At 70.4% G+C, this 55,182-nt stretch carries 55 protein-coding genes (1 of these 55 running past the window's edge); 29 read left to right on the forward strand and 26 right to left on the reverse strand.

The window, feature by feature from the left end; translation table 11 throughout:
- A partial coding sequence (locus tag VB738_RS00560; protein ID WP_323303876.1) for a hypothetical protein occupies positions 1-390 on the forward strand: 390 nt, incomplete at its 5' end.
- Positions 391-480: 90 nt separating this feature from the next.
- On the opposite strand, the gene grrM is transcribed toward VB738_RS00560, so the two are convergent.
- The 8 genes from grrM to mnmE form a co-directional block, all read right to left on the reverse strand.
- The gene (grrM, locus tag VB738_RS00565) at positions 481-1,656 is read right to left on the reverse strand and encodes a cyclophane-forming radical SAM/SPASM peptide maturase GrrM/OscB (RefSeq protein WP_323303877.1); all 1,176 of its coding nucleotides are present in this window, start codon (positions 1,654-1,656) and stop codon (positions 481-483) included.
- Positions 1,653-2,054, reverse strand: a complete 402-nt coding sequence (gene grrA, locus VB738_RS00570) for a GrrA/OscA1 family cyclophane-containing rSAM-modified RiPP (protein WP_323303878.1) — start codon at positions 2,052-2,054, stop codon at positions 1,653-1,655. Before grrA (VB738_RS00570) ends, grrM begins: the two co-directional genes overlap by 4 nt.
- A 56-nt stretch (positions 2,055-2,110) precedes the next feature.
- Positions 2,111-3,064, reverse strand: coding sequence for an extracellular substrate binding-like orphan protein GrrP (gene grrP / locus VB738_RS00575; RefSeq protein ID WP_323303879.1), 954 nt, complete (start codon positions 3,062-3,064; stop codon positions 2,111-2,113).
- Between the two features lie 105 nt (positions 3,065-3,169).
- On the reverse strand, positions 3,170-3,568 hold the full coding sequence (grrA, locus tag VB738_RS00580; protein WP_323303880.1) for a GrrA/OscA1 family cyclophane-containing rSAM-modified RiPP: 399 nt from the start codon (positions 3,566-3,568) through the stop codon (positions 3,170-3,172).
- A gap of 13 nt (positions 3,569-3,581) precedes the next feature.
- Positions 3,582-4,508 carry an extracellular substrate binding-like orphan protein GrrP gene (grrP, locus tag VB738_RS00585; protein WP_323303881.1) on the reverse strand — a complete coding sequence of 309 codons (927 nt, stop codon included), beginning with the start codon at positions 4,506-4,508 and terminating at the stop codon, positions 3,582-3,584.
- Positions 4,509-4,732: 224 nt separating this feature from the next.
- A complete protein-coding gene (nadC, locus tag VB738_RS00590; RefSeq protein WP_323303882.1) occupies positions 4,733-5,608 on the reverse strand; it encodes a carboxylating nicotinate-nucleotide diphosphorylase in 876 nt (291 codons plus the stop codon).
- An 11-nt stretch (positions 5,609-5,619) separates the two neighbouring features.
- Positions 5,620-6,363 (reverse strand): DUF4079 domain-containing protein, encoded by a 744-nt coding sequence (locus VB738_RS00595; RefSeq protein ID WP_323303883.1) that lies wholly within the window; start codon positions 6,361-6,363, stop codon positions 5,620-5,622.
- 106 nt (positions 6,364-6,469) lie between these two features.
- Positions 6,470-7,879 (reverse strand): tRNA uridine-5-carboxymethylaminomethyl(34) synthesis GTPase MnmE, encoded by a 1,410-nt coding sequence (gene mnmE, locus VB738_RS00600; protein WP_323303884.1) that lies wholly within the window; start codon positions 7,877-7,879, stop codon positions 6,470-6,472.
- A gap of 7 nt (positions 7,880-7,886) precedes the next feature.
- On the opposite strand from mnmE, the gene VB738_RS00605 reads away from it, so the two are divergent.
- Together VB738_RS00605 and VB738_RS00610 are read left to right on the forward strand one after the other, a co-directional pair.
- Complete coding sequence (locus tag VB738_RS00605; RefSeq protein ID WP_323303885.1) at positions 7,887-8,372, forward strand: DUF2062 domain-containing protein; 486 nt, start codon at positions 7,887-7,889, stop codon at positions 8,370-8,372.
- A 5-nt stretch (positions 8,373-8,377) separates the two neighbouring features.
- Positions 8,378-8,878 carry a GNAT family N-acetyltransferase gene (locus VB738_RS00610; protein ID WP_323303886.1) on the forward strand — a complete coding sequence of 167 codons (501 nt, stop codon included), beginning with the start codon at positions 8,378-8,380 and terminating at the stop codon, positions 8,876-8,878.
- A 5-nt stretch (positions 8,879-8,883) separates the two neighbouring features.
- Here the strand turns inward: VB738_RS00610 and VB738_RS00615 are convergent, their stop codons facing one another.
- A complete protein-coding gene (locus tag VB738_RS00615; protein WP_094585766.1) occupies positions 8,884-9,072 on the reverse strand; it encodes a hypothetical protein in 189 nt (62 codons plus the stop codon).
- 113 nt (positions 9,073-9,185) lie between these two features.
- Positions 9,186-10,673: a protein adenylyltransferase SelO gene (locus VB738_RS00620; protein ID WP_323303887.1), complete on the reverse strand. Its 1,488-nt coding sequence runs from the start codon at positions 10,671-10,673 to the stop codon at positions 9,186-9,188.
- 162 nt (positions 10,674-10,835) lie between these two features.
- On the opposite strand from VB738_RS00620, the gene VB738_RS00625 reads away from it, so the two are divergent.
- From VB738_RS00625 to VB738_RS00650, 6 genes are all read left to right on the forward strand, one after another.
- On the forward strand, positions 10,836-11,384 hold the full coding sequence (locus tag VB738_RS00625) for a PepSY domain-containing protein (RefSeq protein ID WP_323303888.1): 549 nt from the start codon (positions 10,836-10,838) through the stop codon (positions 11,382-11,384).
- Positions 11,385-11,428: 44 nt separating this feature from the next.
- Positions 11,429-11,818 carry a hypothetical protein gene (locus VB738_RS00630; RefSeq protein ID WP_323303889.1) on the forward strand — a complete coding sequence of 130 codons (390 nt, stop codon included), beginning with the start codon at positions 11,429-11,431 and terminating at the stop codon, positions 11,816-11,818.
- 192 nt (positions 11,819-12,010) lie between these two features.
- Positions 12,011-13,081, forward strand: a complete 1,071-nt coding sequence (locus tag VB738_RS00635) for a glycosyltransferase family 4 protein (protein WP_323303890.1) — start codon at positions 12,011-12,013, stop codon at positions 13,079-13,081.
- On the forward strand, positions 13,074-15,191 hold the full coding sequence (locus VB738_RS00640; RefSeq protein ID WP_323303891.1) for a glycogen debranching N-terminal domain-containing protein: 2,118 nt from the start codon (positions 13,074-13,076) through the stop codon (positions 15,189-15,191). Before VB738_RS00635 ends, VB738_RS00640 begins: the two co-directional genes overlap by 8 nt.
- Before the next feature lie 49 nt (positions 15,192-15,240).
- Positions 15,241-15,771 carry a DUF1993 domain-containing protein gene (locus VB738_RS00645; RefSeq protein ID WP_323303892.1) on the forward strand — a complete coding sequence of 177 codons (531 nt, stop codon included), beginning with the start codon at positions 15,241-15,243 and terminating at the stop codon, positions 15,769-15,771.
- An 88-nt stretch (positions 15,772-15,859) separates the two neighbouring features.
- A complete protein-coding gene (locus VB738_RS00650) occupies positions 15,860-16,654 on the forward strand; it encodes a class I SAM-dependent methyltransferase (RefSeq protein WP_323303893.1) in 795 nt (264 codons plus the stop codon).
- 4 nt (positions 16,655-16,658) lie between these two features.
- Here VB738_RS00650 and VB738_RS00655 read toward each other — a convergent pair whose 3' ends face one another.
- A complete protein-coding gene (locus tag VB738_RS00655) occupies positions 16,659-19,025 on the reverse strand; it encodes a bifunctional (p)ppGpp synthetase/guanosine-3',5'-bis(diphosphate) 3'-pyrophosphohydrolase (protein ID WP_323303894.1) in 2,367 nt (788 codons plus the stop codon).
- Between the two features lie 97 nt (positions 19,026-19,122).
- On the opposite strand from VB738_RS00655, the gene VB738_RS00660 reads away from it, so the two are divergent.
- Positions 19,123-20,733 (forward strand): ABC transporter ATP-binding protein, encoded by a 1,611-nt coding sequence (locus VB738_RS00660; protein ID WP_323303895.1) that lies wholly within the window; start codon positions 19,123-19,125, stop codon positions 20,731-20,733.
- A gap of 23 nt (positions 20,734-20,756) precedes the next feature.
- Entirely contained in the window at positions 20,757-21,281 is a 525-nt protein-coding gene (locus VB738_RS00665) for a YqhA family protein (RefSeq protein ID WP_323303896.1), read from the forward strand.
- A gap of 24 nt (positions 21,282-21,305) precedes the next feature.
- Here VB738_RS00665 and VB738_RS00670 read toward each other — a convergent pair whose 3' ends face one another.
- Positions 21,306-21,800, reverse strand: coding sequence for a DoxX family protein (locus tag VB738_RS00670; RefSeq protein WP_323304387.1), 495 nt, complete (start codon positions 21,798-21,800; stop codon positions 21,306-21,308).
- 169 nt (positions 21,801-21,969) lie between these two features.
- Here VB738_RS00670 and glgX point away from each other — a divergent pair, with 169 nt between their 5' ends.
- Positions 21,970-24,078 carry a glycogen debranching protein GlgX gene (glgX, locus tag VB738_RS00675; protein WP_323303897.1) on the forward strand — a complete coding sequence of 703 codons (2,109 nt, stop codon included), beginning with the start codon at positions 21,970-21,972 and terminating at the stop codon, positions 24,076-24,078.
- Here the strand turns inward: glgX and VB738_RS00680 are convergent.
- Positions 24,017-24,991 carry a VOC family protein gene (locus tag VB738_RS00680; protein WP_323303898.1) on the reverse strand — a complete coding sequence of 325 codons (975 nt, stop codon included), beginning with the start codon at positions 24,989-24,991 and terminating at the stop codon, positions 24,017-24,019. The two genes, glgX and VB738_RS00680, sit on opposite strands and share 62 nt — an antisense overlap.
- Complete coding sequence (locus tag VB738_RS00685; protein ID WP_323303899.1) at positions 24,988-25,845, reverse strand: DMT family transporter; 858 nt, start codon at positions 25,843-25,845, stop codon at positions 24,988-24,990. Before VB738_RS00685 ends, VB738_RS00680 begins: the two co-directional genes overlap by 4 nt.
- A gap of 253 nt (positions 25,846-26,098) precedes the next feature.
- Between VB738_RS00685 and VB738_RS00690 the strand changes: the two genes are divergently transcribed.
- Positions 26,099-26,905, forward strand: a complete 807-nt coding sequence (locus tag VB738_RS00690; protein ID WP_323303900.1) for a glucose 1-dehydrogenase — start codon at positions 26,099-26,101, stop codon at positions 26,903-26,905.
- A gap of 11 nt (positions 26,906-26,916) precedes the next feature.
- On the opposite strand, the gene VB738_RS00695 is transcribed toward VB738_RS00690, so the two are convergent.
- Positions 26,917-28,320, reverse strand: coding sequence for an NAD(P)/FAD-dependent oxidoreductase (locus VB738_RS00695; RefSeq protein WP_323303901.1), 1,404 nt, complete (start codon positions 28,318-28,320; stop codon positions 26,917-26,919).
- Positions 28,321-28,417: 97 nt separating this feature from the next.
- On the opposite strand from VB738_RS00695, the gene VB738_RS00700 reads away from it, so the two are divergent.
- From VB738_RS00700 to VB738_RS00750, 11 genes are all read left to right on the forward strand, one after another.
- Complete coding sequence (locus VB738_RS00700; protein WP_323303902.1) at positions 28,418-28,672, forward strand: Nif11-like leader peptide family natural product precursor; 255 nt, start codon at positions 28,418-28,420, stop codon at positions 28,670-28,672.
- 118 nt (positions 28,673-28,790) lie between these two features.
- Positions 28,791-29,288, forward strand: coding sequence for a DUF2231 domain-containing protein (locus VB738_RS00705; RefSeq protein ID WP_323303903.1), 498 nt, complete (start codon positions 28,791-28,793; stop codon positions 29,286-29,288).
- The gene (locus tag VB738_RS00710; RefSeq protein ID WP_323303904.1) at positions 29,288-29,911 is read left to right on the forward strand and encodes a DUF2231 domain-containing protein; all 624 of its coding nucleotides are present in this window, start codon (positions 29,288-29,290) and stop codon (positions 29,909-29,911) included. The genes VB738_RS00705 and VB738_RS00710 overlap by 1 nt, the downstream gene beginning before the upstream one ends.
- A gap of 13 nt (positions 29,912-29,924) precedes the next feature.
- Complete coding sequence (locus VB738_RS00715; protein ID WP_323303905.1) at positions 29,925-30,863, forward strand: cytochrome c oxidase subunit II; 939 nt, start codon at positions 29,925-29,927, stop codon at positions 30,861-30,863.
- 4 nt (positions 30,864-30,867) lie between these two features.
- A complete protein-coding gene (locus VB738_RS00720; protein ID WP_323303906.1) occupies positions 30,868-32,538 on the forward strand; it encodes a cytochrome c oxidase subunit I in 1,671 nt (556 codons plus the stop codon).
- Positions 32,535-33,143 carry a heme-copper oxidase subunit III gene (locus tag VB738_RS00725; protein WP_323303907.1) on the forward strand — a complete coding sequence of 203 codons (609 nt, stop codon included), beginning with the start codon at positions 32,535-32,537 and terminating at the stop codon, positions 33,141-33,143. The genes VB738_RS00720 and VB738_RS00725 overlap by 4 nt, the downstream gene beginning before the upstream one ends.
- 3 nt (positions 33,144-33,146) lie before the next feature.
- Positions 33,147-34,661: a GMC family oxidoreductase gene (locus tag VB738_RS00730; RefSeq protein ID WP_323303908.1), complete on the forward strand. Its 1,515-nt coding sequence runs from the start codon at positions 33,147-33,149 to the stop codon at positions 34,659-34,661.
- Positions 34,662-34,720: 59 nt separating this feature from the next.
- Entirely contained in the window at positions 34,721-37,390 is a 2,670-nt protein-coding gene (locus VB738_RS00735) for an MGH1-like glycoside hydrolase domain-containing protein (RefSeq protein ID WP_323304388.1), read from the forward strand.
- A gap of 10 nt (positions 37,391-37,400) precedes the next feature.
- Positions 37,401-39,041, forward strand: a complete 1,641-nt coding sequence (locus VB738_RS00740) for a GMC family oxidoreductase (RefSeq protein WP_323303909.1) — start codon at positions 37,401-37,403, stop codon at positions 39,039-39,041.
- Between the two features lie 8 nt (positions 39,042-39,049).
- Positions 39,050-40,342, forward strand: coding sequence for an NHLP bacteriocin system secretion protein (locus VB738_RS00745; protein WP_323303910.1), 1,293 nt, complete (start codon positions 39,050-39,052; stop codon positions 40,340-40,342).
- On the forward strand, positions 40,339-40,554 hold the full coding sequence (locus VB738_RS00750; RefSeq protein WP_323303911.1) for a hypothetical protein: 216 nt from the start codon (positions 40,339-40,341) through the stop codon (positions 40,552-40,554). Before VB738_RS00745 ends, VB738_RS00750 begins: the two co-directional genes overlap by 4 nt.
- On the opposite strand, the gene VB738_RS00755 is transcribed toward VB738_RS00750, so the two are convergent.
- From VB738_RS00755 to VB738_RS00780, 6 genes are read right to left on the reverse strand one after another with little or no spacing between them, the layout of a single operon-like run.
- Complete coding sequence (locus tag VB738_RS00755; protein ID WP_323303912.1) at positions 40,515-42,215, reverse strand: TolC family protein; 1,701 nt, start codon at positions 42,213-42,215, stop codon at positions 40,515-40,517. The genes VB738_RS00750 and VB738_RS00755 overlap by 40 nt on opposite strands.
- Entirely contained in the window at positions 42,212-42,454 is a 243-nt protein-coding gene (locus VB738_RS00760; RefSeq protein WP_323303913.1) for a hypothetical protein, read from the reverse strand. Before VB738_RS00760 ends, VB738_RS00755 begins: the two co-directional genes overlap by 4 nt.
- 5 nt (positions 42,455-42,459) lie before the next feature.
- Positions 42,460-42,732, reverse strand: a complete 273-nt coding sequence (locus VB738_RS00765; RefSeq protein WP_323303914.1) for a hypothetical protein — start codon at positions 42,730-42,732, stop codon at positions 42,460-42,462.
- A 42-nt stretch (positions 42,733-42,774) separates the two neighbouring features.
- Positions 42,775-43,725 (reverse strand): RluA family pseudouridine synthase, encoded by a 951-nt coding sequence (locus VB738_RS00770; RefSeq protein WP_323303915.1) that lies wholly within the window; start codon positions 43,723-43,725, stop codon positions 42,775-42,777.
- Complete coding sequence (gene ylqF / locus VB738_RS00775; RefSeq protein WP_323303916.1) at positions 43,725-44,681, reverse strand: ribosome biogenesis GTPase YlqF; 957 nt, start codon at positions 44,679-44,681, stop codon at positions 43,725-43,727. The genes VB738_RS00770 and ylqF overlap by 1 nt, the downstream gene beginning before the upstream one ends.
- Positions 44,681-45,064, reverse strand: a complete 384-nt coding sequence (locus VB738_RS00780; protein ID WP_323303917.1) for a universal stress protein — start codon at positions 45,062-45,064, stop codon at positions 44,681-44,683. Before VB738_RS00780 ends, ylqF begins: the two co-directional genes overlap by 1 nt.
- A gap of 140 nt (positions 45,065-45,204) precedes the next feature.
- Between VB738_RS00780 and VB738_RS00785 the strand changes: the two genes are divergently transcribed.
- Positions 45,205-46,410, forward strand: coding sequence for a phosphoglycerate kinase (locus VB738_RS00785; RefSeq protein ID WP_323303918.1), 1,206 nt, complete (start codon positions 45,205-45,207; stop codon positions 46,408-46,410).
- Positions 46,411-46,443: 33 nt separating this feature from the next.
- Here VB738_RS00785 and VB738_RS00790 read toward each other — a convergent pair whose 3' ends face one another.
- The 4 genes from VB738_RS00790 to VB738_RS00805 all read right to left on the reverse strand — a co-directional run bounded on the left by VB738_RS00790 (position 46,444) and on the right by VB738_RS00805 (position 49,854).
- Positions 46,444-46,851, reverse strand: a complete 408-nt coding sequence (locus tag VB738_RS00790; protein WP_323303919.1) for a hypothetical protein — start codon at positions 46,849-46,851, stop codon at positions 46,444-46,446.
- Positions 46,852-46,949: 98 nt separating this feature from the next.
- Positions 46,950-48,353: an ATP-binding protein gene (locus VB738_RS00795; RefSeq protein ID WP_323303920.1), complete on the reverse strand. Its 1,404-nt coding sequence runs from the start codon at positions 48,351-48,353 to the stop codon at positions 46,950-46,952.
- Positions 48,331-49,056: a response regulator gene (locus VB738_RS00800; protein WP_323303921.1), complete on the reverse strand. Its 726-nt coding sequence runs from the start codon at positions 49,054-49,056 to the stop codon at positions 48,331-48,333. The genes VB738_RS00795 and VB738_RS00800 overlap by 23 nt, the downstream gene beginning before the upstream one ends.
- Positions 49,057-49,059: 3 nt before the next feature.
- On the reverse strand, positions 49,060-49,854 hold the full coding sequence (locus tag VB738_RS00805; RefSeq protein WP_323303922.1) for a hypothetical protein: 795 nt from the start codon (positions 49,852-49,854) through the stop codon (positions 49,060-49,062).
- A 77-nt stretch (positions 49,855-49,931) separates the two neighbouring features.
- On the opposite strand from VB738_RS00805, the gene VB738_RS00810 reads away from it, so the two are divergent.
- On the forward strand, positions 49,932-51,014 hold the full coding sequence (locus VB738_RS00810; RefSeq protein WP_323303923.1) for a UDP-N-acetylglucosamine--N-acetylmuramyl-(pentapeptide) pyrophosphoryl-undecaprenol N-acetylglucosamine transferase: 1,083 nt from the start codon (positions 49,932-49,934) through the stop codon (positions 51,012-51,014).
- Here VB738_RS00810 and VB738_RS00815 read toward each other — a convergent pair.
- Positions 50,998-52,146, reverse strand: a complete 1,149-nt coding sequence (locus tag VB738_RS00815; protein WP_323303924.1) for a threonine-phosphate decarboxylase — start codon at positions 52,144-52,146, stop codon at positions 50,998-51,000. The genes VB738_RS00810 and VB738_RS00815 overlap by 17 nt on opposite strands.
- An 88-nt stretch (positions 52,147-52,234) precedes the next feature.
- Between VB738_RS00815 and VB738_RS00820 the strand changes: the two genes are divergently transcribed.
- The 3 genes in view from VB738_RS00820 to VB738_RS00830 are tightly spaced (each overlapping or abutting the next) and all read left to right on the forward strand, a layout consistent with a single transcriptional unit that may run on beyond the window.
- Entirely contained in the window at positions 52,235-53,146 is a 912-nt protein-coding gene (locus VB738_RS00820; RefSeq protein WP_323303925.1) for a MoxR family ATPase, read from the forward strand.
- Positions 53,133-54,044, forward strand: coding sequence for a hypothetical protein (locus tag VB738_RS00825; RefSeq protein ID WP_323303926.1), 912 nt, complete (start codon positions 53,133-53,135; stop codon positions 54,042-54,044). Before VB738_RS00820 ends, VB738_RS00825 begins: the two co-directional genes overlap by 14 nt.
- Positions 54,014-55,182 carry the 5' portion of a DUF3488 and transglutaminase-like domain-containing protein gene (locus VB738_RS00830; protein WP_323303927.1) on the forward strand. 703 nt of this gene lie beyond the right edge of the window, so the window shows 1,169 of its 1,872 coding nt (coding positions 1-1,169); its start codon is at positions 54,014-54,016; its stop codon lies beyond the right edge, outside the window. Before VB738_RS00825 ends, VB738_RS00830 begins: the two co-directional genes overlap by 31 nt.

Genomic DNA, 55,182 nt, shown 5'->3' on the forward strand with positions numbered 1-55,182 from the left:
GATCCCAACCTGTCGGATCCAACCAGCACCGCCGGGCTCCTGCTCCAGCAGCAGTTCATGGTGGATGCCACCGGCAAGCCACTCACCGCCACGGTCCAGAACGCCGCCCAGGAGCTGGCGGACCCGGTGTCGGTCGACCCGATCATCGGCGGCGGCACGAGCCTGGCCCCGGCCAGCTTCGACGACGTTCTCGGCGCCCCGGTGGCGTTCGACGCCCTGCCGGCGGATCCGATCCTCACCAGCGATCCGATCCTGGCCCTGACGGAGCTCGCCTCCCTCGGCGGCAGCCAATCCCTCGCCACCGATCCCCTGGCCTCGCCGTTCCCGGCCGCCGGCTTCGGCGCCACACCGACCACCCCCTGGCTGGTCGACACCCAGCCCCTGCTGTGACCGCTCGCCCACGCGCCGGCGTTTCACGGCTGATCGACCCAAGAGCCGCTGCCTGACCGCAGCGGCTCTTTCGCAGGAACCTGCAAACGATCAGGGCGCCAGTCCCAGCGCCGCCTCCAGGCCGGCGAGCACCACATCGGCGGTGATCTTGATCCGGTAGCGGCAGGCCTGGGTTTCGCTGCAGGCGAAGGTGCCGTGCTCCCAGTACTTGTTGCTGCCGGCGCCGCCGCCACAGAGGCCGAAATAGGCGCACTCGTCCCGGCAGCGGTCGGTGCCGGCGCGCATGTCCGCCAGGATGCGCCGGAACTTGGCACTGGCCGCGATCGAGACGAGGCTGTCGGTCTGGACGTGGCCGAGGACGAAGTCGCCGTAGGTGTCGGTGTGCACCGCCAGCAGCTCGGGGTCGAAGGTGGAGATCGCCCCCCTCGCATCCACGTTGACGATGGCGAAGGGGTTGTTCATGTCGGTGCAGGCCAGCCGGGCATCGGCCTGGGCCAGGCTGCAGATGCCCTCGAACTCCCGCACCCGCATCAGCTCGGGCCGCTCCTGCCACAGCGCCCAGAACCGCTCCAGGAAGCGTCGATAGGCGGCCTCGGCCCGGGGGCGGCTGAGGGTGGAGACGCGGTTCTCCCCTTCGGTCTCCTCCATGTTGAAGGCCACGTCGGTGATGCCGTGCTCCACGAAGAAGGCGTGGAGCTCATCGGCATGGGCGAGGGACTCCTCGGTGATCACGGCGATCACCTGGAAGGGGATGCCGCGGCGGCGCAGGTGCTCAATGCCGCGCAGCGTGGCGGCATGAGTGCCCAGGCCGGTGCGGGTGCGGCGGTGGACGTCGTGCAGGAAGGCGGGGCCGTCCATGCTCACGCCCACGGCGATGCCGTTGCGCTCGAAGCAGTCGCACCAGGCCTCGTTGATCAGCGTGGCGTTGGTCTGCACCGACTGGTGGATCGTCAGGGGCTCCCCCGTCCAGCCCTCCAGCGCCCTCCGCACGCTAGCCGTGGCGGCGTCATAGAAGGCGATCGGCACGGTGAGCGGCTCGCCGGCATGCCACAGCAGGGTGAAGTCGCCGCCCACGTAGGGGCTCTCCAGCACCCGCGCCAGGGCCGCCTCCAGCAGCCCCAGCGACAACCGCTGCCGGTCGTCACGGTTGGGCAGGTAGCAGTAGTCGCAGTCGAGGTTGCAGTAGGGGGTGGGCTGGACCACCAGCAGCTGCAAGGGCCCGAACCCTTCCGGGTTGCCCGGTGGCGGCGTACCGGTGGCGGTCACCAGAAGTTGCGGAAGCCGCCGTTGCGGAACCCTCCGTTGCCCCAGCCGCCGTTGCGGAAGCCGCCGTTGCCCCAACCGCCATTGCGGAAACCGCCGTTGCCCCAGCCGCCGTTGCGGAAGCCGCCATTGCCCCAGCCGAGGCGGGGGGAGTTCACGAACACATAGGCGAGGCGGCCATCCGGTGCCTTGGCCCGGCCCTCCGCCCCCGCCGGCCGGCCGGAGGCCTCACCCATCGCTTCCGAGATGCGCCGCAGCCGGGCGTCGATGGAGCCGGGCGACGCCTCCAGGGGGGACGAGGGCGATCGGTCGACCACGGCCCTGGCCGCCGCGCCGGCCGGAGCCAGGGCGGCCAGCAACAGCAGGAAACCGAACAGACCGGAACGGGGGTGGTTCGTCATCGGGTTGCTGCCAGGAAGGAACGGGGAGGCGGAAGGGTGGGGCGGAACGGGACGGTTCAGGGACGGGGCGCGGGCGCCGCCAGCTGGAGGCCTTCACGGGTGATCAGCACCGACTCGAAGAAGGCCCGCACCCGCTCGCTGGGGACCGCCAGCACACCGGTGGGGCCGATCCAGGGAGCGACACTGGCCACGGCATCGGGGCGACCCTCCAGGTAGCCCTGGAAGAGGCCGGCGATGGCCAGGTTGACCACGTTCAGCAGCCGGGAATTGTTCTCCGGCACGATGCAGCCGACGCCGTAGCTCACGTAGGGCTGCTCCGGCACCAGGGCCAGACCGGGGAGCCCGCGCTCGTGCCGCAGGCCGGCCAGCAGGTTGGCATCCCCGAGCACGCCCGCCACCTTCTTCTGCTCGAGGGCCGTGACGGCCTGGGGCAAGGTGGGGAAGCTCACCGGCCTGGCACTGGGCTCCAGGGAGCCGAGGAAACTGGACCCGAGGGACCCCTCGACCACAGCGATCGGCTGACCGGCGAGGGAGGCGGGGGAGCCGTCGAGGCTGCCGCTGCGGGTGAGCAGCCGCAGGCCGGAGAGACCGATGGGCAGGGAGAAGTCCACCAGCTTCTCCCGGTCCCAGCGGAAGGGCACCCCGCAGGCCAGGCCGGCCCGACCGCTGGCGACGGCCTCCACCGAGATGGTGGTGTTGTCGACGGGGGCGAAGCGGATCCGCACCGACGCGCCGAGCTCCGCCTTCAGCTGGCGGTCGATGCGGCGGGCCAGGTCGATGGCGTAGCCCTCCGGCTCCCCCTTCGGCCCCATCCGGATCAGGGGTGGGCTGTCAGCGGGACCCACCATCAGCACCTCGCCGGAGGTCGCCGCCTGCTCCAGCACGGCGTCGGCGGCGCTGGCCGGCACCGGGGCCCACAGGGAGCAGAAGCAAGCCAGGGATCCGAGGGCCAGGGCCCTGCCGCGGCGGGATCGGATCGAACCGGAGGCCACCGCAGCGGGAGAATCCATTCGCCGATTCGTGCACGAGCTGCACCTTAAGGGCGCTGGCCGGGCTTGCCCACGGAAGTTTCCGGGGTTGAAACGCTGGCTCCAGTGCGGGCCCGGGATCGGGGCCTACCAGTTCCGGAACGCCCCGCCGCGCATGCCGCCGCCGTTCACGAAGCCGCCCCCGCCCCTGGCATTGACGAAACCGCCGCCCCCGTTGCGGAAGCCACTGCCGCCGTAATAGGGGTGCCCGTTGACGAAGCCGCCGCCGCCGGCCACATTTCCCCATCCGCCCCGGCCGGCGTTGGCGAAGCCATAGGCCAGCCTCTGATCGCCGGCGGCCATGCCGGCGTCGCCGCTCACCTCAAGCTGGCCGCGCATCGCTGCGGTGATGCGCTGCAACCGTTGCTCGATCGTGGCTCCGGGGGCCGGGGAGGGCGGCAGGGCCGCCTGAGCGGCGGCGGGAGCGGTCAAGGCCGCCAGCGCCAGGGAGAAACCGAGCAGGGCCGTGCGGGAGGAGATGGGCATGGGAGGCATCCGCTTAGCGGGCAGGGGAGGCGGGGGCGACCGCCGATGGGGTCGTTGCCGGCAGGGGCCGGACCCGTTCGTAGTTGAGCAGAACGGACTGGAAATAGGCCTTGATCACCTCGGGGGGCAACTCCAGGACTCCCTTCGGACCCAGCCAGCGGTTGACGCTGGCCACGGACGCCGGCTCATCGTCGAGGTAGCCCTGCACCAGCCGGGCGATGGCCAGATTGACCAGATTGCGGAAGGTGGAGTTGTCTTCCGGAAGAATGCAGCCCACCGCGAAGCGGGAGAAGGCCTCCGCCGGCACCAGGCCATAACCCTTGCCGCCGAGGCTCTGGAGGGCACCGGCGAGCAGCAGGGAATCACCCCCCACACCATCCACCTGGCCGGCCAGCAGCGCCCGCACCGCCGGCTCGATTCCGGCGAAGGGGACCCGCACCGCCGTCGGCTGCACGGCGGCGATGGTGGCGCTGCCCAGGGAGTCCTTCACCACGCCGATCCGCTTGCCCGCCATCGAGGCCGCCGAGCCATCGAGCCGCCCGTCGCGGGTGAGAACCCGGATGCCCGAGAGGGCGAAGGGCATGGAGAAGTCGACGTACATCTCCCGCTCCCAGGTGAACTGAACCCCACAGGCCAGGTCCACATCACCGCGGCTCACGTCGCGGAACACCGCCAATGGATCGGCATTGGCGGTGTAGACGATCTTCACCGGCCGGTTGAGATAGGTGGAGACCTCCGCCTCGATCAACCGGGCCACATCCAGGCTGTAGCCCACCAGCGTCTTGCTGGCATCGCGGTAGGCGAAGGGCACCAGGTCGGTGGGGCCGGCCATGGTGATCTCGCCGGTGCGCGCCGCCTGCTCGAGCACCGATTCGGCCCTGGCAGCCAGGGGGCTGGCCAGCGCCGCCACCAGGGCCAGCAGCAGGGAAGGTGCCGCCACGCCCCAGCGCCGCGCCCAGGCGGCGACGGCGCTGGGGACGGCCTGTCGTCGGGGTGTTGACTGCGGAAGCTCTGGAAGCGGGAAGGGTCGCTGCGGCACGCGGGTCGGCGCTGGGGGGCATCGAGGCTCACTCTGACAACCGATCAGGGGCGGAGCCACGGCGGCCGGGGGAGTGAGGTGGAACTTCACCATGGAGGCGGCCTGGCTCAGGCCCCGGCCAGGGCTCAGGCCAGCGTCGCTGCGAAACGCATGCTCAGATCCAGCCAGGGGCTGCGGGTGACCGGGGCGCTGGTGGAGATCAGATCGATGCCGGTGGCGGCATAGGCGGCCAGCTGCTCGGGCCGCACCCCGGAGGCCTCCAGCACCACCGCCGGCGCCAGGGCCCGCAGCCGGGGCACCAGGTCCGCCAGGGCCGCGGGGGTGAAGTCGTCGAGCAGCACCGCATCGGCCCCCGCCCGCACCGCCGCCTCCGCTTCGGCGGCGGTTTCGGCCTCCACGATCAGCCGCGCCGGCCAGGGGGCCGAGGCCCGCACCGCCGCGACGGCGGCCGCCACGCCGCCGGCCCAGGCCAGGTGGTTCTCCTTGAGCATGGCGGCGTCATCGAGGCCGAGGCGGTGGTTGCAGCCGCCGCCGCAGCGCACGGCGTACTTCTCCAGCACCCGCAGGCCGGGGGTGGTCTTGCGGGTGTCGGCCAGGCGCACACCGCTGCCAGCCAGCACCTGCACCAAGGTGGCGGTGGCGGTGGCGATGCCCGACAGGCGCATGGCCAGGTTGAGGGCCGTGCGCTCCGCCGCCACCAGGGCCGCCGCCGGCCCCTCCAGCTCCAGCAGCCGCTGGCCGGCCAGCACCGGCTCCCCGTCACCCACCAGCAGCCGCACCGAGGCCCGGGGATCGAGGATCGCCAGCAGCGGCGCCACCAGCACCCCACCGCAGAACACCCCATCGGTCCGGGTGACCCAGTGGGCCCGACCGCTGCGGCCCACCAGGGCCGGGGCCGTCAGATCGCCGCGGCCGATGTCCTCATCCAGCCACTGGCGCAGCTGGGCCTCCAGCGCCGGGGTGAAGGAGAGCACCGGGGCCGAGGCCCCACCCAATGGCATCACGGGCCGCCTCAGCTGCCCGCCGGGGCGGCGGGGGGGGCGGGCACGGGCTCCGGAGGTGGGGCGAAGGGCGGGCAGACCCGCTTCACCGAATCGCAGGCAAAGATGGTGGGTTTCTGCCAGGACAGGGGGATCTCCAGCAGGTCGCGGGTGCCGGTGATCCCCTGCGCCAGGAACAGCACCGCTGCCAGCACCGAGGCGCTGAGGTGAATCCGTCGCCAGCGCAGCTCCTTGAGAATCTCCGGGCGGGCGGCCAGCGAGAAGATCATCAGCCCCACCACGCCCACCCCGGCCCAGTAGTGGGACTGCCAGAAGGCGGGGCTCAGCGGGTTGTCGCTGAGGCGCCACACCTCCGGCTGGGCCCCGAGGCCGAGCACCCCGGCCCAGGTGAGCAGGGCGAAGACGAGCCGGTAGCCCTTGGCCTTCACCCGCCAGAGGGCGAGCAGGGAGACCACCGTGCCCACCAGCACCAGAAGCAGCTGCAGGGCACGGCCGGGGCCGCCCGTGAAGCCCTCCGCCGGCTGCTTGGTGACGATCACCACCGTGAGGGCCACGAGCACCACCAGCACCACCCCCGCCGAGAGCCACTGGCCCAGATCGGCGTGGTCGCGGCCGGTGGTGGGGGGCAGCTTGGCCTTCTCGACCCGGCGCTGCCGGGCCTGGACCCCGAGCCGCACCACCATGCCGATCAGGGGATAGATCAGCACCACCGCCAGAGCAGGGTGGAGGATCCAGAGCCAGTCGACCGTTTGCATTCGACGCTGGGAATCGTTCCCCAAAGCATTGGCGCTGGAGGTTAAGCGGTCAACAGGGGTGAGCGTTTCGTAATGCCGGCTGAAGGTGGCCGGTCGTCGCCGGGGCCTACTTGCCGATGCAGAAGCGGGAGAAGATCCGCTCCAGCACCGCCTCGCTCACCTCCTCGCCGGTGATCGCCCCAAGGCCGGCGATGGCGGCGCGCAGGTCGATGGTCCAGAAATCCCAGGGCAGACCCAATGCGGCGGTCTCCAGCGCCCGCTCCAGGCTGGTGGCCGCCGCCGCCGCCAGCTCCCGCTGCCGGCCGTTGAGGGCCACCTGCAGCCCCTGGACTTCGCCGGCGCCGCAGAGGCCCAGCAGGGCCGCCACCAGGTCGTCGCGGCCCGCGCCGGTGAGGGCGCTGATCCGCGCCAGGGGCGCCTCCGGCGGGGCCGACGGGACGCCGGCCGGAGCGGCCCCCGGCGGCAGGGCATCGAGCTTGTTGCCCACCAGCAGCAGGGGCACCCCCTCGGGCACCAGGGCCCGCAGCTCCCGGTCGGCGGCGGTCCAGCCGGCCAGCAGGTCGAAGAGCAGCAGCACCGCGTCGGCTCCGGCCAGGGCCTGGCGGCTGCGTTCGATGCCCAGAAGCTCCACCCGGTCGTCCGTCGGCCGGATCCCGGCGGTGTCGAGCAGGGTGAGGGGCACACCGTCGAGCACCAGGTCGCTTTCCAGCAGGTCGCGGGTGGTGCCCGGGAGGTCGGTGACGATGGCCCGCTCGCGGCGGCTGAGCAGGTTGAGCAGGCTCGACTTGCCCACGTTGGGCCGGCCGACGATGGCCACCCGCAGCCCCTCGCGCAGCAACTCTCCCTGGCGGGATTCGGCCACCAGCCGCTCCAGTTCGCCCCGCACCGCCTCCAATTCGGCCCGCACCAGCGCCCCGTCGAGGGGGGGCAGATCCTCCTCGAAGTCGACCCGGGCCTCCAGCTCGGCCAGCTGGTCGAGCAGGCGCTCCCGCAGGCCGCCGATGCGGCGCTGCAGGCCGCCGTCGATGCCGGCCATGGCCAGCTCGGCCGCCCGGCGGCTGCGGGCAGCGACCATCTCGGCGATCGCCTCGGCACGGGTGAGGTCGAGGCGGCCGTTGAGGAAGGCCCGCTGGCTGAACTCCCCGGCCCCGGCCAGGCGGGCGCCGGCGGCCAGCACCAGCTCCAGCACTTGCCGCACGGCGACCAGGCCGCCGTGGCAGTGGAGCTCCACCACGTCCTCCCGGGTGAAGCTGCGGGGGGCCCGCATCAGCAGCAGCAGGGCCTCATCCACCCGCCGGCCGTCGGCCGGATCCACCACGTGGCCGTAGAGCACCCGGTGGCTCTCCCAGGCCTGGCTGCCGGGGGCGACGAACAGGCGCCGGCCGATCGCCTCGGCCTGCGGACCGGAGAGGCGCACGATCGCCACGCTGCCGGCCCCGGCCGCCACGGCGGTGGCGATCGCGGCGATGGTGTCGCCATTAGGGTTCGCGCCAATCGGGACATCTCCCCGCGTCACTGGTCCGATGGCACCGTTTCGCCTTCAGTCTCTGTCCCCGCCGCGGGCCCTGCGGGCGGCGAAGCGAAAGCTGCGGCAGGCCATCGAATGGGTCTGGCGCCAGGAGGGCAGCCACGGCCAGCGGGCCCGGGGCCTGGCGGCGGGGGTGTTCATGGGCTGCTTCCCGATCTTCGGCTTCCAGACCCTGCTCGGGGTGGCGCTGGCCAGCCTGGTGCGGGGCAACCACCTGCTGGCCGCCGCCGGCACCTGGATCAGCAATCCGATCACCTATGTGCCGCTGTACTGGTTCAACTACCAGCTGGGCTGCCTGCTGCTGGGTCCCGGCAAGGGCTGGCCGGGAGGGATGACGCTGGGCCAGGACAGCCTGCGTCAGCTGGGTTGGGACGTCACCTCGCGCCTGCTGCTCGGCTCGGCGGTCGTGGGGGTGGTGGCGGCCACGCTGAGCGGCTTCCTCTGCCTGCGGTGGCTGGAGCGCCGCCAGCGAACCTCCTGAAAACCATGTCCCCCGTGATCGACGTTCTCGAGGCCGACTTCGCCAACCCGGCCCACGCCGCCGCGCTGCTGGCCCTGATGGAGGTTTATGCCCGAGACCCCATGGGCGGAGGGCAGGGCCTGTCCGCCTTCACGCGGGCGCATCTCGTCGACGCCCTGGCCCGACGCCCTTCGGCCCACGGGATCCTGGCCTTCGCGGCGGCCGAACCCGCCGGGCTGGCCATCTGCCTGGAGGGCTTCTCCACCTTCGCCTGCCGACCCCTGCTCAACGTGCACGATCTGGTGGTCGCTGCGCGGTTCCGCCGGCAGGGGGTGGGGCGGCGACTGCTCCAGCGGGCGGAGTTGATCGCCCGGCGGCTTGGCTGCTGCAAGCTCACCCTGGAGGTGCTGGAGGGTAACGGTGCGGCCCAGGCCGCCTACAGGACTGCCGGGTTTCGTCCCTACCAGCTGGACCCTTCCATGGGTGGGGCCCAGTTCTGGGAAAAACAGCTGCCCGAGGAAGGCTGAGGGGGTCAGGATTCCGCCAGTCCAGGAAACACCATCAGGTCGATGTGGCCACCGGAAGGTTGACGCCACTCACGGAATTCCGCCGCCAAGGCCCTGTGCTCATGGTCGAGTGATTGTGACTCCAGATCCAGCAGGCGCTGATGCACCAGATCGAGCGTGTTGTCGATAAGCTGGGCAGCCTGTTCGGACGTCATGGCATCGCTGCGATGGAGAAAAGCCTGAGCTTCGGGGTGTTGTAGAAGACGCTGCCAGGGTCGGCTGTAGCCCCTGACACGGGCCGTCTGCCGCGTCGGCGGACCCGCACCGATCAGCCCGCACCGTTGCGTCCCGGGGACACGGTCTGAGCCAGCCACTGCTGCAGCGGCGTCCAGTCGTCCCGTTCATCGATGGCGGCCCAGAGCCGCTCGATCACCGGCCGGTTCGGCGCTTCCGGCAGGTTCCAGCGCCGCAGGCGGGCGCAGATGGCGGCCTCGGTGGCGGTGCCCGGACCGGCGGCCGCGGCATGGCTCCAGCGCCACCAGACGTCCCGCCAGGCGAGCCATTCGGTGCGGGGCGGCGGCGGAGCCTCGCCGATGAAGGGCACCAGCTCATCGGCCGTGGCCGGCAGCCCGCACGCCCGGACGTGCTCGGCCAAGGCGGCGAAGAAACGGCCATAGGCCACCGGCCAGCCCGCCAGCAGCCGCAAGGTGGGGGCCACCGGATCAGGGAGGTCCGCCAGGGCGCCGACTTCGATGTCGCCGTCGTCGAAGCCGAGACGACGGAGCAGGCGGCGGCGGTAGTGGGCGGCATAGACGCCCCCGAACGCCTCCAGGGCTGCCTCGAGCGGCCCCCGGGGCAGCAGCATCGCCAGGGGCTCCTGCAGCAGCCGCAGGTTGTGCTGGCAGACGATCGGCTGGCGACCGTAGGCGTAGAGGCCGTCGTGGTCGAAATAGGCGGCGGTGAAGCCCGGATCCCAGGTTTCGAGGAAGGCGAAGGGGCCGTAGTCGAAGCTCTCGCCGGCCAGCGACATGTTGTCGGTGTTGAGCACCCCGTGGGTGAAGCCCGCCGCCATCCATTCGGCCGCCAGCCGCGCCACCCGCTGCACCAGCTCGCCATAGAAGGCCACCAGCCGTTGCTCCCCATCGCTGTGGATCACCGCCAGGTGTGGGTAGTGGAGGGCCACCACATGGCGCAGCAGCCGCTCCAGCTGGGCCGGCTGGCGCCGGAACAGCAACCGCTCGCAGGTGCCGAAGCGCAGGTGGGTGCGGGCCAGCCGCACCATCACCGCACTGCGGGTGGGGGAGGGCTCATCGCCGCGCCAGAGGGCTTCGCCGGTTTCGATCAGCGAAAGCGTGCGGCTGGTGCTGACACCGAGGCGGTTCAGGGCCTCGCCGGCGATCACCTCCCGCACCCCGCCCTTGAGGGTGAGGCGCCCGTCACCGCCCCGGCTCCAGGGGGTGGTGCCGGACCCCTTGGTGCCCAGGTCCTGCCACTGGCCGTGGCGGTCGCGCAGCTGGCCGTAGAGGAAGCCGCGGCCGTCCCCCAGCAGGGGGTTGTAGCTGCCGAACTGATGGCCGTGGTAGCGGAGGGCCAGCAGGGGGGCGCGGCCCTCGAATCGTCCGTAGGCCGCCTCCAGGTCGTCGTCGCTGACGCTGGCCGGGTCAAGACCCAGCTGGTGCAGCAGGGGATTGTTGCGGAACCGCAGGCGCGTGAGCGGAAAGGTCGCCGCCTCCACCACATCCCAGTACTCCGGCCCGAGATCCTCAAGCGCCCCCTCGAACGGCAGCCCCATCAGGGGGTTGGGGCGGGCGGGCATGGGCAGGGACCGTGGCCGGGCCGACCCTAGGGAACGGGTCCAACCAGCACCACACCCCGTCTTTCCATGGTGCACGGCACGTGCGCTGTCCGCCCCTGGACAGGCGCCTGGGTCGGCTCTGGGGCAGGGGGCCTTAACTTGGCACCGTTGCCGGCTGCTGTGATGTCGCGACGGATCGTTCTGACGGCCACCGCGTTTCTGCTGAGCGCGGGTGTGGGTCTGGGGATGGCTGCCGTGGCCGGAGCCCGTTCAACTTCCGCCGTGGTGGCCCAGGCCAGCGGAGCCGGCAACAGCGCCGGAATCACCGCCGCCAGGGCGGCCGCCATCGCCCTGCAACGGGTCCCCGGAGGGACCGTCGTCGACGTCGATCCGGGCAGCGAAGACGGCCAGGCGGTGTGGGAGGTGCTCGTCCGCAGAGCCGACAACACCGGCATCGAGTTCTACCTCAAGGCCACCACAGGGGAGATTCTCAGGCAGGAACGGGAGTCGCTCCCCCCTGAAGCCCTGCGCCCCGGACCGGCAGTCACCGCCCAACGGGCGATCACGACCGCCGCCGCCGCCGTCCCCGGGGGCCGTGTGATCGCGATCGACCTGGACACGGAGAACGGCCGCACCGTCTGGGACGTCGATGTCGCCGGCCCAGACGGCCCGATCGAGGTCACCATCGACGCGGCGACCGGCAGGATCCTCCAGCAGAGGCGCGCCGACTAACCCGGGTCTGGGGACGGTCAGGACGCGCCGAAAGGGCAGCCGGCATGTACCTGGCCATCAGCGTTGCCCGCATGCTCGTTCTTCCGGCGGCCGGCATCCTCGTGGAGGTGCTGATCCGCCAGGCCGCCTTCACGCCGGAGCTGGTCGGCAAGCGGCTTGTGTTCGGGGCCGTCGGGGTTCGCCTGGGTATGGCAGGCCGGCGTCAGATTCTGCAGCTCCGCTATACGGCCGAGGTGATTCTTTCTCTGAAGTCAGAGGATTCTCCGGTGCTGGTCAGAGAACTCGGCTTTGCCAATCTATTGATCGGCATGATCAGTCTGATCGGCCTGATCGGCCTGGTCCTGCCATCGTGGAATCCCGCTGCGGTCCTGACCGGAGGTGTGCTGTACGCCCTGGCAGGCATCCATCACACGTTCCGTGGAGACCGCAACTAGAAGGGAACGATCGCCATGGCATCCGATCTCTGGGAAGCCGTCGTGCTTGTTTCCAGCTTCTCGCTGCTGCTCATCCCCTCCGCCTGAACAACTAACTATCGGACTGCAGCAGATCTGCAGTGTCACCATCCATTCGGGGATTTGTGCATAGGGTTAAAGGGAGAGACAGATCTGAAGCAGGAAGGTGAAGAGATGAGAATCGCGCAGATTTCTACCCTTCATGAGAGGGTTCCGCCCGTCGGCTATGGAGGAACGGAAAGGGTCGTTCACTATCTCACAGAAGAACTGGTCAGGCGCGGCCATGACGTTGTTCTGTTTGCCAGCGGTGACTCTCTGACCAGCGCCAAGCTCTGCGCCTGTGTCCCCCAGGCTCTGCGCCTGAGCGGCCAGGTGTCAGACGCCAGCGTGCATAACATGATCCAGCTCGACCGCGTCGTCGAACAGCTCGATAACTTCGATATCCTCCATTTCCATAACGGCCACTCCCATTTCCCCCTCTCCAATCTGTTGGGGATTCCCCATCTGAACACCCTGCACGGCCCCCTGCACGCACCCGAGCAGAAGCTGCTCTATGCCCACTTCCATCGGGTGCCCCTGGTCTCGATCTCCGAAACCCAGCGCCAGCCCGTGCCCGGAGCCAACTGGCTCGGCAACGTTTACCACGGACTGCCCAACGATCTTTATCACTACCAGGCCACACCCAGGCCCTACCTTGCCTTCATCGGCCGCATCTCACCGGAAAAGCGACTGGATCGCGCCATCGCGATCGCCACGGCCGTGGGTCTGCCGCTGAAAGTGGCCGCCAAGATCGATCCGGTGGACACCTCCTACTTCCACGATCACATCGAGCCGTTGCTGAAAAACAATCCGCTGGTGGAATTCGTTGGCGAAGTGGATGACGCCGGCAAGCAGGATCTGCTGGGCCATGCCCTTGCCCTGCTGTTTCCGATTGACTGGCCCGAACCGTTCGGCCTGGTGATGATCGAGGCCAACGCCTGCGGTACGCCGGTGATCGCCTGGCGTAACGGCTCGACTCCGGAGGTGATCCGCCACGGGATCAACGGCTTCCTCGTGGACTCACTGAAGGAGGCCATCGCCGCCATCGGGGAGCTGGAACGGCTGGACAGGGCACGGGTCCGCAGCCACTTCGAAGTCAGCTTTTCGGTCAGTCGCCAGGCCGAGGACTACGAACAGCTCTATCGCCACCAGATCCAGGCCAGCCGCTGCCACAGCCCTGCCCACCGAACCCCCGTGCATGCCTGATCCGCTGCACCCCTTCGTCCTCAAGAACGAAGAAACCTTCGCGATCCTGGATTCCCGCGGGGAGATCTGCCCGGACGTCCAGCAGGATGTCGGCATCTTCCATCGCGGTACCCGTCACGTCAGCCGGCTGCAGCTCTTGCTGTGGGGACGGCCGCCGCTGGTGCTGAGCTCCACCGAGCGTGGGGCGGTGGGCGTGCTTGTGAGCCATCTGAGCAACAACGACGACAACGCCGGTGGCTCCCCGGCGATGACGATCCATCTGGAGCGCAGCACCGTCCTGACCGCCACCGCCTGCCTGCAGCAGTTCTGCTTCACCAGCTATGGGGACAGGCCCGTGGTGATGCCGTTGACCCTGCGGCTCGATGCGGACTTCCGCGACATCTTTGAGGTGAGGGGTTACACCCGATCGGAGCGGGGCCGTACGGCCCGTCGCGGCATTGACGGCACCCTGGAACTCATCTACCGGGGACTGGACGGAGAGGATCGGGTGACGGTGCTGCGCCTGAGCGATCCCGTGGAGGACGTGGGTGAGGAGCACATCGGGCTGGAGGTGACCCTGGAGCCCAGGCAGACGCGACGGATCTTCCTGGTGCTGGATTTCCACCCCGTCGCCCAGCCACCTGGGGCGGAAGAGCACTTCACCACCGCCATGGCGGCCACCATCCAGCGCTTCCGGGACGCCCGGCGCAGCGCCGCTTCGGTGGTCAGCGACAACCCGGCCTTCAACAGCTGGCTGATGCGCTCCTTTTCCGATGTGCACCTGTTGGCCAGCCAGGTGGAGGATGGGCTTTACCCCTACGCCGGGGTGCCCTGGTTCAGCTGCCCCTTCGGCCGGGACGGCCTGATCACGGCGCGGCAGATGCTGATGGTGGAGCCGAGGCTGGCCCGGGGCGTGCTGGGCTACCTGGCCGGCAGCCAGGCGGTTGGCGACAATCCTTCCCACGATGAGGAGCCCGGCAAGATCCTGCACGAATCGCGGCTTGGCGAGATGGCCGCACTCGGCGAAGTACCGTTCTCGAGGTATTACGGGGCCGTTGACTCCACGCCCCTGTTTCTGTTGCTGGCGGGAGATTATCTGCACCGCAGTGATGATCGGGACTTCATCTTCGGCCTGCTGCCGGAGCTGGAGGCGGCGATGGCCTGGATCCACAGGGCCGAGGCCAGGAGCTTCGATGGCTTTCTTCGCTACCTGCGGGTGGCCCACAACGGGCTCCGCAATCAGGGCTGGAAGGATTCCGACGATTCCATCCATCACGCCGATGGCCGTCTGGCAGAGGGCTCGATCGCCCTCTGCGAAGTGCAGGCCTACGCCTACGGCGCTCGCCGTTCGCTCGCCATGATCTATCACCGCCTGGGCCGGGCCACGGATGCCGAGACGCTGCTCGAGGAGGCCGCCGCCCTGCGTCACCGTTTCCACCAGGCCTTCTGGACCCCCTCGATCGATTCCTATGCGCTGGCCATCGATGGCGAGGGCCAGGCCTGCCAGGTGCGGACATCCAATGCCGGCCACTGTCTCTTGACCGGCATCGCCACCACGGAGGCGGCGGCGGCGGTGGCCCGCCAGCTGATGGCCCCCACCAGTTTCAACGGCTGGGGCATCCGCACCCTGGACGAACGGGAGTGCCGGTACAACCCGATGAGCTACCACAACGGCTCCGTCTGGCCCCATGACAACGCCCTGATCGGCATGGGTCTGGCCCGTTACGGCCACCGCTCCGAGGCCCTGCAGATCCTCACCGGCCTGTTCGAGACCGCCAGTGCGGTGCCGATGTTCCAGCTGCCGGAACTGTTCTGCGGCTTCCCGCGCCGGGAGGAGGAGGGGCCCACCTTCTACCCGGTGGCCTGCAGCCCCCAGGCCTGGGCCAGCGCCAGCGTGTTCGGCCTGCTGGAGGCGGTCACCGGCATGGCGATCGAGCGGGAGCACGGCAGCAACCGGGTGCAGGTGCGCCTGCACAATCCCTGCCTGCCGAGGGGACTCAACATGCTGGACATCAACGGCCTCCGCCATGGCGACGAGGAGATCAACCTTCAGTTCCACCGCAGCGAGCACGATGTGGGCGTGCTGGTGCGAAGCCGGACACCTGGGGTGGACGTGCTGATCATGAAATGAACCGCACCCCTGGCAATGGCGGCCTGCTGGCCTGGTAGACAGGGGGCCGATGCCCGAGGGGCCCGTGGGGAACGCCGAGATCACCGAGCTCCGGCGCATCTTCGCCACCCGGCTGGACACCCTTGATGGGATTCTGACCAGGGCCGAAGCCCACCTTCCTGACATCAACGCAGCTCTGGGGGAACGGCTGACCCCCGACATGCTCCCCCTCGGAGCCCAGATCGCCTTTGCCTGCAATCAGCCCCGGGGGTTCGCCCACTGGTGCGCGGCCCGGGACGACGGCAACCTTGACCCCGATGTTCCCACCCTCGCAGTCGCCCGTTCCCACATCGCCGATACCCGGGCGCTGCTTCAAAGCGTGGACTGCGACGATTCCAGGCTGGACGCCATCAAGCTCACCCACCTGGGTCCAGGCCTATTCACCGAGACCACCGCGCGGCTGTTCGTCAGTGACTTCTGGATCCCCAATTTCTACTTCCACATCACCACGACCTATGCGATATTTCGCACCCTGGGGGTGCCCCTGGGGAAGGCGGATTTCATGTCTTTCCTGATGCCCCATGTCCAGAGGAAGCCCTGATCAGCGCCGCAGCCATCCTCATGGGCCATGGGCCCCAGCCAGGCGCCCACCTAGGGTCGAGATTGAGGCTTCAGCGGGGATCGGGGCCATGTCGGACAGTCAGATCCGCTTCGTCGATGGAGCTGGATATGAGCGGTTCATGGGGCAGTGGAGCCAACGGGCGGGCGACGTCTTTCTCGACTGGCTGGCGCCACCAGGCGGCCAGCGTTGGCTGGATGTCGGTTGCGGCAATGGGGCCTTTACGGAACGGCTTGCCGCCCGAGGAGCGCCGGCTGCACTGACGGGGATCGACCCTTCCGAGGAACAGCTGGCCTATGCCCGCCTGAGGCCGGCGCTCCAGGCCGCTGCGTTCTTCCAGGCCGATGCCATGGCCCTGCCCTTTGCTGACAACGCCTTCGACGCTGCCGTCATGCCGCTGGTGATCTTTTTCGTTCCGGACCCCGCCACTGGCGTTGCCGAAATGGCAAGGGTGGTGCGCCCCGGCGGCCTCGTGGCCGCCTATGGCTGGGACATGCTGGGCGGATTCCCTTACCGGGAATGGCGGGAGGAACTCCAGGCCATCGGCGCTGCCATGCCCATGCCCCCCAGCGTGGAAGCCTCCCAGATGGAGAACCTGCTCGCCCTCTGGAACGGCGCCGGTCTCATCGGACTGGAAACACGCAAGATCACCGTGGAACGCACCTTCGTCGACTTCGACGACTACTGGGCGACCCTTCTGCTTGGCCCGAGTGTCGCTGGCCTCCTGGCCACCCTGGAGCCTGCGGCCCTCGCCAGGATTGAGGAGCGCCTGCGCCGACGTCTGCCCACCGATGGAGACGGCCGCCTCACCCGATCGGCCCGGGCCCACGCCATCCGGGGACGGGTTCCTGTGGCCACCGACTGACGCTTCAGCCGATGCCGGTGCGGCAGAGGTCGAGCACGTCGGCCATCGAGCGGATCTGGTCCATGGTGGTGCGCAGCTGGGTGGCGCTGAGCAGTTCGACCCGCAGGTCGATGCGGGCCGGCTTGCCGGCGCTGGTGCGCACCCGGGCATCGCTGACGTTGATGCGGTGGTCGGAGAGCCGCATCAGGATGTCCTTGAGCACCCCCACCCGATCCAGCACCTCGATGCGCAGCCGCACCGGGTAGCGCCGCTGCTGGGCCTCCCCGAGCGGGTTCCAGCGCACCGGCAGCCGCCGCTCCACCGGCACCTGGGGCACGTTGGCGCAGTCCTGGCGGTGGATGGTGATGCCGTGGTTGCCCAGGGCCACGGTGCCCACGATCGCCTCGCCGGGCAGGGGACTGCAGCAGCCCCCCAGGCGGTATTCCAGCCCCTCCAGTCCCAGGATCGGGCTGTTCGAGGGGTGCCCGTGGGGGGCCTGGCGCGGCTGGGCCGCGGCCACCCCGGCCGCCACCTCCTCGTTGGTGGGGGCGGGGGCGGCGGCGGCGGTGCTGAGGCGCACCTCCTCCCGCAGGCGGTTGAGCACCTGCTGCAGGGTGACACCGCCGAAGCCCAGGGCCGCCAGCAGGTCCTCGGTGCCCACCAGGTTGCAACGCCTGGCCACCCTGGCGATCGCCTCGCCGTTGAGCAGGGCGTCGAAGCCGTCGCGGCCCAGTTCCCGCTCCAGCATCTCGGTCCCCCGCTGGATGTTGTCGTCACGGTGGCTGCGCTTATACCAGCCCCGGATGCGATTGCGGGCCGTGGGGGTGGCCACGAAGTTGAGCCAGTCGAGGCTCGGGTGGGCATTCTTGGCGGTGATCACCTGGACGAAGTCGCCGTTCTGCAACGGTGTGGCCAGGGGACAGAGGCGGTCGTTGATGCGCACGCCCTGGCAGTGGTTGCCCACCTCCGAGTGGATGCGGAAGGCGAAGTCCACGGCGGTGGATCCCTTGCGCAGACCCACCACATCCCCCTTGGGGGTGAACACGAACACCTCCTCGTCGAAGAGGTCCTCCTTGATCGAGGCGAGGAAGTCGCTGCTGTCCTCGCCGCCGTCGTCCTTCTGCCAATCGACCAGCTGCCGCAGCCAGTTGAAGCGCTCGGTGTCGCCGGCGGCCGGCGAGCCCCCCTCCTTGTACTTCCAGTGGGCGGCGATGCCGTACTCCGCCACCTGGTGCATCTCGGTGGTGCGGATCTGCACCTCGATCGGCCGGTGACGGCCGATCACCGCGGTGTGCAGCGACTGGTAGCCGTTGGGCTTGGGCAGGCCGATGTAGTCCTTGAAGCGCCCGGGGATTGGCCGGAAGATGTCGTGCACCACCGCCAGGGCCCGGTAGCAGCTCTCCACACTCGGGCAGAGGATCCGCAGGGCCGCCACGTCGTAGATCTCGTGAAAGGCCTTCTGCTGGCGCTGCATCTTGCTCCAGATGCCGTAGAGGTGCTTGGGCCGGCCGCTCACCTCGCAGTCCTGCAGACCCGCCGCCACCAGCCGGTCGCGCAGCAGCTGCACCGTGGCCCCGAGCCGTTCCTCCCGTTCACTGCGCTTGGTGGCGACCTGCTGCTGCACGTCGCGGTAGGAGTCGGGCTCCAGCACCTTGAAGGCCAGGTCCTCCAGCTCCCACTTGAAGCGGCCGATGCCCAGGCGGTTGGCCAGGGGGGCGTAGATGTCGCGGGTTTCCCGGGCGATGCGCTGCTGCTTCTCGGGCTTGAGGGCGCCGAGGGTGCGCATGTTGTGCAGCCGGTCGGCCAGCTTGACCAGCACCACCCGGATGTCGCTGGCCATGGCCAGGAACATGCGGCGCAGGTTCTCCGCCTGGGCCTCGGTGCGGTTGGTGAAATGGATGCCACCCAGCTTGGTGACCCCCTCCACCAGGGCGCGCACCTCCTCGCCGAAACGCTCTTCGATCTCCTCGGGGGTGACCTGGGTGTCCTCCACCACGTCGTGGAGGAAGCCGGCGGCGATCACCGCCGCGCTGGCGCCGATGTCGCGCAGCAGGCCGGCGACGGCGATCGGATGGACGATGTAGGGCTCGCCGCTGGCCCGGAACTGGCCGTCGTGGAGCTGGTAGGCGAAATCGAAGGCCGTGGCCACCAGAGCCTCCGTGTCGACCTGGCGCGTCTCGGCGCCGGCGGGCTGGAGTTGCTGGAGGCTCTGGCGCAACCAGGCCGGCAGGGGGACGGCGTAGTCGCGCTCGGGGGCAGCGGTGCCCACTGGTGGGGCCACAGGAGAAGGCGGCGGCTCATCTGCCGGGTCTCTCACCCCCTCTGCAGCAGAAGTTGCGGCCGAGGCGTAAGCCAGCGGAGAGGAACCTGGATCCGGCGCCACCCTCAGCATCACACCCTTCAGGGTCCACCCATGGTATGGGGCAATCGTCACGAACCAGGGGATTTGCGCATTCCGCCATCCAGACTGGTCGCCGCCGGTGTCGCCCATGGCCCTGCCCAGCCCGTCCCTGCCAGTGGCCCCGGTGCTGCGGATCGGTGGTCTTCAGGTGCGCTATCCCGGCAGCGAACGGCCCACCCTCGATGGCCTCGATCTGACCCTCAGCCCCGGCGAGCGGCTGGCCCTGGTGGGTCCCTCAGGCTGCGGCAAGAGCACCGTGGCCCGGGCCGTGCTGCAGCTGCTGCCCCCGGGAAGCAGCTGCGAGGGCGAGCTGTTGCTGGCGGGGCAGGACCCGCGGCGGCTGAGGCGCGCCGCCCTGCGCCGGCTGCGGGGGGAGGCGGTGGGCCTGGTGTTCCAGGACCCGATGACCCGCCTCAACCCCCTGCTCACCATCGGCGAGCACCTGCGCGACACCCTGGCCGCCCACCGCGGCGGGGGCCGGCAGCGGGCCCGGGAGCTGCTGGCCCGGGTGGGGATCGCCCCGGAGCGCTACGGCAGCTTCCCCCATGAGTTCAGCGGCGGCATGCGCCAGCGCCTGGCCATCGCCCTGGCCCTGGCCCTGCAGCCGCCCCTGGTGATCGCCGACGAACCCACCACCAGCCTGGACGTGGCCGTGGCCGGGCAGGTGATGGCCCAGCTGAGCGAGCTCTGCACCGAAACCGGCAGTGCCCTGTTGCTGATCAGCCACGACCTGGCCATGGCCGGCCGCTGGTGCGACCGCATCGCCGTGCTCGATCAGGGACGGCTGGTGGAGGAGGCCCCCAGCCTGCGGCTGCTCAAGGCGCCGGCCTCGCCCCTGGCCCGGCGGCTGGTGCTTGCCGCCCGGGAGCGGGAGGGCGGGCGCAGTGAGGCCCCCGCCGCCGCGCCGGTGCTGCTGGAGGTGGAGGAGCTGCGCAGCTGGCACCCGCTGCCCTCCCTGCCCTGGCAGCCGCGCTGGATCAAGGCGGTCGACGGGGTGAGCCTGACCCTGCACGAGGGCGAGACCATCGGCGTGGTGGGGGCCTCGGGCTGCGGCAAGAGCAGCCTCTGCCGCGCCCTGATGGGGCTGGCGCCGGTGCGGGGCGGGGCGGTGCGGCTCCAGGGGGTCGACCTGCGGCGCCTGGGGGGGGGATCGCTGCGGCGGGCCCGGCGCCGGCTGCAGATGGTCTTCCAGGATCCCCTGGCCTGCCTCAACCCCCAGATGAGCGTGGGGGAGGCGGTGGCCGATCCCCTGCTGATCCATGGGCTGGCGCGCCGCCCGGAGGCCCGCCGGCGCGCCAGGGAACAGCTGGCCCTGGTGGGGCTGGATCCGCCCGAATCCTTCGAAGACCGCCTGCCCCGCCAGCTCTCGGGCGGCCAGCAGCAGCGGGTGGCCATTGCCCGGGCCCTGATCCTGGAGCCCCAGGTGCTGCTCTGCGACGAGAGCGTCAGCATGCTCGACGCCGAAGTTCAGGCCGATGTGCTGGCCCTGCTGCGGCGCCTGCAGGGCCAGCTCGGCCTGGGCCTGCTGTTCATCACCCACGATCTCGCGGTGGCCGGGGGCTTCTGCCATCGGGTCCTGGTGCTCGACGGCGGCCGCGTCGTGGAACAGGGGGCCGGTGCCGAGCTGCTGGCGCACCCCCAGGCGGCGATCACCCGCACCCTGGTGGAGGCCTGCCCGCGCCTGCCCCCCCTGCCCTGAAGCCCCCTCCACGCCGCACCGCCATGCTCCACCGCCTGCTCCTGCGCGCCCGCTACCTCACCCTGGTGCCGATCCTGGCGCTGCTGGCCAGCTGCCTGGCCCTGTTCCTGCGGGGCAGCCGGCTGATCCTGGAGCAGCTGCGGCTGGCCCTGGTGAGCATCACCGACCTGGTGGATCTCAACCGCTTCGAGATGGACATCCTTGAGGGGATCGACCTGCTGCTGGTGGGGACGGGCTGCCTGGCCCTGGCGATCGGCATGTTCTCGCTGTTCATCAGCGAGCTGAAATTGCCGAAGACCCTCAGCTTCCGGAACTTCCACGAAGTGAAGGGCATGTTCGCCAACTTCATCATCCTGGCGATGGCGATCTCCTTCCTCGAACTGCTCAACAGCTTCGATCCCGACGACCCCTCCCACTCCGTCGCCGGCACCGACATCTTCTTCCCCGGCGCCGGCATGGCCGTGGTGACCCTGGCCCTGCTGGCCTTCAAATACTGGGGCGGCGAGCGGGAGGACCATCGCCCTGCGGCAGCGCCGGAGCACGAGTGATCCCGCCGGGACTCGCGGGATCCCTCAGAGCACGGCGCGCAGCAGGTCGGCGATCAGCAGGTTGTCGAGCGAGAGCAGGCCGCCGCCGGAGGTGATCAGCACCAGGCACATCACCACATACATGGACGCCTTCTCCCAGCTGGGCGGCTCGCCGACGCCCATCGGGCCGGCGTAGTCACCCTCGGGAATCTGATAGGGATCCGGCGCGATGAACGGGGAGCCGGAGACCAGCTCCAGCACCATGGCGTAGGCCATCGACACCAGGATCGCCAGGGCCGCCAGAGGGGTGAGCAGGCCGGGGATCAGGGCGATGCCCGCCCCCCACATCGAGGCCGCCGAGAGGAAGCAGAGCCACTCCGGCGTCTTCATCGCCGTGGACCAGGTGCGCAGGTTGCGCAGCTTCGGCCAGCCATGGCGGATGAAGGCCACCCCCACGAACAGCCGCAGCACCAGCAGAGCGGCACCGGCCGCCAGGGACGGGCCGGTGGGCACGAGCAGGGTGACGATCTCGAGGTCCATCGGCGGGCGGAACGGCGGGACGGCGTGCCGGCTCACCGTAAGCAGGGTGGGCGGACGGCGCCGCGGCGGTGTGGGGCCGGGCGAAACCGGGGGGCCTGGCCATCATGCGGTGGGCGGGCCCCCTGTCCCCTCCACCCCTGCCGACGCCATGACCTCATGCACGGCGGCCTTGCCGTCCCCGGGAAGCAGTGCCCCGCTCGGCGCCTCGTTCAGCGATGGGGGTGTCAACTTCAGCCTCTATGCCCGGCGGGCGACGGCGGTGGAGCTGTGCCTGTTCGCGCGCGTCGATGAGGCCGTGCCCAGCCAGCGCCTCCGCCTCGACCCCGACCGTCACCGCACCGGTGACTACTGGCACTGCCGGCTGGAGGGGATCGGGCCGGGGCAGCCCTACGGCTGGAGTGTCGCAGGCCCCTGGCAACCCCAGCTGGGGCTGCGCTTCGATCCGGCCAACCTGCTGCTCGATCCCCATGGGCTGGCCCTGGCGATGCCGCCGGGCTATGGCCGCGCCCCCGGCCGCAGCAGCGCCGGCGACTGGGGCACCGCCATGAAGAGCGTGGTGGCCGACCCGCTCGCCTACGACTGGGAAGGGGATCGGCCCCTGCACCGGCCCTCCCGCGAGACGGTGATCTACGAGCTGCACGTGCGCGGCTTCACCGCCCACCCCAGCGCCGGCCTGCCGCCGGAGCAGGCGGGCACCTACCGGGGCCTGATCAGCAGGATCCCCTACCTCCAGGACCTGGGCATCACGGCGGTGGAACTGCTGCCGGTGTTCGCCTTCGATCCCCTGGCGGCCCCCGCCGGCCTGCGCAACTACTGGGGCTACCAGCCGGTCTCCTTCTTCGCCCCCCACCCGGGCTACGCCTGCAGCGCCGACCCCCTGGCGGTGATCGACGAGTTCCGCGACCTGGTCAAGGCCCTGCACCGCGCCGGCATCGAGGTGATCCTCGACGTGGTGTTCAACCACACCGCCGAAGGGGACGCCGAAGGACCCGCCTTCTGCTTCCGGGGGCTGGCCGACGGCGACTACTACCTGCAGAACGCGGACGGCACCTACATCGACGACACCGGCTGCGGCAACACCTTCAACGCCAACCATCCAGTGGTGCGGCGCCTGATCCGCGAAAGCCTGCGCCACTGGGTGCAGCATCTGCATGTCGATGGCTTCCGCTTCGATCTGGCCTCGGTGCTGGACCGGGACCAGACGGGCCGTCCCACCCCCCTCTCGCCGGTGCTCTGGGACATCGACACCGATCCAGTGCTGGCCGGGACCAAGCTGATCGCCGAAGCCTGGGATGCCGCCGGCCTCTATCAGGTGGGCAGCTTCGTCGGCGACAACTGGCAGGAGTGGAACGGCCGCTTCCGCGACGACGTGCGCCGTTTCATCAAGGGGGATGGGGGCCTGGCGGCCAGCGTCGGCCAGCGGCTGATGGGCAGTCCCGACATCTACGGCCACAAGCAGCGGGAGGCCGAGGCCAGCGTCAACTTCATCACCTGCCACGACGGCTTCACCCTGGCCGACCTGGTCAGCTACAACGCCAAGCACAACGAGGCCAACGGCGAGGGCAACCGCGACGGCAGCGACGACAACGCCAGCTGGAACGGCGGCGTCGAGGGGCCCACCAGCGACGCCGAGGTCCTGGCCCTGCGTGCCCGCCAGAGCCGCAACCTGCTGACCATGCTGCTGCTGGCGGTCGGCACGCCGATGCTGGCCATGGGGGATGAACTTGGTCGCAGCCAGCAGGGCAACAACAACGCCTACGCCCAGGACAACGCCATCAGCTGGCTCGACTGGTCGCTGCTGGAGCGCAACGCCGACCTGCATCGCTTCGTGCGTGAGCTGCTCGCCTACCGCCAGCGCCGCGACGTGGTGATCCATGCCTGCAACCTCAGCCTCGGCGAGCTGGTGCGGCGCCATCACGTCCGCTGGCATGGGGTCGAACCCAACCAGCCCGATTGGAGCGAGAGCTCCCGCTCCTTCGCCGCCACGATCACCAGCGTCGACCATCGGTTCCGCTGGCACGCCATGGTCAACGCCTGGTGGGAACCGCTGCAGTTCCGGCTGCCCGCCGCCGAGGGCGACCAACCGAGCTGGCGACGCTGGATCGACACCTCCCGGCCCACCCCGGAGGACATCGTGCCCTGGGACAGCGCGCCGCCCCTGGAGACGGACTCCTACACCCTGGGCCCCCGCTCGATGGTGGTGCTGGTGGTGGGCCTCAGTCCTGCAGCAGTTGCAGGCGATGGCCATCCGGATCCGCCAGCTGCAGGGCCCGGCTAGCCCCGAGCCACGCCGCCTGATCCCCCAGCGCAACGATCCCCGGCGAGATCACACGCCCGCCCAGGGCCCCGGCCCGGCCGGCGACCCCCTCCAGGTCGGCCACCCGCAGGCGCAGCTGCCAGTGGGCCAGGTCCTGGAGGCCCTGGTCGGCGGGCATCGGCCGGCCACCGGCGGGTTCGCCGTAGTCGAGGCACTCGACGCCGGCACCGCTGGGGCAGCGATGGCCGGTGATGCGCACCCGGGTTCCCCCCAGACCATCAAGACCGTCCTGTTCCGGGCCGCTGTTGACGCCGTCGCCGCCGGCGGCCAGGCCCAGCAGGTTGCGGTAGAAGCAGCCGCTGGCGGCCGTGTCGGCGATGCCGATGGCGCTGTGGTCGATGCCCAGCACCGGCCCGGGGGCGTCGCCATGCCAGCGGGCCTCCCCCTTGTCCGGCGGAAACTGCAGCAGCTCCAGGGGATGGCCGTCCGGATCGCGGAACTTGAAGGCGACGATGCCGGCGGCGCCCGCATTCCAGTCCGGCAGCCGCTGGGGCGCCGAGGAGATCGCCGTGATCCGGCCGGCGGCGAAGGCCGGCTGCAGCCCCGCCAGGGCCGCCTCCATGCTGTTGACCACCAGGCAGGCGTGCTGGAACCAGCGGTCGTTGCTGCGGGAACCCGACGGGATCGGCCGGCCCGGACGGGCGCCTGGCCCCGGCGCGAGCACCTCGGTGAGCTCCAGCACCTCGGCGCCGATCGCCAGCCGCAGCACCCTGAGGCGGGCGTCCGGCAGACCCACCAGCTGGGCGTAGGGGCCGCCCTCCAGCACCACGGCCTCCCCCAGGCGCCGGAAGCCCAGGCCGGTCTCGAAAAAGGCGGCACTGGCCTCGGCATCGGCCGTGGTGAACCCGAGGCTGTCGATGTGGGGAAGGGTCATCGCTGAGGGGCTGCCACGGGGTTCTGCCCCACCAGGCTGAGCACGCCACCGACGCAGATCAGGACCGTTCCCACCACCACACCGGCATTCGGGATCTGGCCGAACCAGACCCAGCCGATCAGACCGGCGAAGACCACGGAGGAATACTGAAAAGCCCCGATCGCACTGGGATCGGCATAGCTGTAGGCGCGGATCAGCAGAAACTGGAAGCTGAGCAGGCAAAGGGCCGAGGCCAGCACCCACAGGAACTGATCCGGCGTGATGGCGTGGAATCGCCCCACCATCATCAGGCTCGAGACGAGGCCGCCGATGGTCAGAAAATAGACAAGCTGCGTCAACGCAGACTCGCTCCTCCCCAGGGCCTTCACCGCCAGAAACTCGATGGCACAGACAAATCCGGCCGCCAGTCCGAGCAGATCGCCGGGCTTATCAAGGAGACTGGCATTAGGCTGAACGACAATCACCATCCCCGCGAATCCCACCGCCAAGGCCTTCCAGAGACTGGGAGGAATGCGCTGCCTGAGCACCAGCCAGGCCAGCAACGGGATGAACATCGGTGTCGTGTTCAGCAGCACATTGGCATTGACAAGATTCACCAACTGGGCCGCCGACATGAACAGCAGAAAACCGCCCATGCCCATGCCGCCACGCAGCAGGTGAAGGGGAAACACCCGCGTCGGCAGATCGCGGCCGCCCCGCAGGGCCAACAAAGGAATCAGCAGGACCAGCGCCAGAACGAAGGTGAGCCAGGTGAACATCAGGGCGTCCATGCCGCTGCCCACCGCCCGCGCAAACGCGCTCTGCAACGTATTGGCGAGGAAGGCCGCCACCAGCAGGGCCGCTCCCTTGGCCACAGAAGGACTGACAGGCCCATTCCCATTCCTGTCCGGCCCCTGCAACGCATCGCCGTCCATCGGGCTGGTTCCACTCGCTTCCGCCACAGACTAGGGGCCATCAGGAAGGGTGCCACGGTCAACGCATCCTGGTGCTGAGTTGCCGGTGATGAATGGCCGCTGCCGACCGCAACGATTCACTGGGCCCGGTCGGTAACCGTCCCTAGGATGAAGGCGTGGAGATCCTTCCACATTCCTTTCCCGGCCCCACCCGATGACGAGCTCCAACCCCCTGGCCGGCAAGGCCCTGTCCACCCTGCTGCAGGGCAAGGTCGCCATCGTCACCGGTGGCAACAGCGGCATCGGCAAATCGATCGTGGAATATCTGGCCGAACTCGGTGCCAAGGTGGTGATCGATTACCGCTCCCATCCCGAAGCCACCGAAGAACTGGAGCGTGAAATCGGCGCCTATGGCGGCTGCAGCTTCGGGGTTCAGGCCGATGTGGGTAAGCTCGATGACCTGCAGCGCCTGGTGGACGCCACCGTGGAGAAATACGGTCGGCTCGATGTGATGATCAACAACGCCGGCATCGAAACCCGCACCTCGATCCTCACCACCACCCCGGACAACTTCGACAAGGTGCTGGATGTCAACCTGCGGGGCGTCTTCTTCGCCACCCAGTTCGCTGCCAAACAGATGATCGCCCAGGGTGGCGGCGGCCGCATCATCAACATCTCCTCGGTGCACGAGGACTGGCCGATGCCCGACAACACCCCCTACTGCTGCGCCAAGGGCGGCGTGCGCATGCTCACCCGCACCGCAGCCCTGGAGCTGGCGCCCCACGGCATCACCATCGTCAACGTGGGGCCCGGCGCCGTGGCCACCCCCATCAACGACTCCACCATGAACAATCCCGAGCTGCTGGCCAAGCTCAACGCCGCCATCCCGATGGGTCGCATGGCCCAGCCGGAGGAGATCGCCAAGGTGGTGGGCTTCCTCGCCAGCGACGCCGCCAGCTACATCACCGCCACCACGATCTTCGCCGATGGTGGCCTGATGCACAGCAGCCCCGGGCTCTGAGGCGCCCCCTTTCAGGCCGGCGCAGGATCCTCCGCCCGTTCGGCCCGCTCCAGACCCACTTCCACCCCCAGGTGCTGGTCGGGTCGACCGGTGATCAGCAGGCTGGCCCGCTGCTGGGTGGCGATCATCCACAGCCACTTGGTCAGCAGGGTGAGGCGGTTCTCGTTGGCGGGCATGAAGGCGAGGTGGGCCATCCCCCAGAGCAGCCAGCCGAGGGGGCCGGTGAACTTGAAGCCCCGCAGATCGGCGACGGCGCAGAGGGGACCGATCACGGCCATGCTGCCGAGGTCGAACCAGCGGAAGGGGGCCTGGCGCTGCCCCAGCCGCTGGGCCAGCAGGTCCTGGGCGACCCAGCCCCCCATCTGCACCGCCGGTCCGGCCATGCCCGGCAGGGGCTTGCCATCGGCCGTGTGGGAATAGGAGCAGAGATCCCCCACCACCCGGATCTCGGGATGGCCGGCGATCGAGAAGTCCGGCTCGACCACCACCCGCCCGCCGCGGTCAACCGTGCAACCGGTGCGCTCCGCCAGCAACTTGCCGAGATGGGAGGCGCGCACCCCGGCACTCCAGCAGATGGTGGCCGCCTCCAGCACCCGCTCGCCGGGGGTTCCCGGCGCCGGCGCCTTGAAGGCCACGGTGAGTCGCCCCGCCTCGATGCTCTGCACCCGCCCGCCCAACACCAACTCGACCCCACGGGAAACGAGGTAATCACCGGCCGCTTTGGACAGCGACGGATCCATGGCCCGCAGCAGCCGGTCGCCGGGGTCGACGAGCACCACCCGGCAGAGACCGGGGTCCAGCTGGCGGAAGTCGCGCTGTGCCGCGTGGCGCATCAGCTCGTTGATCGATCCGGCCAGTTCGCAGCCGGAGGGGCCACCACCCACCACCACCACCGACTGCAGAAAGCGGCAGCGCTCCGGATCCGGAGTCTGCTCGGCCTCCTCCAGGGCCGTCAGCACCCGCCGCCGGATCTCATCGGCGTGCTCGAGGATCTTCATCGGCGGCGCCAGTTCCCGCCACTCCTCATGGCCGAAGTAAGTGCTGCCGGAGCCGGTGGCCAGGATCAGGCTGTCGTAACGCAGGCGGCGATCGTTGAAGACCACCTCCCGGGAGGCGGCATCGAGATCGACAACCTCACCCAACAGCACCTGCACATTGGCCGCCCTGGCCAGCAGCAACCGCAGCGGCGTTGCCACATCCGCCTCGGACACCAGGCCGGAGGCCACCTGATACAGCAGCGGCTGGAAAAGATTGAAGTTGCGCTTGTCCACCAGGGTCACCCGCACCGGCTGGCCGGCCAGCCGGTGGGCCGCCTTGAGACCGGCGAAACCGCCACCCACGATCACCACATGGGGCCAGCCCTTCATCACAGCTTCGCTCGGCTCCAGCTCGAGGAAGAAGCGTTCCTTCGCCATCGATGCGGTCCGCGGGGTGCCTGAAAGTTAGGGAGGATCTCCTGGACGGCGAGCTCCGGGCTGGCAGGATGCCGACACCCTCACCAGGCCGTCGCCCGTGACGCTCACCGCCCTCCAGGCCTTCGTCAGCAACGTCGCCGCCGATGGGCAGCTGCGCGAGAAGCTTCACGCCGCCAGCGGGCTGGACGACATCGTCGAGCTGGCCAGCCGCCATGGCCATGACTTCAGCAAGAGCACGCTCCTCAAGGCCCATGCCGCCGCCGTGGCCAGCGCCCCGGACCACCGCCTGGAGGCGATCAACAGCTGGGGCGATGCCCTGATGGAGGCCTTCGGAGCCAGCGACCGGGACTGAGGCGTGGACTCAGCCGCCCCATCGGGGTATCCCCACACTTCAGCAACAAAATGCCACAGACCCAGGTCAGCCGCCGGGGTCTGGCCATGGTGAAGGGGCACTCTCCGGCCGGTGCCCGATGCAGCAACTGCTGCCAGCCCTCAACGATCACAACCTGCCCTGGATGGACACCCTCCATCCGATCGTGGTCCACTTCGTCATCGCCATGGCCGTGATCAGCGTGGTCTTCGACCTGATCGGCGTCGTGCTACGGCGGCCGAATCTGTTTGAAGTCAGTTTCTGGAATCTGCTGTTCGCCACGGGGGCCATCTTCGTGGCGATCATCTTCGGCCAGGTGGAGGCGGGGCTGGCCGAACCCTATGGGGCCTCGCGCGCGATCCTCAACCTGCACAGCACCCTGGGCTGGTCCCTGGCCGGCATCCTCTCCGTGCTCACCGGCTGGCGCTACGTGCTGCGCAACCGGGACCCCGAGACGCTGCCGCTGCCCTTCCTGGCCGCCGGTGGGGTGCTGGCCGCGCTGGTGGTGGTGCAGGTCACCCTGGGCAACCAGCTGATCTGGGTGTACGGCCTGCACACGGTGCCGGTGGTGGCCGCCGGCCGGGCCGGTCTGATCTGATGGCCTCCTCCGTGCTCCCTGCCGAGGCCCCGATCCAGCAGCTGGGCGACTGGCTGGGACCCAACGACCTGCCCTACAGCCTGCCGATCCATCCGAATCTGGTCCACTTCACGATCGGCCTGTTCGTGATCGCCATCGCCTTCGACGTCGTCGGCGCCCTCTACCCCATCGAGAAGCGGGTGTTCCGCTTCCTGGCCCTGCCGATCACCCGGGCCGGCTTCCACGACGTGGGCTGGTACAACCTGCTGGCCTGCGCCATCGTCAGCTTCTTCACCGTGGCGGCGGGCTTCTTCGAGATGCTGCTGGCGGTGCCGATTCCCGGCGTCACCAGCAGCATCGGCCTCCAAAGCATGGAGACCATGCTCTGGCACGGCGTCGGCGGGGTGGCGATCCTGCTGGCGATCATCGCCATGACGGTCTGGCGCGGCTACCAGCGCTTTCTCTGGCGCCGGGACATGGGCCGGCAGGTGCAGTGGCTCTACCTGGTGGTGGGCCTGGCCCTGTTCCTGGTGATCGGCCTGCACGGCACCCTCGGCGCTGAACTGGCGGCCGAATTCGGCGTTCACATCACCGCCGACCAGCTCCTGGCCAACGGCGCCGACCTCCGCGACGCCCTTCCTTGAGGGCCCCACTGCCATGACCTCCGCACCACCGCGTCGCCCCGGCCCCATCGCCCTCCTTGCCCTGTCCCTCTGGGTGGGGCTGCTGCTGCTGGTCAGCCTCTGGGTGGCGAGGCAGTCGTTCCGCTGGATGCCGGTCCAGGCCTCCAATGCCGCCCCGCTGGTGGACGGCCTGTTCAGCTTCGAGACCGGCGTCGGCACCTTCGTGTTCCTGGGGGTCATCTCGGTGATGGGCTGGGTGCTGCTGGTGCACCGGGCCGAGAAGTACGACGAGAGCGATGCCGAACCGATCGAGGGCAACACCCGCCTCGAGGTGATCTGGACCGCCATCCCCCTGGTGCTGGTGATGGCCATCGCCTGGTATGCCATCCAGATCAACACCGAACTGGGGGTGCTCGGGCCGATGGAGCACATCCATCTGCGCAGTCCCCAGGAGCAGCAGGGGGGCTACGCCGGCGACCGGCTTCCGGCGGAGCAGGTGGAGGTGATCGCCCGGCAATGGTCCTGGGAGTTCCGCTACCCCGCCGAACACGTCTCCAGCACCGAGCTGCACCTGGAGCTGGATCGGCCGGTCACCTTCCGGCTGGTCTCCGAGGACGTGCTGCACGGCTTCTTCATCCCGGCCTTCCGGCTCAAGCAGGACGTGATCCCGGGCCGGGCGATCGACTTCAGCCTCACCCCCACCCGGGTCGGGCGGTACCGCCTGCGGGATTCCCAGTTCAGCGGCACCTGGTTCGCGGCCAACCAGGCCGATGTGGTGGTGGAGACGGCCGACGACCACGCCGCCTGGCTGAAGCAGGCGGCCGCGGCCCCCCTGCAGAGCGGCCTCAGCGTCGCCGCCGACGAGTACGCCGACCGTCAGACCAATCCCCACGGCGGCTGGCCCACGGTGGTGCCGGCCCCCCCGCCCCAGGTGAACGCTCCCGGTTCCAGCTCCCTTCCCCACGACGCCTGAGGCCATGACCAGCACCGCCCTCTCCCCCGAACCGCCCGCCTCCTGGCGGCGTTACTTCAGCTTCAGCACCGATGCCAAGGTGATCGGCATCCAGTACATCGTGGTGGCCTTCTTCTTCTTCCTGGTCGGTGGCCTGCTGGCCATGATCATGCGGGGCGAGCTGATCACACCGGAGGCCGATCTGGTGGATCGCACCGTGTACAACGGCCTCTACACGATGCACGGAACGATCATGTTGTTCCTGTTCATCTTTCCGGTGCTCAATGGGCTCAACAACCTGCTGATTCCCACCATGATCGGCGCCCCCGACATGGCCTTCCCGCGGCTCAACACCGCCGCCTTCTGGCTGGTGCCGGTGTTCGGCATCCTGCTGATCGCCAGCTTCTTCGTGCCCAGTGGCCCGGCCACCTCCGGCTGGTGGTCCTATCCACCGGTGAGTCTCCAGAACCCCCTCGGCCATCTGATCAACGGCGAGTTCCTGTGGGTGCTGGCCGTGGCCCTCTCCGGCGTCTCCTCGATCATGGGGGCGGTGAACTTCGTCACCACGATCCTGCGGATGCGGGCGCCGGGCATGGGCTTCTTCCGCATGCCCGTGTTCTGCTGGACGGCCCTCGCCGCCCAGACCCTGCAGCTGATCGGCCTGCCCGCCCTCACCGGCGGCGCCGTGATGCTGCTGCTGGATCTGAGCGTCGGTACCTCGTTCTACAGGCCGGAAGGGGGCGGCGATCCGGTGCTCTACCAGCACTTCTTCTGGTTCTATTCGCACCCGGCGGTGTATGTGATCATCCTGCCGGTGTTCGGCATCTTCTCGGAGCTGTTCCCCGTCTATTCGCGCAAGCCGCTGTTCGGCTACGTCTACGTGTGCCTGGCGTCGTTCATCATCGTCGGGCTGGGCCTGATCGTCTGGGTGCACCACATGTTCCCCAGTGGCGTGACCCAGTGGATGCGCAACCTGTTCATGGTCACCACGATGCTGATCGCCGTGCCCACCGGCGTGAAGGTGTTCGCCTGGCTGGGAACGATGTGGCGGGGCAAGATCCGGCTCACCACCCCGATGCTGTTCTGCATGGGCGGCCTGTTCAACTTCGTCTTCGCCGGCATCACCGGGATCATGCTGGCCACCGTGCCCATCGACATTCACGTCAGCAACACCTACTTCGTGGTGGGGCATTTCCATTACGTGATCTACGGCGCCGCCGTGATGGGCGTGTTCGCCGCCATCTACCACTGGTTCCCCAAGTTCACCGGCCGCATGCCCTACGAGGGCCTCGGCAAGCTGCACTTTCTGCTCACCTTCGTGGGCGCCAACCTCAACTTCCTGCCCATGCATCCCCTCGGCCTGATGGGCATGCCCCGGCGGGTCTCCTCCTACGACCCGGAGTTCGCCTTCTGGAACGTGCTGGCCAGCCTGGGGGCCTTCCTGCTGGGGGTGTCGATCATCCCTTTCCTGCTCAACATGATCAGCTCCTGGGCCCGCGGTCCCAGGGCGCCGCACAACCCCTGGAACGCCATCGGCCTGGAGTGGCTGCTGCCGTCCCCTCCGGCGGAGGACAATTTCGGCGAGCATGTGCCCACCGTGATCAGCCGCCCCTACGGCTACGGCAGCGGCGAACCGCTGGTGGAGCACCAGGCCGAGATCGAGCGCGCCCTCACCCTGCAGGAGGCCAACCGATGAGCAGCACCCCCGCCACGCCCGGCGACACGGCCGCGACCCACGCCCACGGCACAGGTCAGCACGCCAACCACAACCTCACCGGCTTCATCATCTTCCTGTGCTCCGAGAGCGTCATCTTCCTGGCGTTCTTCAGCGGCTACGCGCTCCTGCGCCTCTCCGCCATCGACTGGCTGCCCGCCGGCGTGGACGGCCTCGAATGGCGCCTGCCACTGATCAACACGGTGGTGCTGGTCTCCAGCTCCTTCACGATGGTGGTGGCCGAGCATTTCAAGGGCAAGGGGAAGATCTGGCTGTTCCGGGGCTTCTGGCTGCTGACCATGGCCATGGGGACCTATTTCCTCTACGGCCAGGCCGTGGAGTGGCGCGGCCTCAGCTTCGGCTTCACCTCCGGCACCTTCGGCGGCACCTTCTATCTGCTCACCGGCTTCCATGGCCTGCACGTGCTCACCGGCATCCTGCTGATGGGCCTGATGCTGGCCAAATCGTTTGTTCCCGGTAATTACGACGGCGGTGAAGAAGGCGTCATCGCCACGTCCCTGTTCTGGCACTTCGTGGATGTGATCTGGATCATCCTGTTCGTGCTGCTCTACGTCTGGAGAGCCTGATCCATGATCATCGACGACACCCACTACGACGTGATCCTGATCGGCAGCGGCGCCGGAGGCGGCACCCTGGCCGCCAGCCTCGCCGATGGGGGCCACCGGGTGCTGCTGCTGGAGCGGGGCGGCGTGATGCCCCAGGCCGATCAGAACGTCGCCGAAGTGGGGCTGTTCCGCAAGCCGCGCTACCACCCCGACGAGAAGTGGTTCGGCACCGACGGTGATCCCTTCTCCCCCCAGATGGTGCATGCCATCGGCGGCAACACCAAGATCTGGGGGGGCGTGCTGGAACGCATGCGGGAAGCGGAGTTCACCGGCGTGGCGCTCCAGGAGGGTCCGTCCCCGGACTGGGAACTGCGCTACGACGACCTGGCCCCCTGGTACGAGCGGGCGGAATCGCTCTATCGCGTGCATGGCGTGGCCGGGGCCGACCCCACCGCCCCGGCGATGCAGGGCGCCTATCCCGCCGCGCCGCGGCCGGTGGAGCCGTTCCTGGTGGAACTGCGGGCCGCCCTGGAGCGCCAGGGGCTCCATCCCTACGACCTGCCCCTGAGCTGGTCCGATTCGGCGGTTGATCCCAGCGGGGATGCCGAGCTGTTCGGCGTGGATCCGGCGCGGGCCAGCGGAGGGATCACGGTCAAGGAGCACGCCCGGGTGATGCAGCTGCACGTCAACCCGTCGGGCCAGGAGGTGCGCGGCGTCGAGGTGGACATCGACCACCAGCGCTGGCTGTTCCGCGGCCACCATGTCGTGCTGGCCGCCGGAGCCATCGGCACGCCGGAGATCCTTCTGCGGTCCGCCACCGACCACCACGCCCGTGGCCTGGCCAACGGCTCCGACCAGGTGGGCCGCAACCTGATGAAGCCCCAGCTCACCTCGATCCTGCAGCTGGCGGCCGCCCCCAATTCGGGCCGCTACAGCCGCGGCCATGGCATCACCGACTTCTACTGGGGCGACAAAAATGTCGACTTCCCGCTCGGCTCGATCCAGAGCGGCGGCGGGGTGCTGCAGGACGCCCTGTTCGCCGAGTCACCGCCGGTGCTCTCCCTGGTGACCCGCCTGATGCCGGACTTCGGTCTCGAGCAGCTGGCCGCCCGCTCGATCACCTGGTGGGCGATGAGCGCCGTGCGGCCCGATCCCCACAACCGGGTCGTCCTGCGGGGCCAGCACCTCCAGATCCACTACACGGCCAACAACCGGGAGGCCCACGACCGCCTCGTCTACCGCTGGATCGACTGCCTCAAGGCCGTCGAGGCCGACCCCCAGACCCTGGTCGCCAAAGCCGCCCCCACCCACCCCCGCGGCGAGGCGCCCCTGCCGGTGATCGGCGGCGCCTGCGGCACCTGCCGCATGGGCTCGGATCCGGCCACCTCGGTGGTGAACCTCGACGGCCGCAGCCACGAGGTGGCCAACCTCTGGATCGTCGATGCCAGCGTTCTGCCCTCCTGTCCATCGGTGGGGGTGGGGCTGACGGTGATCGCCAATGCCCTGCGCATCGGCGCCGCCCTGAAGGCGTCCCTGTGATCGCCGCCGTCCCCAGTCGCGCCGCTATCGACGCCATCACCCCGTCGGAGACCCGGCGCATGGCCGAGCGCGACCACGGCCTCGCCCCCTGGAGCCTCTGGGGCAGCTACCTGAGCGAGCGCCAGTGGGGCACCGTGCGCGAGGACTACTCGGCCGACGGGGACGCCTGGCGCTCCTTCCCCCACGACCACGCCCGCTCCCGCGTCTACCGCTGGGGCGAGGACGGCCTGCTGGGCCTCTGCGACGACCAGTGCCGCCTGTGCTTCTCCCTGGCCCTCTGGAACGGCGTGGACCCGATCCTCAAGGAACGGCCCTTCGGGCTCGGCAATCCCGAAGGCAACCACGGCGAGGACCTCAAGGACTACTTCTTCCATCTCGCCAACACCCCCACCCACAGCTTCATGCGGGGGCTGTACAAGTACCCGCAGCGGGCCTTCCCCTACGAACAGCTGCGGGTGGAGAACGGCCGGCGCGGCCGCGACCAGCCCGAATACGAACTGATCGACACCGGCATCTTCGACGACAGCCGCTACTTCGATGTCCTCATCGAGTACGCCAAGGCCGGCCCGGAGGACCTGCTGATCCGCCTCCGGGCCACCAACCGCGGCCCCGATCCTGCCCCCCTCACCCTGCTGCCCAGCCTTTGGCTGCGCAACACCTGGCGCTGGGGCTATCCCGATGAGGTCGAGCACCGGATCCGCCCGCTCGCCGGCGCCGGTGATGGCTCTGCGGGTGACGCCGGCGGACCATCGATCGTCACCGATGCTCTCCCCCATCTGGGGGTGTATCAGCTCGACTGCCGGGAGCCCGGCGCCTGGATCTTCACCGACAACGAAACCAACAGCGAGCGGCTCTGGGGCCAGCCCAACGCCACACCCTTCCAGAAGGACGGCTTCCATCGCCATGTGGTCGACGGCGAGGTGACTGCCGTGAATCCTGACCTGGTGGGCAGCAAGGCGGGGCGCGTGCTGCAGCGCACCCTGGCCGCCGGTGAGGAGTGGCTGGTGGAGCTGCGCCTGCATCGGATCGACGGCCCTGCGCCCGCTCCGGCCGAGCTCGGGGAGACGTTCGGGGCGATCTTCGCCGAGCGCGAGCGGGAGTGGCTGGAGTACTTCGACCATCGGGTGCCGGGCCTGTCCGAGGACGACCGCCGCATCCACCTGGCCGGCACCGCCGGGCTGCTGTGGTGCAAGAAGTACTACGGCTGGAGCGTGATGCGCTGGCTTGAGGGCGACCCCACCGGCGCGCCGCCGCCGCCGGAACGCCGCCGCGGCCCGAACGCCTACTGGCAACGGCTCCACGCCCACGACGTGATTTCGATGCCGGACTGCTGGGAGTACCCCTACTTCTGCCAGTGGGATCTGATGTTCCACGCCGTGGCCTTCGCCGTCTTCGATCCGGCAACGGCCAAGGAGCAGTGCATGCTGCTGCGCAAACCCGAGTACACCGCGCCCAACGCCCAGACCCCGGCCTACGAGTGGGCCCTGTCCGATCCCAATCCCCCGATCGGCGCCTGGGCCGCGATGCGCATCTATCAGATCGATCGCAAGAACAGCGACGCCGCCGATCTGGCCTTCCTGCGGGCGGCCCTGCGCAAGCTGATCCTGGAGTACGGCTGGTGGGCGAACCGCAATGACCGCTCCGGCGACAATGTGTTCGAGGGGGGATTCCTGGGGCTCGACAACATCGCCGTGTTCGATCGGCGCTTCCCCCTGGCCGACGGCAGCATCATCGAGCAGTGCGACGGCACGGCCTGGATGGCCTCGCTCAGCCTCAACCTGCTGCAGATCGCCGTGGAGCTGAGTCGCGAGGAGCCGGAGTACGCCGACATCTGCGAGCGGTTCGTGGTGGATTTCGTGCAGCTGGCGATCGCCCTCAACAATCCCGCCGGCCGCAATTACCTCAACTGGGACGAGGAGGACGGCTTCTACTACGACGTCATCAAGCGGCCCGACGGCAGCGTCGACTACCTGCGCACACGCTCCATCTCGGGTCTGGTGCCCCTGCTGGCGGTGCAGAGCTTCGACATCGACACCGTGGCGCGGTTGCCGATGCTCGATGTCACCAACGCCCTGGCCTGGTTCACCCATGAGCGCACCACTCCCTCCTGGGTGGTGGAAAACCTGGGAATCTGGAACAACGATCGGGTGCTGTTCACGCTGGTGCCCAGGGAGCGGCTGCAGCGCATCTGCGAGCGGCTCTTCGATGAGGAGGAGTTCCTCTCCCCCCATGGCATCCGTTCCCTCTCCAAGGTGTACGAACAGCACCCCTACACCTACACCGAAGGCAGCGAGAGCCAGACGCTCGCCTACAGCCCGGCCGACAGTCCGGTGGCGATGTTCGGAGGCAACTCCAACTGGCGCGGGCCCGTGTGGATGCCGATGAACTTCCTGCTGATCGAATCGCTGCAGAAGTTCGCCCATTTCTACGACGACAGCTTCAAGGTGGAGTTCCCCACCCGTTCGGGCCACTGGATCACCCTCTGGCAGGCCTCCCTGGAACTGGAGAAGCGGCTGGTGGGTCTGTTCCGCCGCGACGGCCGGGGCCGTCGCCCCTTCCTGGGAGATGTGGAGCTGTTCCAGACCGATCCCCACTGGCGCGATCTGATCCTGTTCAACGAATACTTTCATGGCGACAATGGCAGCGGAGTGGGTGCCTCCCACCAGACCGGATGGAGCGCCATGGTCTGCAAGATGCTCAACCAGCTCCACCGCTATCCCGAAGGCTGATCCCCCCGCCATGAGCACCCCGTCCTCCAGCGCACCGGTCGCCGGTCCCAGCCCATTCACCTCACCCCTGCCGCAGGCGGAGCAACTGCAGGTGGGCCACGGGGCCCACTTCGATGTTGTGATCATCGGCAGCGGCGCCGGCGGCGGCACCCTGGCCCGCCACCTTGCCCCCACGGGCCTGAAGGTGCTGGTGCTGGAGCGGGGCGACTGGCTGCCCCAGGAACCCCAGAACTGGGACGCCGAAGCGGTGTTCCAGCAGAACCGCTACGTGTCGAAGGATCCATGGCTGGACAAACACGGCAAGACGTTTCAGCCGGGCAGTCATTACTTCGTCGGAGGCGCCACCAAGATGTACGGCGCTGCCCATTTCCGCCTGCGCCAGCAGGATTTCGAGCAGCTGGCCCACTTCGATGGCACCTCGCCGGCCTGGCCCCTGCACTACGCCGACTTCGAGCCCTGGTATCAGAAGGCCGAGGAGATGTACCACGTGCACGGCCAGCGCGGTGAGGATCCCACCGAGCCGCCCTGCAGCGGCCCCTACCCCCATCCGCCGGTGGCCCATGAGCCGCGGATGCAGCAACTCGTCGACGACCTGCGGGCCGCCGGGCTCCATCCCTTCCACGCCCCCAGCGGCGTCCAGCTCGATGAGGCCCACATGGCCTTCAGCCGTTGCCGCAAGTGCAACTGCTGTGATGGCTTCCCCTGCCTGGTGCACGCCAAGTCGGACGCGGAGGTGCTGGGCATCCGGCCGGCCCTTTCGCAGCCGAACGTGTCCCTGCTCACGCGGGCCCAGGTGAAGCGCCTGATCACCGATGAATCCGGCCGCACGGTGAAGGCGGTGGAACTGGAACGGGACGGCGAACCCCTGACCGTCAGCGGTGATGTGGTGGTGGTGAGCTGCGGCGCTGCCAACAGCGCCCGGCTGCTGCTGCTCTCGGCCAACGACCGCCATCCCCGGGGCCTGGCCAACGGTTCCGACCAGGTGGGCCGCCACTACATGTTCCACAACAGCAAGGCGATGGTGGCCCTGGCCCATGAGCCGAACCGCACCATCTTCCAGAAAACGGTGTCCATCAACGACTGGTATCTCGGGGATGCCGACTTCGACTACCCGATGGGCAACATCCAGATGACGGGCAAGACCAACGGCACGATCATGAAGGGCTACGCGCCCCTGGAAACCTTCATGATGCCCGGCTGGAGCATGGACAAGATCGCCGAACATGCCCTCGACTTCTGGATCTCCAGCGAGGATCTCCCCGATCCGAACAACCGGGTGACCGTCACCGGCAGCGGCCAGATCCAGCTCAGCTACACCCCCAACAACCTCACCGCCTCGGCCCGTCTGGTCAGCCGGCTGGAGGGGCTGCTGGATCGCCTCTATCTGCGCAATCACCTGGTGGAGCGCCAGTTCTACATCGCCAACAGCATGGGCATCGCCGCCGTGGGCCACCAGGCCGGCACCTGCCGCTTCGGCAGTGATCCGGCCACCTCGGTGCTCGACCTCAACTGCAAGGCCCACGAGGTCGACAACCTCTACGTCGTCGACACCAGCTTCATGCCGACGATCGGTGCCGTGAACCCCTCCCTCACCGCCATCGCCAACGCCCTGCGGGTGGGCACCCACCTGGTGGAACGGCTGCGGGGCTGAGGGTGGCCATGGGCACGCCGGAGGAAACGTCGGAGCGGCAGGTGCTGGTGGCCCTGGGCACCGCCTGGGCCCTGACGGCCGGGTGGTTCCTGTTCTGGCCGGTGCCCACCGAGGTGGTCGGCCGGGGGGTCGTGATCGTGCCCGGCGGTGCCACGGTGATCGATTCCCGGGCCGAGGGCCAGATCCTCAGCCTGCCGGTGCGGGAGGGCCAGCGGGTGAGCCGGGGCCAGACCCTGATCCGCCTCTACCTGCCCACCCTGGAGCAGCAGCTGCGGCGCCAGAAGAAGGACCTGGCCGAGCTGGTCCGCATCAACGCCGATCTCGACCGGCGCGACCGGGACCGGCTGGCCTCGGCCCGGCGGCTGAGGGACACTGCCCTGGCCAAGCTGGAGGGCAACCGGGAGCGCCTGGACGCGCTGCGTCGCGTCTACGACCAGAAGGTGGCCGATTTCCGCCATCTGGCCCGCCGGGAGGTGGTGGCCCCCCTGGCCGCGGAAGTGGTGGCCAGCGAGGACCGGGCCATCCAGCTCGACAACAGCGTCGCCGAACTGGGCATCCGGCAGCGGGAGGCCATCGACGCCTGGGAGAAGGTCCGTCTCGCCATCGACACCGAAGCCCAGCGGCGGCGCTTCGCCATCCAGGACGCCCGCCGCGCCGTCCGGGTCACCCAGACCCGCCTGGCCTACGACGGCACCCTCACCGCCACCCGGGACGGGCGGCTGCTCGATCTGCAGGTGGTGCGGGGCCAGACGGTGAAGCCCGGGCAGCGCCTCGGCACCCTGGGCAGCCCCCGGGCGGACCGCAGCGACGCCGACGGCGGCCAGGCCCTGCAGGCGGTGGCCTACTTCGCCCCGGCCGATGCCCGCCGCCTGCGACCCGGCCTGGCCATGGAGGTGGTGCCGGACTGGAACGAGCGGGGCCGTTTCGGCGGCATCCGCGGTCGTGTGCGCCGCATCAACCTGCTGCCCGCCACCCGCGAGGACGTCGACACCACCCTGGGCAACCCCCAGCTGGCGGAGGCCCTGGTGCGCAACGGGCCGGTGATGCGCACCGAGATCGCCCTGTTGCCGGCGGCCGGCGGCTCCGGCCTCGACGGCTATCGCTGGACCCTCAGCCGCGGCAGCAGCGTCTTTCCGATCCGCGAGGGGCTGACGCTCAAGGCCCACGGCTACGTCGAATGGCGGCCGCCGGTGAGCTACCTGCTGCCGCTGCTGCGCGACCTCACCGGCAGCTATCGGACCCTGCGCCAGCAGGAGCGCCAGGACCAGCCTCCCCTGCGGCAGCGGGACGCCCTGCCATGACCCGCGAACGGCCCTGGCTGGTGCTGGAGGCGGCCCTGTTGGTGGTGCTGCTGCACGCCAATGCCCCGGAGGTGTGGTTCTGGTTCGCCGCGCTGGTGGTGCTGCTGCTGTGGCGCTCGTTCGCCTGGCGCCAGCGCCGCTGGCAGCGGCTGCAGGAACGGGTGGACGACGCTCAGGAGCCGCCCAGCACCAGCGGCAGCGCCACCGGCTGATCGGGCCGGTCCGGCACCGGCAGCAGTTCACGCAGCAGCTGGGCATAGCTGACATTGGCCAGGGTGGTGGATTCGGCCACCCCCTCCATCGCCCCGGTGAGGGTGGCGACCGTGTCGGCCACATCGCTGTAGTCGGCCAGCCCCAGCTGGTAGCGGGCGCGGACGTCACGGAAGGCCTCGCGGGAGGCGCTGTAGGAGGCGCGGGCCGCCACGATCTGGCGCAGGGCGGCCCGATGGTCGTGGAAGGCGGCCTCGAGGCGCTGGCGGATGGCATTGCGCTCCCGGGCCAGCTGCTGGTCGGTGCGGGCGGCGGCGCTGCGGCTGGCGGCCACGGCACCGGCGGTGACGCCGCCATCGAAGAAGCGCCAGTGCAGCTGCAGGCCCGCCGCCCAGTCGGAACGCTGGTTGAGCAGCTGGGGGATGAGGGCCGCGCTGCAGCAGCCCTCCAGCCGGATCACGGGCTGGGTGATCAGCCCCTGGCCGTAGCCGCCGGTGGCCACCAGCCGCAGGCTGGGCAGCAGCTCGGCGGCGCGGCGGTCGGCCTGGCGCAGCAGGGCATCGCGGGCGGCCTGCAGGGCCCGCAGCTGGGGATTGTCCCGCCAGCCGCGCACGATCGTCTGCTCCAGGTCGAGGGGCCAGGGGGGCTGGAGCCGCACCGCATCGCTGGCCCGCAGGCTGACGTCGAAGGGCACGTTGATCAGGTTGCTGAGCTGGCGCTGGCGACTCAGCTGCAGGGCCTCCGCCTGCTCGAAGCGGTAGCGGCTCTGCTGCAGGGCGGCCTCGGCGCGGAGCCGGTCGAGCCGCGGCACCAGGCCCACCTGCTGGAGCGCCGCCACCTGGTCGCGCACCACCGTGTCGCTCTCGACGACGGCCCGGCGGATCCGCAGCAGCTGGTCGGCGAGCTGCAGGCCGTAGTAGGCGATGCTCACATCCAGCTGCAGCTGGCGCAGCCGATCGGCGTAGCGCTGGCGGGAGGCCTTGAGGCTGTCATCGGCCTCGGCGATGGCGGCGGCGCGGTAGGGGCTCAGCAGCTCCCAGGCTAGCTCCACCCGGGCGGCGGCCGCACCGACGTTGGACTGCACCACATTCCAGCCCTGGTTGCGGACCAGAAACGGGGAGCCCGCCGGATAGAGGCCGGCGTTGTCGGTCCAGACCTGGTTGTAGGAACGCTGCTGGCTGAAGCCGCCGGCCAGGTTCAGACCCAGCTCCGGCCAGCGGCGCCCCCGGGCCGAACCGGCCAGGTCCTGCTGCTCGCGCACGCCGAGCACGGCGGCGGCCAGATCGGGATCGTTGCGCACGGCCACCGCCAGGGCCTCGGCCAGGCTGAGCCGCTGGCGCCGCTCGATCCGCACCGCCTCGGCCTCCTGGGGCAGGGCCGTCGCCGCCGGCGCCGGCAGTGAAGGATCGGGCCTGCCGGGTTCGGCACCCTGCAGCTCCCCGGCTCCATCGGCCTCGGGAGCGGCGGGCAGCAGGCTGCGGTCGAGCCGTTCCAGGTCGTCCTGGAACCCCTGGAGGCTGCGCAGCAGCGCCGCGGAGGGGGGCGGCAGGCGCCGGGGCCGGGGGGCGGCAATCAGCTCCTGCCCCCAGGCCCGGGCCATCGGCGCCACCAGCGCCAGGCCCAGGGCCGGGGCCAGCCAGCGTCGGGGCTGGCGCCGGATCACGGCTGCCGAGCCCCTGGAGGAGCCTCCGGCGGGGCGGCCGTGCTGCGGACCTGCATCAGATCGTGGAGACCCAGGCTGGTGCGGGCCAGGCAACCGATCGAGAAGCAGATCGCCGCACTGCCGAACAGCCCCAGCTGGGCCTCTCGGGTCTCCCCTTCGATGCGTGTCATCGCCAGCAGCACCACCCCGGCGGCCAGCCAGGGCAGGGTGACGACGAGGCCGAGCTGGGAGCGGGTCATCGCCATCAGCGCAGGCCCAGCTCCCGGCGCAGCTGCTGCTCCAGGTGGCGCACGGCACCGACCCGCGCCATGGCCCAGGAGAGCTTGCAGACGCAGCCGATCGAGAAGCAGATCGCAGCGTTACCGAACAGCCCCCAGGCGTGGCTGTGCAGGTTGAAATCCTCCGCCAGCAGGAGCCGCAGCGCCAGGATCACCAGCAGGCCGGCCACCACCCAGGGGCCATACACCCAGCCGACGAAGAACTGGTCGACGAACAGCCGTCGCGGCGGCGGGGCCATGACACCGGGATCCAGGGTTTCAAGTCTGCCGCAGCAACGCCCTCAGGACGACCGCCGCCGCAGGGCCAGCAGCAGCGTCTCGAACACCTCCGGCAGGGGGGCCTCGCACACCAGCCGCTCGCCGCTGATCGGGTGATCGAGGGCCAGCCGCACTGCGTGCAGGGCCTGGCCGCTCAGCGCCACCGGCAGCCGGCGGCAGCGGCCGTAGGTGGCATCCCCCACGATCGGGTGGCCCGTGTGGGCGCAGTGGACCCGGATCTGGTGGGTGCGGCCCGTGTCGAGCTTGAAGCGCAGCAGGGCGTAGTCGCCGAGGGTTTCGATCAGGCGCCAGTGGGTGCAGGCATGGCGCCCGGTGGCGTCCGTCACCACGGCGTACTTCTTGCGATCGACCGGATGGCGGCCGATGGCCCCCACGATCGTGCCGCTGTCGGCTGCAGGTCGGCCGTGCACCACCGCCAGGTACTCCCGCGAGGCGATGCGCTTCTGGATCTGCACCTGCAGTTTCACCAGGGCCTCCTGGCTCTTGGCGACCACGATGCAGCCGGTGGTGTCCTTGTCGAGGCGGTGGACGATGCCCGGCCGCATCTCGCCGCCGATGCCGGGCAGGTCGGGGCAGTGGTGCAGCAGCCCGTTCACCAGGGTGCCGTCCTTGTTGCCGGGGGCCGGATGGACGGTGAGCCCGGCGGGCTTGTTGATCACGATCAGATGCTCATCCTCGAACAGCACATCCAGCGCCATCGGCTGGGGGACCAGGTAGGGCAAGGGCTCCGGCGGCGGCATCCACAGCTCGACCGTGTCGTCGGTGCGCAGGGGCGTCTTGGCCCGGCCCGTGACGCCGTTGACCCGCACGTAGCCCGCATCGATGAATTTCTGGATGCGGGCCCGGCTCTGCTCGGGCCGCTGGGACACCAGCCAGCGGTCGAGCCGCATCGGCAGCGGCTTCGGGTATTGGAGCGTCAGCAGCTCCCCTTCGCCTTCGCCGAACGCGCCCATCAGCTGGAGGGCGGCTCCTGGGCAGGCCGCTCGGGGGGCGGCAGTTCCAGGGCGATCGGCCCCAGCAGGGAGCGGCGGAAATCATCGAGCAGCCGCTGGGCCATGCGAGGGGTGTCGCCACTGGTGTGGCGGGCCGCCGCCGTCGCGAGCCAGGCTTCGGCATCGGGGATCGGTCGCTCGGGATCCGCTCCGGGCAACGGCGGCACCGTCACCCCGTAGCGCCGCTCCAGCAGTCCGGGCGCCACCCCGGCCGCCGCCACCGGCTCCAGCTGCGCCAGCAGGCGCAGGAAAGCCTGGGCCACCGCCTCGCCGTCATAGGAGGCCTGGCCGATGTCGTCGCAGAGGGCGAGCCGCAGCCCGGCCAGCTGGTCATCGAGGCGGGGGGGCAGCACGCCGGGGGCGTCGAGCAGGTCGAGGTCCTGACCCAGCCGCACCCAGCGCAGGCTGCGGGTGACCCCGGCGCGGCGGGCGCTCTCCACCACCTTCTGGCGCACCAGCCGGTTGATCAACGCCGACTTGCCCACATTGGGGAAGCCGAGCATCAGGGCCCGCACGGGGCGCGGCTTCATGCCCCGGCCAGCCCGGCGGGCGTTGAGGGTCTCACCGGCCCGGATCGCCGCCTGCTGCAATTGCTTGACGCCGGTGCCGACCTTGGCGTCACACCACCAGGGCACCTCGCCCCGCTGGCGGAACCAGCCATCCCAGGCCAGGCGGGCGGCGGGACTGACCATGTCACGGCGGTTGATCACCAGCAGATGCTGCTTGCCCCGGATCCAGCGCTGCAGCCGAGGGTGCCCGGTGGCCAGGGGGATGCGGGCATCGCGTACCTCGATCACCAGGTCCACCTTCTTCAGGTTGGCGCTGAGGGCCTTCTCCGCCTTGGCGATGTGGCCCGGGTACCACTGGATCGGTGGGGCGGCGGTACTCAGGCGGACCGTGTCGCCGACGTCCGGCATCAGGGCACCACCAGCACCGGACAGGGCGCCAGCTGCAGCACCCGGGCGGCGGTGCTCTGGTGATCGCCTTCGAGGGTGATGCCGCGGGTGCCCATGACGATCACATCGGCATTGATCTCATCGGCCACATCGCCGATGACGAAGGCCGGCTTTCCCTCCCGCTCCAGCACCTCGCAGGCCACACCGGCGCCGGTGAAGCTGGCGCGGGCCTGCTCCAGCAGGCGGGCCACATCGGCGGGATCGTGCATCACCCCCTCCTCCGCCTCCACCACCGACAGCAGCACGACGCGGCTGCCATGGCGCTGGGCGAGCTGCAGGGCGACGGCCGCCGTTTCCATCGTCTGGCGGCTCTGGTCGATGGGGAACAGGACGGTGTCGAACATGGCGGAAGGCCCGGCCCTCTTGTCCTAGCGCCGACCGTTGCGGCCGCCAGGGAGTGGGGGTGGGAAGAACCGAATCGCGGCGGCGGCGGAGCGGGAGGCGCCGGAGGCTAATCTCCCCCCGCCTTTCCTTATCCGTAATCATGGCGAAGCGATCCCTCTCCAGCCTCAGCGCCGACGATCTCCGCGGCAAGCGGGTGCTGGTTCGGGTCGACTTCAACGTGCCCCTGGACGATGCCGGGGCGATCACGGACGACACCCGCATCCGGGCCGCCCTGCCCACCGTCCGCCACCTGATCGACCACGGCGCCCGGGTGCTGCTGGCCGCCCACTTCGGCCGGCCCAAGGGCCAGGTGAACGAGGCCATGCGCCTCACCCCGGTGGCGGCCCGCCTCAGCGAACTGCTGGGCAAGCCCGTGACCAAGACCGACAGCTGCATCGGCCCCGATGCCGAGGCCAAGGTGGCCGCCATGGCCGACGGCGATGTGGTGCTGCTGGAGAACGTGCGCTTCTTCGCCGAGGAGGAGAAGAACGACGCCGGCTTCGCCGAGAAGCTGGCGGCCCTGGCCGACGTCTATGTGAACGACGCCTTCGGCGCCGCCCACCGGGCCCACGCCTCCACCGAGGGCGTGACGAAGTATCTGAGCCCCAGCGTGGCCGGTTTCCTGATGGAGAAGGAACTCCAGTACCTGCAGGGCGCCATCGATGAGCCCAAGCGTCCCCTGGCCGCCATCGTGGGCGGCTCCAAGGTGAGCAGCAAGATCGGCGTGCTCGAGTCGCTGATCGACAAGTGCGACAAGGTGCTGATCGGCGGCGGCATGATCTTCACCTTCTACAAGGCGCGCGGCCTGGCGGTGGGCAAGAGCCTGGTGGAGGAGGACAAGTTGGAGCTGGCCAAGGAGCTGGAAGCTAAGGCGGCCGCCAAGGGTGTCCAGCTGCTGCTGCCCACCGACGTGGTGCTGGCCGACAACTTCGCCCCCGACGCCAACAGCCAGACCACCCCGATCGACGCCATCCCCGATGGCTGGATGGGCCTCGACATCGGTCCCGATTCGGTCAAGGCCTTCCAGGACGCCCTGGCCGACTGCCAGACCGTGATCTGGAACGGCCCCATGGGCGTGTTCGAGTTCGACGCCTTCGCCGCCGGCACCAACGCCATCGCCCACACCCTGGCCGACCTGAGCGCCAAGGGCTGCTGCACGATCATCGGCGGCGGTGACTCCGTGGCCGCGGTGGAGAAGGTGGGCGTGGCCGAGAAGATGAGTCACATCTCCACCGGTGGCGGCGCCAGCCTGGAGCTGCTCGAGGGCAAGGTGCTCCCCGGCGTAGCCGCCCTCGACGAGGCCTGAGGCCCCGTCTTCAGCGCCGGGCCGACCCCGGCCTCAGATGCTGCCGGGGCCTGGACGGCGCCCCTCCCCCCAGCCCCCTTTGCGCTCTCCCTTGCCCCACTGGGGCAGGGGGATGCCGTTACGTTCGAACAGGGCCTTCATGGCGGCCCGATGCTGCTCCCGCTGGCGCTGGCTGGCACTGCGTTGCTCCTTCATGCAGGTGCGCAGGGCCTCGCTGCTGCCGGCGGCCGACAGGCAGCGCTCACCCCGCTGAAGGATGGCGATGCGGGCCTGCTGGTCGGTGAGGGCCAGTCGCTTCCGCTCGGGGAAGATCTTCTGCATCTGGGCCGGCGTCGGGCGGACGGCCGGGGTGGGGCCGCTCTGGGCCATGGCGACACCGGTGGAGCCCAGGACCATCGCCAGCACGGCGACGCGGAGGGGCTGAAGGAGGGGGGAGGGCATGGAAGGACTTTTCATGAACAAACCCATGGTGACCGGCAGGTGTGACGGCGATCAGACTGGCCACCGGCCAGTTGTGACCGGATGCGACTGAAGCCTCCTCACCCACCGGCAAGGGGCCAGGCCCGCAGCACCACGGCGAAACGTCCCGGCGGCGGCTCGGCGGCCGCGGCGGCCTCCAGCCGGCGCAGGTCACCGCCGTGGTCACGGGCCACCTTGGCGGCGATGGCCAGGCCGAGGCCGCAGTGCCCTTCGCCGCCGCGGGCCCGGTCGAGCCGCTGGAACGGGGTCATCGCCTTGTGCCACAGCTGGGGGTCGATGCCCTCGCCGCAATCCCAGACCTGGATCTCGAAGCCGCTCTCCACCGCGGCGGCCTCCCCCGGGGGGCGCCCCTCCCCTTCCCCCAGCCCCAGGGGCCGCAGCACCAACCGCAGAGGCGGCCGGCCGTAGGTGAGGGCGTTGTCAAGCAGGTTGCCCACCGCCCGCGCCACGGCGATCGGGCGAACCCGCCGAACCAGCGGTTCCAGATCCAGCTCCAGGGGCACCTCCCCCACCGCCGCCGCCGCCTCCGCCACCAGGGCATCAAGGGGCACGAGCACCGGGGTCTCGTCGGCTTCGGCGCCGGCGAAGATCATGAACTGGCGCGTGATCCGCTCAATCGAGCGGATGTCAGCCTGGGCCCGCTCCAGCTCCTCCGGCGCCATCGGCCCGTCGGCGGCGAGGGTGAGGCGCAGGCGCAGCCGGGTAAGGGGGCTGCGCAGATCGTGGGCGATGCCGGCCAGCATTGTGGTGCGCTCCCGGCCGGCGTCTTCCAACCGCAGCAGCATGGCGTTGAAGCGAGCCATCAGCTGGCGCACCGCCGGGGCCCCCTGGTCCGGCAGGGCCTTGGGCAGGGCCTCGAGACCCACGTCGGCCAGGGCCTCCTGCAGGTGGGTGAGGGGCCGCTGGATCTCCAGGGTGAGGTAGAGCAGCAGCGCCCCGAGGGCCCCCAGGCCGATGGACAGGGTCAGCAGCAGGGGATCGGGCGGCCAACCGCGGGGGGAGGGCAGGGAGACGAACAGCCACACCCGCTCCAGGGGGGAGGCCATCTCCACCCACACCCCCCGCCGCGGCGAGGAGGCCGGCAGCACCCCCGGGCAGCGCCCCAGGCGGCGGCAGAGTTCCGCCTGCATCCGTTGGGTCTGCCAGAGCAACCGCCGGTCTCCCTGGCCGGCCTCGGCCACCGTCACCCCCGGCTCCGGGAGCTGGCCCACCACCAGCTCCATGCCGCTGATCTGGCCGAGCACCTCGGGGCTGAAGCGCTCAAGGGCCACCTCCCCCAGCACCACGTTCGCCGCCACCTCCGAGCCGGTCTGGACCAGTTGCTGCTGGGCCAGACGGCGACCCAGCAGCAACTGCAGCAGCAACAGGCAGAAGGCGGTGGCACCGGTGCCCGCCAGCAGATACCCCAGGGTGCGCCGGAACGACGGCCGACGGCCCCGTTCAGGACTGACGGGGCTTGCCATCGGGAACGAACACGTAGCCGTAGCCCCAGACGGTCTGGACGTAGCGGGGCCGGGCCGGTTCCGGTTCGATCAGCCGTCGCAGCCGTGACACCTGCACGTCCATGCTGCGGCTGTCGGTGTCGCTGCCCGGTCCCCGGGCCAGTTCGATCAGGCGCTCCCGCGACAGGGGCCGATGGGGGTGCTGGACGAAGGCCGCCAGCAGGGCAAATTCGCCGCCGGTGATGGTGAGGGCCTCCCCGTAGCGCTCCAGGGTGCGGGCCGCCAGGTCCACCTCCAGGTCGCCGAAGGCGATCCGGGCCCCGTCAGGCTGGGGCAAACCACCGGGCAGGGTGCCGCGGCGACGCAGGACGGCCTCGATGCGGGCGGTCAGCTCTCGGGGCAGGAAGGGTTTGGCCAGGTAGTCGTCGGCCCCCTGCTCCAGGCCGATGATGCGATCCACCGCATCGGCCCGGGCCGTCAGCATCAGCACCGGCAGGTCGTCGGCCCCGTCCCGCAGCCGCCGCAGCAGGGTGAGGCCGTCGTCGCCGGGGAGCATCAGGTCGAGCACCAGCAGGTCGGGACGCTGGCCCTCAAGCCGGGCCATCAGCTGGGCGCCATCCCCCATGCAGCGGACCTCGTAGCCCTGCTCAGCGAGGTAGGTGGACAGGAGCTGGCGCAGCTCCGGATCGTCATCCACCACCCAGATCCGATGCGGTCGGCCCATGGCTCAGGGCTCGAGCGATTTGCGGTCGGCGACGACCCGCACCCGTTTGGTGGCGCTCACGATGCCATCGGGATGGACCAGCAGCACCGCCCACGTCTGGGAGCCGGGGGACAGGGGGGCCTGGACGATCTTGAACAGGCCGCCACCGCCGAGGGCGCCCAGTTCCAGGCTGGGGCTGGCCATCGCCGCCTGCTGCTGGGGGGTGATGGCCGCGATGCCGCCCGCGGCGAGGGCCCCGTCGAGTGGTTCGTCGAAGATCACATCGACGTCGTAGCGCTGGCCGGTCAGCACGGCATCGGGGATCAGCAGGCTCACGGGCAGGGGCTTCTCCCCACTGCGCAGCAGGGACTTCTCCCGCAGCACCGTCTGGCCGTTGATGCGGGTGCCATCACTCTGCAGGGCAAGCAGCTGCTCCGCCTCCAGCCGGTAGGTGGTGCCGCCCTGGCGCCGGGTGCCCTCCACCCGCAGGGTGACCGTCGGCTGGCCGTCCCGCAGCTGGGTGCCGGAGCTCAGCTGCCAGCGGGCATCGGGGAACTGCTGGCGCAGCAGGCGGCGACGGTTCTCCAGCTGGGCCGGATCCAGGCCGGGGCCGGCCTGCAGCAGACCCGCCAGGGCCGTGTCGGAGCTGCTGTTCAGGGCGCTCTCGAGGGCCTGCAGCTGGGCCGCCGACGGGGGGGCCGCCAGGGCGGGGGCCAGGCCGGCCCCCGCCGCCACCGCCAGAGCCGCCAGGCAGGAACCGAGCCGTTGCGGCGTCCGGACCGGAGACAGGGGGGCGGGCAGTGGGCAGGACGGAGCCATGGAGAGGGAGGGATCCGGGGCGGCGGTGGGCGGACCGGAGTCGGCTTTTAAGTTAGGCGCGCTCGTCCCACCCGCCCATGCCGACCCTGCTGATCGCCGCCAGCGGCACGGGTGGCCACCTGTTCCCGGCCCTGGCGGTGGCCGAAGCCCTGCCGGACGACTGGCAGGTGCACTGGCTGGGGGTGCCGGACCGGCTGGAGACCGAGCTGGTGCCCAGCCGCTACCCCCTGCACACGGTGCGGGCCGGCGGGCTGCAGGGAAGAGGACTGCGGAAGCTCTGGAACCTGCTCCAACTGCTGCTGGCCGTGCTGCCGGTGCGGCGCCTGATCCGGCGTGAGGGCGTGAGCGCGGTGTTCAGCAGCGGCGGGTACATCGCCGCGCCGGCGATCCTCGCCGCCCGCTGGTGCGGGGTGCCGGTGGTGCTGCACGAGAGCAACGCCATCCCGGGCCGCGTGACCCGGCTGCTGGGGCCCCTGTGCACGCGGGTGGCGGTGGGCCTGCCCCAGGCGGTCGAACGGCTGCCCCGCTGCCGTCCCCTTGTCTGCGGCACACCGGTGCGGCGGGCGTTCCTCATCCCCGCAGCCCTGCCGGCGTGGGCGCCCCGGGGCGCCGGCCCCCTGCTGCTGGTGATGGGGGGCAGCCAGGGGGCCCTGCGCCTCAACCGCATGGTGCGGCCCCTGCTGCGGCGGCTGGCGGCCAACGGCTGCCGCGTCGTGCACCTCACCGGCAGCCAGGATCCGGACGCCGGCCAGCTGCGCCTCGACGGGGTGGTCGAGCAGGCCTTCAGCGATGAGCTGCCGGGCCTGCTGCAGCACTGCGACCTGGCCATCAGCCGCGCCGGCGCCGGCAGCCTCAGCGAACTGGCGGTCTGCGGCACCCCGGCGATCCTTGTGCCCTTTCCGGCGGCCGCCGACCGCCATCAGGACGCCAACGCCGCCGCCGCCGCCGCCGTGGGCGCCGCGGTGATCGTCTGGCAGCACGACCCCGGCGAGCCCGCCCTGGAGCGGGCCGTCTGGCGGCTGCTCGGTCCCCGCCTGCGGAGCAGCGCCGCCGCCGCCGACCCCCTGGTGGCGATGGGCGACGGCATGGGCACCCTGGCCGTGCGGGACGCCGACCGCCGGTTGGTGCAGCTGCTGGAGCAGCTCATCGGCCGCGGCTGATCTGCGCCAGGGCCGCCAGCAGGCGCCGGTTGCCAGCCCTGTCCTGGACCGCGATCCGCAGCCAGTCGTCGCCGAGACCCTCGAAGGAGCGGCAGTCGCGCACCAGGATCCGGTGCCGGCGCTCCAGCGCCAACCGCAGCGGCTGGAGCGAGGTGGCCGCTGGGCGACTGCGCACCAGCAGGTAATTGGCGGCCGAGGGCAGGGGCTCCAGTCCAGGCACCGCCGCCAGACGGGCGGCCAGCCAGGCCCCCTCCCCGGCCACCCAGCCCTGCACCCGCCCCTGCCAACGCCGCAGGCCAGCCTGATCGGCCAGCAGGAACCGGCCCGCCGCCGCCGCCAGCCCGTTGACGGGCCAGGGGTCGCGCCAGCTGGCCCAGCGGGCCAGTCGCCCGGGCGCGCCCAGGGCATAGCCGAGCCGCAGCCCGGCGATCGAAAACAGCTTGGTGAGGCTGCGGATCACCACCAGCTGGGGGTGGGCCGCCAGCAGCGGCACCAGCGACTGCTCCTCGCCATCGGGCACCAGCGGCAGGAACGCCTCGTCCACGATCACCAGGGCGAACCGCTCCAGCAGGGGCTCCAGCGATCGCCGACTCCAGAGCTGACCGGTGGGGTTGTGGGGATTGGTGAGCCACAGCACGGCCGGACCGGACCCGGCGACGGCGGCGGCCGCCGCGGCCAGGGGCCAGGGGCCCGGTCCAGCCTCGGACCAGTCGAGCGGCAGCGGCAGGGGACGCCAGGCACCGCCCCAGCAACCCAGGGCCCGGCGGTAGTCGGCGAAGCCCGGGGCCGGCAGCAGGCTCAGGCCGCCGGCCGCCGCGTCCCGGGCCGCCCAGGTGAACAGCTCGGCGGCCCCGTTGCCGGGCAGGACCCGGGCGGGATCCAGGCCATGCCAGGCGGCGATGGCGTCGCCCAGGGCGGTGTAGCCCCGGTCGGGATAGTCGCGCAGATCGCTGCCAAGGGCCCGGATCAGAAGGCGCCGCAGCCGGGGCGGCGGCCCGAAGGGCACCAGGGAGGCGCTGGCATCGAGCAGCTGCTCCGGGCGGCAGCCGAGCCGTCGGGCAGCCGCCTGCAGGTTGCCGCCATGGAGATCCGGCGGTTCAGGCGTCCCCTTCGCCGGGTGGAGGGCTGGCACCGGCTCCAGCGAACATTAAGGCGGTTGTAACACGGAAACGTGGCCGGGCTGCTGCAATGGGTGGACCACCGGTGCGCTGCCCTCCCCCGTGCCTTCGTCCCCCCTCCAGCCGGTCATCAGCGCGATCGGCGAGGTGCTGCTGGGCAAGGAGCATCAGGTGCGACTCGCCCTGGCCTGCCTGCTGGCCCGCGGCCACCTGCTGATCGAGGACCTGCCCGGCATGGGCAAGACCACCCTGGCCGAAGCCCTGGCCCGCAGCTTCGGGCTCGGCTTCAAGCGGGTGAGCTTCACCAGCGACCTGCTGCCGGCGGATCTGACGGGCCTGAACGTGTTCGACCCCGCCGCCGCCAGCTTCCGCTTCCAGCCCGGTCCGCTGTTCAGCCAGGTGCTGCTGGCCGACGAGATCAACCGGGCCAGCCCCCGCACCCAGAGCGCCCTGCTGGAGGCGATGGCCGCCGGCCGGGTGAGCGTGGACGGCACCAGCCATCCCCTGCCCCGGCCGTTCCTGGTGATCGCCACCCAGAACGGCCTGGATCAAGGAGGCACCTCGGCCCTGCCGGAATCCCAGCTCGACCGGTTTCTGATGCGCCTCAGCCTCGGCTACCCCCCCCGCCAGGCGGAGCGGGCCCTGCTGCTGGGCGAGGGCCTGCGGCCCGACGGCCTCAGCCGCGCCTTCGGCCCGGAGGACCTGCTGGCGCTGCAGGACCGCGCCGACCGGCAGCACTGCAGCCCCGCCCTGCTCGACTACGTGCTCGACCTGCTGGAGCGCAGCCGCCGCCAGCCCACCCAGGCCCATCCCCTCTCGCCCCGGGCCGGCCTGGCCCTGGTGGCCGCCGCCCGCGCCTGGTCGCTGCTGGAGGGCCGCGACCATGTGATTCCCGACGACGTGCAGGCGGTGCTGGCGGCCGTGTGCGAGCACCGCATGGATGGCGGCCAGCGCGTTGGCAGCGATGGGGAGCTGAGTCAGCGGCTCCAGGAAGGCGTCGATGGACTTCGGTAGGCCCCAGCAGGGGGAGCGGGTGCGCCTGCGGATGCGCAACCTCTACATCCTGCCGACGCGGTTCGGCTGGCTTTGGCTGGCGGGCACGGTGCTGCTGCAGGTGGTGGGGATCCAGATGCAGAGCAACGGCACGCTGCTGCTCAGCTTCCTGATGCTGAGCCTGTTCCTGCTCACCCTGCACCTCACCCACTTCAACCTGCAGGGGGTGGAGCTGACCTGCGGCGCACCGGCGCCTGGCTTCGCCGGCGAACCGGTCCCCTATCCGATCCGGCTGCGCTGCCCGGGCCGCAGCGAGGGGGTGCGCCTGCGGCTGGGGGCGGACGCCCCGGGCCCGGCCCTGTCGCTGGCGGCGGGGGAGCATGAGCTGGCCGTGGCCTGGACCCCGCCGGCCCGCGGCTGGCAGCGGCCCGGGCTGCTGCGGATCCAGACGACGGCGCCCCTGGGGCTGTTCTGCTGCTGGTCGCGCTGGCATCCGGAGACGGCGCAGCTCATCTACCCGGCCCGGCGGGCCGGACCGGTGCGGCTGCTGGCCGCCGGCTCGGCACCGCTGGTCGGCGAACCGGCCCTGGCCAGCCGCCAGGACGGCACCGACGACTGGCGGGACCTGGCCCCCCATCGCCCCCAGGACAGCCCCAGCCGGCTGGCCTGGAAGCTGCTGGCCCAGGGGCGGGGCGAGTACGCCAAGCGCTTCCTGGACCGCCCCGAAGCGGCCCCCCTGCTGGCCCCGGAACCAGGCGTGCCCCTGGAGGCGGCACTCGAACACCTGAGTGAGCGCATCTGGAGCTGGCATGGCCGGGGCCTCAGCTACGGCCTGGAGCTGAACGGCCAGAGCATTGCGCCCGGCCGGGGGATGCTCCACCGGGACCAGTGCCTGACGGCCCTGGCCTGCTGCCGATGAGCCGCGCCGCGGCCCCCCTGCAGTGGCTCACCATGGGGTTGCTGGCCGTGGGTCTGCTGGGCCTGTCGCCCGCCCTGTCCCTGAGCCTGCTGGCCTTCGGCCTGGCCGTGCTGACGGCCCTGAAGCTGCGCGAGGCCCGCAGCCTCGAGGAACGGCGGGTGGTGGCCCTGCTGCAGCTGGTCTGCGCCGGCCTGCTGGCGGCCCTGCGCCCCGAGCTGGCCCCGAGCCTGCTGCAGGGCCTGGCCATCCTGATGGCCCTGGCCGGGCTGCTGGCCCTGGAACTGGGGTCCGGGCCCGACTGGACGGCGCTGCTGCGCCGCAGTCTGCAGGTGCTGCTGGCGGCCCTGCCCATCGCCCTGGTGCTGTTCCTGCTGCTGCCCCGCCTGATGCCGTTCACGAACTTCGGCACGGGCCAGGGCATGGGGGCGATGACCGGCCTGAGCGACAGCATGGAGCCGGGCTCGATCGCCAGGCTCGCCGTCAGCCGCCAGGCCGCCGCCCGCGTCGCCTTCCCCCTCGGCGGCGAGCCCCCGCCCCTGGAGCAGCGCTACTGGCGGGTGCTGGTGCATGAACGCTTCGACGGCCGCAGCTGGCGCAGCGCCGCACCATCCTTCCCCCGACCGGCGGCCGGCCAGCCGAGCCCGCCGCCGTCCCCCGCCGCCCCGGGGGAGGGGATCCAGCTCTGGCTGATCGAGCCCAGCGGCCTGGCGGCGGTGCCCTGGAGCGGCTCCGGCCGGCCCCTGTCCGCCGACCTCAGCCTGCAGGGCAGCGGTGAACTGCTGAACCGGGCCCCGGGCAGCCAGCGCCGCGTCTATGCCCTGACCAGGACAGCGGACCAGCCCGGCTGGCGCACTGCGCCGCCTGGCCCCGTCGACCTGCTGCTGCCGGTGGGCGAGAACCCGCGGCTGGAGGCCCTGGCCGCCGGCTGGCGGCGCCTGAGCAGCGACCGGGAGCGGCTGGAGGCCGCCAGCGGCTGGTTCCGCGCCCAGCCCTTCCGCTACACCCTCGAGCCCGGGGCCCTGCCCCGCCAGGCCCCCCTCGACCACTTCCTGTTCGAGAGCCGGCTGGGGTTCTGCGGCCACTACGCCAGCGCCTTCACCACGCTGATGCGGGCGGCGGGGGTGCCGGCGCGGGTGGT

Origin of the sequence: Cyanobium gracile UHCC 0139, from assembly GCF_034931325.1 — a bacterium.
Taxonomy (GTDB): Bacteria; Cyanobacteriota; Cyanobacteriia; order PCC-6307; family Cyanobiaceae; genus Cyanobium; species Cyanobium gracile_B.

Coding starts and splice junctions, on each gene's coding strand:
- grrA (WP_323303878.1), bottom strand. CDS start 2,054: ATGACGAACCACCCCCGTTCCGGTCTGTTCGGTTTCCTGCTGTTGCTG.
- grrP (WP_323303879.1), bottom strand. CDS start 3,064: ATGGATTCTCCCGCTGCGGTGGCCTCCGGTTCGATCCGATCCCGCCGC.
- grrA (WP_323303880.1), bottom strand. CDS start 3,568: ATGCCCATCTCCTCCCGCACGGCCCTGCTCGGTTTCTCCCTGGCGCTG.
- nadC (WP_323303882.1), bottom strand. CDS start 5,608: ATGCCATTGGGTGGGGCCTCGGCCCCGGTGCTCTCCTTCACCCCGGCG.
- VB738_RS00595 (WP_323303883.1), bottom strand. CDS start 6,363: ATGCAAACGGTCGACTGGCTCTGGATCCTCCACCCTGCTCTGGCGGTG.
- VB738_RS00605 (WP_323303885.1), top strand. CDS start 7,887: ATGGCACCGTTTCGCCTTCAGTCTCTGTCCCCGCCGCGGGCCCTGCGG.
- VB738_RS00610 (WP_323303886.1), top strand. CDS start 8,378: ATGTCCCCCGTGATCGACGTTCTCGAGGCCGACTTCGCCAACCCGGCC.
- VB738_RS00615 (WP_094585766.1), bottom strand. CDS start 9,072: ATGACGTCCGAACAGGCTGCCCAGCTTATCGACAACACGCTCGATCTG.
- VB738_RS00620 (WP_323303887.1), bottom strand. CDS start 10,673: ATGCCCGCCCGCCCCAACCCCCTGATGGGGCTGCCGTTCGAGGGGGCG.
- VB738_RS00625 (WP_323303888.1), top strand. CDS start 10,836: ATGTCGCGACGGATCGTTCTGACGGCCACCGCGTTTCTGCTGAGCGCG.
- VB738_RS00630 (WP_323303889.1), top strand. CDS start 11,429: ATGTACCTGGCCATCAGCGTTGCCCGCATGCTCGTTCTTCCGGCGGCC.
- VB738_RS00635 (WP_323303890.1), top strand. CDS start 12,011: ATGAGAATCGCGCAGATTTCTACCCTTCATGAGAGGGTTCCGCCCGTC.
- VB738_RS00640 (WP_323303891.1), top strand. CDS start 13,074: ATGCCTGATCCGCTGCACCCCTTCGTCCTCAAGAACGAAGAAACCTTC.
- VB738_RS00645 (WP_323303892.1), top strand. CDS start 15,241: ATGCCCGAGGGGCCCGTGGGGAACGCCGAGATCACCGAGCTCCGGCGC.
- VB738_RS00650 (WP_323303893.1), top strand. CDS start 15,860: ATGTCGGACAGTCAGATCCGCTTCGTCGATGGAGCTGGATATGAGCGG.
- VB738_RS00655 (WP_323303894.1), bottom strand. CDS start 19,025: ATGCTGAGGGTGGCGCCGGATCCAGGTTCCTCTCCGCTGGCTTACGCC.
- VB738_RS00660 (WP_323303895.1), top strand. CDS start 19,123: ATGGCCCTGCCCAGCCCGTCCCTGCCAGTGGCCCCGGTGCTGCGGATC.
- VB738_RS00665 (WP_323303896.1), top strand. CDS start 20,757: ATGCTCCACCGCCTGCTCCTGCGCGCCCGCTACCTCACCCTGGTGCCG.
- VB738_RS00670 (WP_323304387.1), bottom strand. CDS start 21,800: ATGGACCTCGAGATCGTCACCCTGCTCGTGCCCACCGGCCCGTCCCTG.
- VB738_RS00680 (WP_323303898.1), bottom strand. CDS start 24,991: ATGACCCTTCCCCACATCGACAGCCTCGGGTTCACCACGGCCGATGCC.
- VB738_RS00690 (WP_323303900.1), top strand. CDS start 26,099: ATGACGAGCTCCAACCCCCTGGCCGGCAAGGCCCTGTCCACCCTGCTG.
- VB738_RS00695 (WP_323303901.1), bottom strand. CDS start 28,320: ATGGCGAAGGAACGCTTCTTCCTCGAGCTGGAGCCGAGCGAAGCTGTG.
- VB738_RS00705 (WP_323303903.1), top strand. CDS start 28,791: ATGCAGCAACTGCTGCCAGCCCTCAACGATCACAACCTGCCCTGGATG.
- VB738_RS00710 (WP_323303904.1), top strand. CDS start 29,288: ATGGCCTCCTCCGTGCTCCCTGCCGAGGCCCCGATCCAGCAGCTGGGC.
- VB738_RS00715 (WP_323303905.1), top strand. CDS start 29,925: ATGACCTCCGCACCACCGCGTCGCCCCGGCCCCATCGCCCTCCTTGCC.
- VB738_RS00720 (WP_323303906.1), top strand. CDS start 30,868: ATGACCAGCACCGCCCTCTCCCCCGAACCGCCCGCCTCCTGGCGGCGT.
- VB738_RS00725 (WP_323303907.1), top strand. CDS start 32,535: ATGAGCAGCACCCCCGCCACGCCCGGCGACACGGCCGCGACCCACGCC.
- VB738_RS00730 (WP_323303908.1), top strand. CDS start 33,147: ATGATCATCGACGACACCCACTACGACGTGATCCTGATCGGCAGCGGC.
- VB738_RS00735 (WP_323304388.1), top strand. CDS start 34,721: ATGGCCGAGCGCGACCACGGCCTCGCCCCCTGGAGCCTCTGGGGCAGC.
- VB738_RS00740 (WP_323303909.1), top strand. CDS start 37,401: ATGAGCACCCCGTCCTCCAGCGCACCGGTCGCCGGTCCCAGCCCATTC.
- VB738_RS00745 (WP_323303910.1), top strand. CDS start 39,050: ATGGGCACGCCGGAGGAAACGTCGGAGCGGCAGGTGCTGGTGGCCCTG.
- VB738_RS00750 (WP_323303911.1), top strand. CDS start 40,339: ATGACCCGCGAACGGCCCTGGCTGGTGCTGGAGGCGGCCCTGTTGGTG.
- VB738_RS00760 (WP_323303913.1), bottom strand. CDS start 42,454: ATGACCCGCTCCCAGCTCGGCCTCGTCGTCACCCTGCCCTGGCTGGCC.
- VB738_RS00765 (WP_323303914.1), bottom strand. CDS start 42,732: ATGGCCCCGCCGCCGCGACGGCTGTTCGTCGACCAGTTCTTCGTCGGC.
- VB738_RS00770 (WP_323303915.1), bottom strand. CDS start 43,725: ATGGGCGCGTTCGGCGAAGGCGAAGGGGAGCTGCTGACGCTCCAATAC.
- ylqF (WP_323303916.1), bottom strand. CDS start 44,681: ATGCCGGACGTCGGCGACACGGTCCGCCTGAGTACCGCCGCCCCACCG.
- VB738_RS00780 (WP_323303917.1), bottom strand. CDS start 45,064: ATGTTCGACACCGTCCTGTTCCCCATCGACCAGAGCCGCCAGACGATG.
- VB738_RS00785 (WP_323303918.1), top strand. CDS start 45,205: ATGGCGAAGCGATCCCTCTCCAGCCTCAGCGCCGACGATCTCCGCGGC.
- VB738_RS00790 (WP_323303919.1), bottom strand. CDS start 46,851: ATGCCCTCCCCCCTCCTTCAGCCCCTCCGCGTCGCCGTGCTGGCGATG.
- VB738_RS00795 (WP_323303920.1), bottom strand. CDS start 48,353: ATGGCAAGCCCCGTCAGTCCTGAACGGGGCCGTCGGCCGTCGTTCCGG.
- VB738_RS00800 (WP_323303921.1), bottom strand. CDS start 49,056: ATGGGCCGACCGCATCGGATCTGGGTGGTGGATGACGATCCGGAGCTG.
- VB738_RS00805 (WP_323303922.1), bottom strand. CDS start 49,854: ATGGCTCCGTCCTGCCCACTGCCCGCCCCCCTGTCTCCGGTCCGGACG.
- VB738_RS00810 (WP_323303923.1), top strand. CDS start 49,932: ATGCCGACCCTGCTGATCGCCGCCAGCGGCACGGGTGGCCACCTGTTC.
- VB738_RS00825 (WP_323303926.1), top strand. CDS start 53,133: ATGGACTTCGGTAGGCCCCAGCAGGGGGAGCGGGTGCGCCTGCGGATG.